Consider the following 44,598-nt stretch of genomic DNA (forward strand, 5'->3'; position numbering starts at 1 on the left):
GCACCCTGGGGACCGCCAACGGGTGGAGCACCTTGGGGCCCGCCACCGGGTGGAGCACCTTGGGGACCGCCGTCGCAGGGGTCTCCCGCGCCGCCTGCAGGCGGCGATCCCCCGCCGAGTCGCAGCGGGTTGAAATGGCTATTGCTCGGCGTCGCACTGCTTTTGGTCATCGCCATCACCGTGGGTGTGACACTGCTCTTTACCCGCGACGGTGATGAAGACAACCCGCCCATTGCCGGCCCGACGACTTCTGCTGCGGCGAGCGATATCGCCAGCGCGAATGACACGGGGCCGGTGTCAATCATTACGGAAGATCCGACGTGCGATGTTTGGCGGCCTATCGGAAGCACGCTTGCCGATCAAGAACGAAACGGCTGGGACACCCGCGACCCGTCAATACCCGTCGCAGCGTGGACGCCTGACCAGCGAGCACAACATGAAGCCGTCGGAGAGGCCATGCGCACGGCTGCTGACCAGACGATCGCTCTTGTCAAGATGACGCCGCACCGCGCAATGCGCGAGCTATACGAACAAACGATCGCGTATTGGCGCGCATACGCCGACTCCATCCCGACGTACTCAGCGCCTGACAATGCCTTGGCGCTTGTGGCGAACGGGACCTCGTCGGCAATTGTGTCGATTTGTGCATCAATTACATACGGATCCGCAGCATCACGCGGTCCCCTTGCCGGACTGGCGGCGTCCCCAAGCATAAGGGCGCCCATTGGCGATCCTTCGACACCCAAACGTTTCCTCGTTCCGCCCGCGAATCCCGTCTGTGCCGACTGGATAAATACGGTAGATCAGTTTAGATCGGATACCGCCGATTGGCGTGGGATCGACCCTAATATCCCTGCTGCAGCATGGAACTCATCGGAAAGGGCGGTTACACAAGCCGCCGCACATACTATGCAACAGTTCGCCGGAACAATCCGCAATCTGGGTGATCACAGCGCCAATGCCACGTGGCAGGATTTCTCGGCCCTTGCCAGCCAATATTGGCTCGCCTACTCAGCTGCTGTGGATAGTTACACACCGGCAGATAACTATCTTGCCGAAGCCGCTGCACTCCTAACTTTTTCAATTGAGGATGCATGCGACGCAACTCGTACAGGCTGATGGACACGCTAACACTGACGACCGTGATTCAGACTCCACTTTGTGCGGGCGAACAGAAATGCCGGCATAGGGTGAGCAGATGCGAACAGTGTCCCCTATTGCCCTCGCCAACAGCAACGCGATACTTCTTGGTCGGTGGTGCAACCGTTGGGAATTGAACGCGCGCCCGGAAAATACGTCACGGCGATGACAGAACCCGGTGGATGGCCTCATATTGATGAAGATGCGCTGGCGGCGCGGTGGATTGACCTCACACGCAGACTGCAGCAGCTGAACGCCGTCATGCTGACTTGGCTGGAGAAACGCGTCGAAATTTTCGGACCAGTGTGGTCTGGGAGCGGAGCGAGTTCCGCGGGAAGCGCCGTTGAAAGCCGGGTCGCGACGATGCTCGACGTTCAAATAGCGCTTGTGAAGGCGATATGGTGGTACATCACGGTCGAGAGCGAAGTCGCCGCGACAAAATCCATCATCAACGCGCGGTTAATTCAGTACGAGAGCCAGCTCGCTGAATTGGAGTCTCGGAACCTGCGCGGTGAAATTCGCGTGGATGCGATCGATCGGCTAGTTAAAGAAGCATTCGATTTGAACAAGGCCACGGTATCCAGCGCAAGAAACGCATTGCCGACATTCGACGCATTCGAATCACCTGTAGACGGACTTCGCCCACTGTTGAACATGCCGCTACCTTCGGCCGCACCACATGGTGCGACCCCTGCAGACTTCCAAGCTGGTGCATCGCCATTGCCGCCCGCGCCGATACAGCTGTTTCGGCCTGAGACAACACCGTCAGCAGGTACCACGGACAGCACAGGTGGACACGCTTCGCCACCAATCCAAGATCCGAAACCTGCCGTCGCGCCATCGCAAGGAACCAAAGCGCCACCCGAGCCCGAAAGGCCTAGCCCAGCGCACGCCAAACCTCTATACAGCCCGAGCGCTGGCACGACCATTGCTCCGCCACCACTCGATCAGGCTGCGCCTCGCAATACTGGCGCATTCTTGCCCGAAGCCCCGTCTGCCGACGTACCAGGCGTACCCGCCACCGGAATGCCAGCAAGTCCTGGTTCACTGTCCCCGTCATCCAGTCGCACGCCCGGCATGCCGTCCAGCGCACTGTCGAGCGCGACCTCACCGTCGACGAGTATGCCGACGACCACCACGCCATCGACCTCCCCGAGTCAACCTCCGATGACGGACATGCAGCGGGCGATGGGCGAGGCATCCAAAGCCATGGCGGCGCAGCCAATACAACCTCCGATCCAACCAACTCACGCACCGCTGGCACAGGCAGCCCAGCCCGCGGGTCCGTCGCCCGCCCCTGTCGAACCGAGCACACCACCCCCCGCCGCGCACACGCCGATGTCTTCTGGCCCAAGCGGCATAGCGAGCGCCGGACCCGCTCCCGTCGCACCGCCGGCCAACGCTAGTGCGCCCGCCCCCGCTCCCCCAATGCCGTTGGGCCCACCGCCGACACCCTCGCCTGCAGCCCCAATGCCGCCACCTGGGGCCAGCGCCAACGTCACCGGTCCGGGCGTCGCACCCGCCTCTGCCGGCAGCGCAGCGCCGGCTCCAGTGCCAGTCTCGGCCGCCCGTGCCGAACGTGACGCCATCGCAGCTGCCGCTACCGCAGGAGCGCTACGCCGTCAGAACAAGGGATCCGACCCGCTCACGCTGGCCCGTCGGATAGCCGCGGCGCTGAACGTCGGAAACGTCGATTTCGGCTTCTTCTGGGTGACCGCGCTAACCACCGACGGAACCATCCTGGTGGCCAACAGCTACGGCATCGCCTACATCCCCGACAGAGTTCGACTGCCCGAGCAGGTCCGCATGGTCAGCGCCGACGAATCCATTCCACTCGGCGAACGGGCCCGATGGGCGACCTACCCGATTCTTGCGTTGCAAGACTGGGCGCAACGTCATGACGCCCGGCTACGCGCAGTCATCGCGACCGAAGAGAACTTCGCGAACTTCGATCCGGGCGCTCCAAAGGTCATCCTGCAACCTGACGATCTCCCATCCGAGGGAAAGATGCAGGGACGCAGCCGGTTAGAGGTCATCGCACCGTCGGCGTCATCACAATTGGCCGCGATCAACGATCGGAACCTGCATGAACTACTGCCTCCCGCCGGAACAGACGCCAGTCCACCGGCCGACGAGACGCACATGCTGTGGTTCGACGTCGCAAAACCCTTGATGAGTACCAGCACCCAACGCGGCGAAGCACACCTACAGGCATTTGTCGCCTATGCCGAGCACGCCCAAGAACTCGCCCTTCACCGTGCACACACCGCCATTGATCCCGCCGATCAGCGAGTAGCGATCGCCGACTGGATCTACTGGCAGCACCTCAGCGTGCTGATGTCTGATGCGCTGGCAGCACCCTCATCAAGCGAAGCTAGGGTTTGACTCCACCAGCGCGGCACGGACCTAGCTAGTCCTCGTGGTGGCTCCACGTGCGTAGTTGCTCGGCAATCTCTTCGAGATTCGGCATTTCACCGGTGGCGACCCGGATCACGAAGTCGAACCGATCGTCCTCAGGGGCGCTGATCCATTCGCCGTTGATCGCCAGGAAGGTCAGGCATGCCGTCCACGCGAGTCGTTTGTTGCCGTCCACCAGCGCATGGTTTCGTTCGAGGGAGTGCAACAGCGCAGCGGACTTCGTGTGCAGATCGGGGTACGCATCCTGGCCGAGCACCGACGCCCGGGGCCGCGCCAGTGCAGATGCAAGCAAGCCGTAATCTGCGACCGCGACGTCCTTCCCGACCGCCACTCGGGCGATCGCCAGTAAGTCGTCGTGGTCGAGGTACTCAGTCATGCGTCCTTGAGACGCTCCAGCACTCCCGCCTCCTCGCGCACGACCCGCTGCAGCGCCGCAGAGACCTTTGCCGAATGCGCCCGTCGAGCGATGTACTCGTCGATGGCCGACAGCGCGACAGCCTGCATCGACCGTCCCTCCGCGACAGCCTGTCGGCGCAGAGCTTCGGTCTGCTCTTCACTTGTGCGCAGCGTCATTGCCATGAACGGGGATGATACCGGATTGATACCACATGCTCACCAGGGCGTCGCGAAGAAGCTCGACGGTCACGACACCGGGCTACCCCTACAGCACGCGTTGCTGATCACCCACGCTCACGGCCACCTGCTCCGACCCGGCGCGACTCTGACAACGGCCTTATCCGGCCACGAAAAACCAAGCTGCACAACGCCGCCCGCGCCGACGGCTGCGCCGCTTAAGCTTCGCTAACGCTCAACCCGCCGGGGCCTCGGCGACTCCGACGTACGCGCGTTGGACCGCGCGACCCCACGTATGCCGTTCTCCCTTGGTTGCAGCCATTGCACCACGTTGCGTACGTAGATCGTGAACGTCTCTAGGCGCGAAGGATCGCGGGAGATCTCGTTGCCGGGTGGTTCGGTTACGAACGTGGGGGCGCCACGGTGGACATTCCAGTTGTAGTCGGCGAAGTGATGGAAGGTGGAGTGCGCGACCGCTCTGCCCAGCGGCTCTCCGTCTGGCGTGGTCTCCCCGTCGACGGCGACGGCGAGGTTGAAGAGTCGTCCCGTGGTTCTGCTGCGCCCCTGAGCCACAACCGTCGAGAATGGCCCATGCGTCACCACTAGTCCTTCATGGGGGTGCGCGGGAAACCACTCGATTCGGCCACTCGCGGTTCGTGTCGTTCGTAGAAGTTCGTGCACGCTTCCATTGACGATGACGGGCTGATAGTCGCCGTTCGATCCGGAGTGAAAGTTCGGCCAGGAAATGGCGGGTGAGTCCACATCGTCTCGCATCGTTGCCGGATCGACTGTGGGGTCGTGGAAACGGTTCACCGCTCCCAGCGATCCAAGACACGACAGGCAACTGCCGAGGTCTTGATGATCCCGGGCGGTGAGCACGCCGCCACCACGCGCACGGAACCGGCCGATGGCCGCAGCTTCGTCATCGGTGAGCCCCGCGCCGGTGTCTACCGCCATGAGCCACAATTGATCGAAATCGAGTTCGTCGATTCGGCTCAGGATTGGGTCGTTGCCAGCTTCGCTACGGTTGCGCGGTGTCACGTCGCACCCGGCGTATCGCAGTTCGTGTGTCAGCAGGGTGAATCGCGTGATGTCCCAGTCATCGTCACTGCTGGCGATCGTGGTCTGAACCAGTATCTTCGGCGCTCTGTCGGTGTTCATGGTCAGTGGCTCTCGGGGTTGTTGGCGTCGGCGTTCGAGACGGCTCGTCGTTCACGGCGGGCTTCGAGTTCGGTCTCCTCAACGAGCGTCAGCATCGGTTGGCCGGGCACGCAGAACATCGTGACGGTGAAGCGAAGCGGGCAATCATCGCGATTGTTGCCGTCCTGGTAGTGAATGATGTCACCACCGGGCTCCCAGAACGCCTCGCCTGCGCGAACTACACGTGCGGGCTCGCCTTCCAGTTCGAACAGCATCTCGCCTTCCACCACGTAGCCGAACGCCGGGCCGCTGTGTCGGTGCGGCGGTGTGCCCGGATCGCCAGGCGGGAAATCGACGACGACAGTCATCGCGTGACCGCCGACGGGGATGACAAGTGGCACCGCCTCCTGCAGGACTGTCAAGGCGGTCTTCCAGGCGGTGCTGGGTGGGCGCGAGTCGCGAGCGGTATTCGACATGATGAGTCCGGTCCTCCGAGGTGTAGATCGCTTCAGACAGAAGACCGGATACCAGCGCATCCCGTGACAACACACGTAGAGACGGTATGTATACAGCTAATTTCGCAGTCCGGCCGAGACCACCATCAACAACACCCGCGATTTCGGGATCGGGAAACGACTGACCAATCTGCCCGCACTACGCGAGATCGGCTTCACCGCCAACCGACGTCTGCTGCACGTCCGGCCGACATCTTGCCACCTAGGACTACGCACGCCGGCAGGTTGTGACACCGCGACCGACCACACGCCTTTCCGTCCAGACCAGATCTCCGCGGCCTGTCACGAATCGGCGGGTTACTCGGTCTGTGGTTTCGACCGTGTGGCTACTGCCAGCCGCAGGGCACGACGAGAAGGGCTGGATCATGAAGGTAGTCGTCATAGGCGGAACGGGACGGGTGGGAGCACAAGTCGTTCGGCTGTTGTCCGAGCACGGCCACGACCCTGTCGCCGCGGCCCCGAGCACCGGCGTGAATACGCTCACCGGCGAAGGCGTGGACGAGGTGCTCCGCGGAGCGCATGTGGTGGTGGACGTGTCGAACTCACCGTCCTTTGAGGCGACCTACGCGACAACGTTCTTCGAGACCTCGACGCAGACGCTGCTGGCGGCCGAGGCGGCGGCCGGCGTTCAACACCACGTCGCACTGTCGGTCGTGGGTACCGAGGAACTCGCCGTGGGTAGCGGATACTTCCGCGCAAAGCTAGTGCAGGAGAGACTCATTGGTAAGGGAACTGTGCCCTACACCATCGTTCATGCGACCCAGTTCTTCGATTTCCTGAGGGACATCTTCGATGCAGCGACAGAGGATGACACCGTGCGTGTTCCTCCGGCGAACATGCAGCCGATCGCAACGGCCGATGTCGCGAAGGCCGTCGCGCACGCGGCGATCGGCGTGCCGGTCAACGGTATCGAGGAAATCGGCGGTCCGGAGAAGTTCCGGATGGACGAGTTGGTACGGGCGACGCTGGCGACGCTGGATGATCCGCGCGAGGTCGTCGAGGATCCGAATGCGCTGTACTGGGGCGCCAAACTCCGCGAGGACACGCTGTGCCCGGGTCAGGGCGCCACGCTGTTCGGCACGACGTTGCAGGAGTGGCGTCGTCAGCAGTCAGAGTCCGCCGGGTAAGCAGCGTTCAACCGTCCCCACCCAGCTGTGCGGTGCACACGTGGTGGGGACGGTTCGGCGTCCCAGCGGGCTGACACCACGTCCGACCGGAGACCGTCAGGAATTCAGGCCAGCCGCTGCGGCAACGGCGGCGAGCTTCTCTGGGGCCATCACCCAAAGCACGTGATCGATTCCATCCGACGATGCTTCGACGGTGAGGAACGCCCGCACCGTCCGGCCGTGCACGACCAGGACCGACGGGCGATCATTTGCGGTCTGCCACACGAGGTGTGTGTCCTGCCAGAACTTGCGCTGGAACGACAAAATGAAGCGAGCAACCGTTGTTCGGCCCTCGACCAGGACTCGGGAGGCGTTCCGTACGCCATTGCCGTCGGTATGGCTGATGACGTCTCGGGCCAGCAGAGCCTCCAGGTCGCCCATCCCACCGGTGCGAGCCGCGGTGACGAATCTTTCGAGCAAGCGTCGGTGGGCGGTCGCATCGACCGGCTCTTGTCGGTCGGCCGCCAGGTGCTTGCGAGCCCGACTCACCAGCTGTCGAGCATTGGCTTCGCTGACCTGGATAACCTGGGCGATAAGCGAATAGGGGTAGTCAAACGCTTCCCGCAAGATGTACGAGGCGCGCTCGGCGCCGGTCAGCTTCTCCAGCAGCATCAGCGTCGCAATGTGCAGCGCCTCTGCACGCTCTGCACCCAGCGCCGGATCGGAGCTGGTATCGACCGGTTCGGGAAGCCACGGTCCGATGTATGTCTCGCGTCGAACGCGCGCCGACTTCAGTTCGTTGATGCACAACCTCGTGGTTATGGTCACCAGATATGCGGTGGGATCGGCCACGGTGTCGCGATCGGCGGACTGCCATCGGATCCACGCCTCCTGGACGATGTCATCGGCGTCGCCAACACTGCCGAGCATGCGGTAGGCGACACCAAAGAGCTTTGGCCGGAGGCGCAGGAAGACCGCGTCGTCCGATTCGGCGGACGTGAAGTCGGGGTCAGCCACTCGCCGAGCTAACCACATCGGATGTGGTCGATTGAATTTGTCGCCGGTCGGTCGGCGGGAATCGACCTCAGACCGGCAAGTTCGGGCATCACGCCGGCGACCGCACAGGATTCTGTTCCATGGCGGGGGGTCGTGTTCACTTCGTCCGCGCTCGACGGGAGCAGGACCGCTATGACAGCACCACTGGCAGCCGCCAGAAGTGCAATCGTCGTCGCCACGGACACGATCGTTTTTCGCATGCTCCACCTTCTTCATCGTCGCACCCGATGATCGAGGTGCTCGCTACGTAGACCGAACAGGGCCACCCGTCGTGACGACACGGCCGCACAAACACGGCCGGCGCCGGTATCGACCCCACACTCTTGTCACGCAAGCTCTGCGTGTAACAAGTACGACAGCGGCGTGGTCATATCCATTGCGTTGTTCATTTCGTCGAAGGGGGCGTGCATGCCCGGGCTCGGATGGAACCGCGGTCTTGCGAGCGTCGCACCGACCTCTCGGCAACCATGACGAGTCCACACTCGCCATGTGCACCGCTCGTTGATCTCCTTGATGAGCGCGCCGCTCTCCTTGCCCTCGCCGACGGCTGGTTGGCTTCGGGGCATCTTGCTCGCCGCGTCGTACAAACGGCCTATCAACGTTGGTTCCAACTTGTCGAGGACGAGCGGCAAGCGCTGGGAATGCCGCGTGCGTGGTTGGACTCCGTCGTCGAGGCACTGTGTGCCGAGATCAACTCTGGTTCGCTGCCTCTCCGAACCAGAGATCAGCTCGTGACACCGGCGGCAACGGCGGACGCAACCGCCTACAGCAGCTGCGGTGAAGGGCCGGGAGTTGGGCTCGCCCATCGACGAAGCATGCGGCACCGTGGCGGACTGATCTACCTCGACGGGTCGGAGCTGGCTGCCGAGGCCTTCGCAACTGCGTGCCGCTTATCGTCCGGTCTCATGCTCGATATGGTTCTTGCAGAAAAAGTCTCGGTCAGGGTGGACGGCGGAGGGCACGTGCGGATCGGCCCGACCGCAATCACCGGACGCGAAGACGTAGGTTCGTTCCTCACTTCGTTACTGGGTAACCAGGGTGGCATCGATATGGCGGTCGGACACGTCAACGGATCGCCAGGCGTCGTGGTGCGCAGAGCGCACCGGGTCGTCGCAGTGCTGGCACTCGATTTCGGCGGCGGCTACGTACACGATGTGTGGATCGTGGTAAATCCTGACAAGCTGGCACACTGGAACACGCGCTGACCGATCACGATGTTCGGCCGCGGGGCGCAATTGCCTTCTGAAATCGGCTCTTTCGCGCGAGGCCAGAGCAGCGAGGCGCAGGCGAAGCCGATTGCGCCGCCGCGCAGTCTGGACATGACCGTACCTGCGGGTACCTCCAGGACGTTGGCCCGCATTTCGCGGGTGTCACACCTTCTGGTGCGACTCGGTCTTGATTGGTGTCGACGCAGCTGCATCGACCACGACAGGTCCGCAAGCCGCGCCGGCTAAGGCGCCCAGAAGGAGACGAAGAAGAATGAGTTTGGACAACATCTCACGGCTCGGTAGGCCGGAATCTAACGAGTTGGTTCCGTCGCGCTACGCGGTGCAGGTCGGCAACATCGACGTTTTGGTGATCAGCGATGGCGTGCTACCGATCACAGCATCGACGTTGGCCACCAACGCTGACTCGGCCGACCTGGCGGGCTGGCTGGACGACATGTTCCTGCCGCCTGACGTAGTCGACTGGCCGCTGAACGTGGTGGTGGTGCGTAGCGGCGACCGGACCATTCTTGTCGATGCCGGGCTGGGGCTGGAGTTCCCGGACTTCCCGCGGGCCGGGCAGACGGTCCAGCGGCTGGAGGCCGCCGGCGTCGACCTCGCGTCTGTGACCGACGTGGTGCTCACCCACATGCACATGGACCATGTAGGCGGACTGCTCACCGACGGGCTGAAGGCCCGCCTACGCCCGGATCTGCAGATCCACGCCGCGGCCGCCGAAGCCCAGTTCTGGGAGTCGCCCGATTTCTCGCGCACCTGCATGCCGCAGCCGATACCGGACGTGCTTCAAAGGGTCGCCTCGCAGTTCCTGGACGAGTACCGCGGCCAGCTGCGGACGTTCGAGTCGGAGTACGAGGTGGCACCGGGAGTACTCGTCTCCCGCACTGGTGGCCATACCCCCGGGCACAGCATCGTCCGTCTGGCGTCGGGCGGCGATCGGTTGACGTTCGCCGGCGATGCCGTGTTTGCGCCCGGGTTCGACAACCCCGAGTGGCACAACGGATTCGAACACGATCCCGAGGAGGCGGCCCGCGTCCGGGTGCGGCTTTTGCGGGAGCTGGCAGCGACCGGCGAGTCGCTGGTCGCCACTCATCTGCCGTTCCCGTCGGTCTCCCGGGTGGCTGTCGTCGGCGACGCTTTTCGATGCGTACCGACCGTCTGGGATTACTGACCGCCGGTTCACTGCCCTATCTTCGCCGGATCAGGGATTCCAAGCTTCCACCTTGAGCTCAAGGGCAGGTTAGCGGGGTAACGAAGCCATCCGATCCAGTGACCATTTGACCGCCGGACTGATACCGACTGACACCGCATGCTCAACAGGGCGTCCGCGAAGAAGCTCGACGGTCACGGGCGGCGACCGAGAAACCGCTAACCCATCCCCGTCGTGATCTTCTTGATCGCGTTGGCAGCGGCTGCATCTCGCATCTCATACCACCGCGCGGCAGCTTCCAGCTTCTCGCCGTATCCACGCGCCGCTTCGGCCGCGGCCGCCGTCTGCGCGGCGACGTCTGCCTCCGCCTTGCGGCATGCATCGGCGGTTTTCAGCTGCGGCACCGCGGCGGCGGCCTCCCCCAGAGGCGCGTCGGCCCCTATCCCCGCGATGTCACTGCCTGCCTGCTCGAAAACCGTTCCGACGCTGCGCAGCACCTGGGGGTCAACCTTCAAGTCGCTCACAGGCTGGTCCTCTCGTCATCGCCAGACGGCTCCCCCGGCACAGCCCGCGGCTCCCCCGGCACAGCCCGCGGCTCCGGCGGCGCCGCCGTGGGCGGGTCCCCGGCGTAGGTATGCGGAATTGCCTCGGCCCCCTGCCGCCCGGGCTGCGCACGGTCCGGTGAGTCCCCTTGATCGTCGCGTTCCGTGGCATCGAGCGCCTGTGTGGCCAAAGAATTCTCAACTCCCGTCACACCGTCCCGGCCCGAGCCGAGTCCGCCACCCAGCTGCCCGACCTGTTGCAGAGCGCTCTGCACACCCTGCATCGCCCCCTGCGGAACGGAGGAGGCCATGCCCATCATCTGCATCGGCGCCTGCACCGCCTGCCCGGCCATCTGCATCGGCATTCCCATCATCTGGCCAAACTGGCCCATCGGGCCGTCACCGCCGGCCGCAGAACCCGAACCGCCGCCCAACGCACCGACACCTCCCAACGGATCGCCCGCCCCCGGTACGCGTACACCATCAACGCCGCCCGCGTTCTGCCCAATTTCGAATCGGAGCCGTTCGTACTCCTCCGAAAGACGTTGATCCGTCGAGGAATACCGCTCCGCGGCGGCCTGGATGTTCGCCGCGGTCTGCTTTGCGTCCAGCTTCAGCGGCGGCAACCCGTCGAGGATCGGCGCCTCGGCCTTCGGGATCTCCCGGCCGATCACGGTCGACAACTCGTCATTGCCGACGGTGGGAGCGAATGGCTCAGGTGCATCGGGGATCTGCTCAGCCGAGCTCTCCATCTCCGCACCGTGCCCCATCAGGAGGGGCGGGTCCACCCCGAGCGGTTGCATCGTCATATCGCCCCCTAGAAGCGCAGGTTCCGCAGGACGTCGTACACGCTGGCGATCCACAGCAGCAACGGAATCACCGCTGCGATGGTCGCACCGTCGAGCAGTTCGAGGATACGTTTGGTCACCGGCGACACCCGGCGCACACCGTCCGTCGCGCCGATGACGATGAGCGCGACCGCCGCCAACCCCGCGTAGAGAGCCAGCACCAGCCAGGCCTGCCCCGGATGCCACAGCACCAGCCTCGCCGCGACGCCGGTGGGAATTGCCACCGCCGCCCCCAACAGAGCCCAGGCGCACCATCGTTCGGCGTACAGACGTGACCGGAAGCCGCAGACCGCCGTCACCAGACCGGCCACGATGAGGCTGTGCACGAAGAAGTGCCCCTGCACCACCACGGACATCGCCCCGACCGCCAGCACCAGTGCACCGGCGGTGAGAAATCCGATCAAGAGCTTCTTCGCCAGGAGGCTGCGTTCATGCAGGCGTGCGGCCGAATCGGGCACGGACGCGATGATCGCCTGCCACGTCGGTGATTCCTCGTCGCCGGTGTCGGGGCCCGTGATCGGGTCCAGCAGTTCGTCGTTGGCCACCGACTCGCCGGGCGCGGGGATGGGCGGCAGTGCAATCCGTGCCACCGCCACCGTCAGCTTGGCGGCGTTTGTCACCACGATCAGGCCGAACGCCACCGCACCGGCGGGTACCCAATAGCCCCAGCCGTAGCCCAAGGCGATCGCGGCCGCGGTCACCGCCGTGGCCGTCACTGCGATGAACGCCGCGATCTCAGCACGCCCGCGTGGCCCGCCGCGCGTGGCCAGACTCAACAGCAGCACCACCGCACCGGCACCGGCGATCTGCGGTGCCCCCAGCGCGTCAATCCCATCGGGCAGCGGAACGGCGAGCGCCGCCGCACCCGCCAGCACGGGCAGCGCTGCGACCAGGAGGCTCTCGGACATGCCCGGGCTCGCGTACCGGTTGAGCGCGAGCATGCTCCCGCCCAGAAGTCCCAGACCGAACACCGCCAGCGCCAAAGTCCACCAGAGGCTTCGGCCGGTGTCCGACCATGACACCAGTGCCAGTGCGGTGATCGCCACAGCGACAACCGGAATGGCCACGCCCACAAACCGGTTCAGCGCCGTCCGATCGAACTCGGGCGACTCGTCGAGGACCGCGATTGCGTCGATCACGTCCTCGACCAACGGCCGGTACCGTTCGGTGCGGCTCACCGACACCAACGTCAGCAGCGTCCCGTCGACGACACCGGCGGCGTCGAGGGACTCGCTGAGTTTGATCGGCGGGGCGCCGGGCCGTGCGAATGCCCAAACACCCTGCGCACCAAAGTCAAAGCCGGCCAGCACATCCTTGGGCGTGTCGTCGAGCAGCTCTGCCAGCATCGACACCGTGTCGTCGATGTAGGTTTCAATCGGCGACGATGCAGGCAGTACAAGGTCGGTCATGCGCCGACCGGTCAGGACGGTCACCCGGGTGGTCGAGGGCCTGCCGGGTGCGACGCTCGACGTGCTTGATGGGGCGACGACGGCGGTCAACGACGTTCGAGCCTGTCGAAGTCGTCAGACAACGCGGCCGCCAGTTCGACGATGCGTCGCCGGAACGTCTTGCCGAGCAGTTCCAACTGGATCTCGGTGCCGGCGGCGATGTGCTTATCCCACGGCAGGACGATGACTCGGCCCGCGGGCACGTGACGTTCGAACTGCTGCACCAGATCTGCCACGTCGACGTTCGGCTTGCCGGGCACGACGTGGTTGATCACCACGCAGGACCGGGCGAGCAGGTCCTGGTACCCGTTCTGGCGCAGCCAGTCCATCGTGACGGCGGCCTGCCGCGCTCCGTCGATTGACGCACTGGCGACGATCACCAGTCCCGCCACCGTCGACAACACACCTCGCGCCGCGGGCTGGAACAGTCCCGCGCCGCAGTCGGCCAGCACCAGGTTGTAGTAGCGCGACACGATATTGGTCGCGTCCGTCCAGTCGTCGTCGTTGAACTCACGGCGTGCCCCGCTGTACTCCTCCGACGAGAGCACCTCGAGGTTGGCTCCGTTCATGCTGGTGTAGGCACGAATGTCGTTGTAGCGGGAAAGATCGTGGTCCGAGAGCAGGTCGGCGATGGTCGCGGCCGATTGCCGTCCGGCGCGATCGGCGAGGTTCCCCGCATCCGGATCGGCGTCCACGGCCAGGATTCGGTCGCCCCGCACCCGGCTCATCGCCGATCCCAACGCCACGGTCACCGCTGTCTTACCGACACCGCCCTTGAGCCCGAACACGCCGATCTGATAGGAATCGCGGGCATTTCGCCGGATGCGCGCATGCAGGTCGATCTCGTAGAGCTCGTCGGGCGACAGGCCCAGGTTGATCCGCGTCAGCAGATACAGGACGTGGCGCCAGCCCCGCTGCGAGGGCATCTTCACCGCCGACTTCACGCCGACGTGCGACAGCGCGTCGATCGCCCGGTGATTGCCCATGGCCGCCGCCGAGGTGGGCGCCGACGGGTGGACCATCTGCCCAGGTCCCCCGTCGCCGGCCATTTCGGCTGCGGGCTCGGCGAAGTGCTGGGTAGGGGCGGGCGCGGGCGCCTGACGCGGCATCGGCGCAGGTGCGGACCGTGGCTGCTCGTAGCGCGCACCATGGGGCACGGCCGCCCGGGGCACGCGCATCATCCCGTTGACCGGTCGCTGCGGCGTCGGGGTGGGCGAGGCAGGGATCCGGCTGGTGCCCTCCGACGTCCGCCGAACCGGTGCTGTCGCATGCTGAATCCTGCTGGTCGGGGCGGCCGGCATGGGTGGCATGGGTGGCGGGGCCACCTCACCCCCCGAGGGCCCACCGGCCGGGACGGATGCGGACAGAACCATGTCGCGTTCAGCGTCCGTAGACTCCTCATCGGCCGACTGCACAGCATCGCCGGAGGAGTGGAAAAGCCGGTCATAGTCGGCCGACATCGGTACCTCTCAAAAGTTGGTTCACGACGTGCGCGAGGTGGACGGATCCGCGGATCACGGTGTGCCCGTCCACCTTCGTGCCCGCTCGTGTCAGGCGAACATCCCGGTAACGCCGGCTTCTGTCTGTGCCATCGTGGCACTGGCTTCGCTGATCGTCTGCGCCAGATTCTGCAGTGCCGCATTCAATTCCGCCGAGGTGTTGTCCCAGCGCATCTGCACCGCCTGGTAGGCCTCCGAGCCCGTGCCACCCCACACCGCGGCGAGCGCGCCCAGTGAGGCCTTGCCCTCGTCGAGCAGTCCGGCGGTGGTCCCGACGGCGCCCTGGATCTCACCGGCACCGCCCTCGATACCCGCGAAATTCCAAACCTGTTCAGTCATGTCCTAACTCCGTTTCCGTTGTCTTGTGGTCAGAGGTGCATCGCCGAGGTCAGCGTGGATTGCTGATCCTCATCGGTCGAGCCGTACTGGGTGCCCGAGGTGTGGATGTTGGCCGAAATGTCGTTGAGCGCCTGGACCTGCGCCAGGGCAGCCTCCTGGTAACGCATCAGCGCCGCCTGAGCGGCCTCGCCCGCGAGGCCCCGCCACTGCGGAACGAGGCTGCCTGCCGTCGACTCGACCTGAGCCTTGACCGCCTGGAGCTCGCCCGAGATTCGCTCGAAGTTGCTGGCCTCCTTGGCGAGGACAGCAATATCGGTATTCATTGCCATTCTGGATCTGTTCCTTCTCTTCCTGTGTCCTCACCACTGCATGGCGAGTCCCCCCGGCCCCCCGGACCGGAAAGTCTGTGATGACCTGGCGACTTACCAGTCGTCGTCGTCTTCGCCCAGGTCGTGATCGAGCGGGGCCGGGGCCAACAACCCCGGCCTGTTGCCACCGCCCTTCCCCCGCTGGCCCATCATTCCCATCGGGCCCATCCCACCGGCACCGCCTCCGACGGGTGCCAACCCCGCCGCCGCAGCGCCCGCCGCCGCCCCCGCGGCGACTGCCACCGGTGCCACCGTCGGTTCGCCGCCGCCAATGAGGTTGGTCATCAACGGCGTTCGTGGTGAGGAACCACCGGCACCGGGCAGCGAAGCGGCGCGCACCAGCCCTGCGCCGGCACTCGCGCCCGAGCCGCCGAGCGCCGGATGGTTGGACAGAGGACTGGCGCCGATCAGGCCCATCTGCGCACCACCCTTGTCCGCGCCGTCCAGACCGCCCATCTGGCCGAACAGCGACGACACCTGCTGCAGTGGCTGGGTGAGCTGCTGCATCGGCTGCATCAACATCTGACCGGCCTGCTGGGGCAGCTGTCCCAGCGTGGATCCGAGCTGCGACGCCATCTGCGTGGCCATCTGCACACCCTGCTGAGCCATCTGGTTCTGCGGTTGGGCTTGTTCAGCGAGGTTCTCGGCCTTCCTCACCTGCCCCTCGGCCCGTTGCGCGACCATGTTCCCCTGGGCGGTGGCCCGCCCGGCGTTCAGCCCGACCGACTCCAGCTTCGCCTGGGAACTGACGTGCGCGATCGCCGCATTGCGCACTGCCGCGCCCGGCGCCCGCGCCCCGGCCTGTCCCAACGCCGCGGCCGCCGCACCCTCCCCCACGCCCGGGATCACAATCGGCTTCATCGGCACGATGGGCTCGAACAAGGTGTTCAGGGTGGTCTCGGCCTGATAAGCGTCCATGGCGCCGGCGGCCTGATTCCACATCCGCACGAAGTAGTCCATCTCGTTGACGCCAATCGGAACCGTGTTGACGCCGAAGAAGTTGGTCGCCTCCAGGACACCGTGCGTGATGTGGTTCTGCTCGATCTCCGGCAGCGGTGGCGTCGTTGCCATCGCCAGGGAGTACGAGTTGGCCTGCGCGACAGCCTGCATCGACCGCTTCATTGCCTGCGCCGATACGGTGCGTAGCCATATCACCATCGGCATGGTTGCTGAGACGGCCCGCTCGCTCGCTGTGCCTGTCCACACCGACGTCAGCGCCGCCAGGCTGGCGGCCAGTTCGTCGGCCTGGGTTTCCAGCAGCAGTGCGAACGTCTCCCACCCCACGGCCGCCTGCATCATCGGCGCAACACCCGCGCCGGCCATCAGCCGTGCGGTGTTGAGTTCCGGCGGCATCCCGTGCCAGGTCGGAAAGGTGATGGGTACCAGTGGTGGCATTGGTGTGGTGGGGTCGGCTCGGTTGGCTACAGGGTGCCGGCGTTCGCGGCGTCCACGGCCTCGTAGATTCCGGCGATCTCGACGTATGTCGCACCAGCTCGGGTGAGTTCCTCCTGAGCGAACGTGTTCACGGCCACTGCCTCGACACCCTCGCTGGCAAAGCCGAGTGCCGCCTGCACCGACACCTCGTCAGCACCGGCGGGCGCCAGCGCGGTCACCGCCGCGGAAGCGGCGTCGCCCCCGACCATCCCGCGGGCGGCGTTGGCGACGACCTGGGCGCCGATTCCTGCGGCTCCGGGGTTGTGCGTCATCGGTTCCATCTGCACTACCTTTCTCGATTTCGATGTGGCTGATCTAGGGCGCACGAAGCCCTTGGCCGCCACGGCCGGCGTTCGTGCGTCACTCCCCCAGGTAGTTTGCTAGCGCTCATCAATCAGCGTTGCTGTACTCCTCAGTAGATACTAGCTGCCCGCGGGTGATGCTCCTAACACTTGTTCGTCCAGCTGATCGTCAGGGGGGTCGACATACGCCGCCTGGATGACCTCTTTGCCGTCCGGGGAGACCAGGAAGGCCTGGCCCGGGGGACGCTTACGGAGCTTGATCTCGCTGGAGGGGAACTCGGTCTTCTCCCCGGACAGGAACAGCGTCGGCGTCCCGGCCCCGTACGCCGCGCCGACGAACTTGTCCATCGTGGCGCGGTGGGCCTGACTCATCTGGCAGGTCACCACGATGTGCAGGCCGATGTCCGCAGCCGCGGGGAGCAACGGAGCCAGCGGCGCCATCGGCGGCACCATTCCCGACGCGGCGACGATCATGTGCCAGTCGTCGACGAGCAGGACGACGTCGGGCCCGCTCCACCACGACCTGGCCCGCAGCTGGGCGGTGGTCAGGTCCGGAGGCGGCAACCGCTTCTGCAGGTTGGTGGCAAGCGCCTTGATGGACGCCTCCAGGGCAGCGTGATTGCGGTTGACGGCTCCGGCGTCGAGCAGATGGCTTTCGGGCACCGCGTCCAAGAGAGCCGAGCGGTAGTCGGCGAGCATGAACCGCACCTGAGACGGGCTGTTACGTGAGCAGATCGCCTGTGCCACAGCGTGTGCGATACGGGTCTTGCCCGACTTCGGGGCGCCGAAGATCAGCAGGTGCGGCGTCCTGTGCATGGGGTTGTAGGCCACCGTCAGATCGGATTCACGCACACCAAGCGGCACCGTCCACCGCATGCGGTAATCGGCGTCTGGCCCCGGCGGGCTGGGATCGAGCTCACGCAGATGGATCCGTTCCGGCAGCACCCGCACCCGCGGCGCCTGGTCGCTGTGGCGGGCCGCAATGTGGTGTACCGCAGCCGACATCGCGGGAACCAGGTTGTCGGCGCTGTGCACGCCATCCAGCCTGGGCACGCCGATCATCAGGTGGTGCTTCTCCAGCGAGATGCCTCGTCCGGGGCGGTTCGCCGGGATCTCGCGGGTGATCCGGTCGATCTGGGTCTCGTTGACGTCGCCGAGGCGGAATTCGACCTTGGTCCCCAGATAGTCGCGTACGCGCGACTTGAGCTCCGTCCACCGCGGCGTCGAGATCACCGTGTGCACACCGAAGGCCAGCCCCTGCCCAGCCAGATCCTGGACGACGGGCTCCAGATCGGGGAACTCGGCGACGAACGCCGGCCAGCCGTCGATCACCAGGAACACGTCGCCGAACGGGTCGGCGGCCGCCGGGTCGTTCGGGTCGTTGCGCATCTGGCGGTAGTCCGCTATCGAACCGACCCGATGCTGCTTGAACGCAGCTTCACGCTGGCGCAGAACGGCTTTCACCTCCGCCACGACGCGGTTGACGCGGTCGGGCTCCGACCGGGTCGCCACTCCACCGACATGCGGCAGATCCTCGAGATACATCAGTCCGCCGCCGCCGAGATCCACGCAGTAGAACTGCACCTGGCGTGGGGTGTGTGTCGCGGCCGCCGACAGGATCAGCGTCTGCAGGAACGTCGACTTCCCGGTCTGCGGGGCACCACCGACCGCGATGTTTCCGCCCGCGGCCGACACGTCGATGCCCCACACCTCCTGGCGGTGCCTGCGGGGCTCGTCCATGATGCCCAGCCCGAAACGCAACGGTGCACGCAACTGGTCCCTCTCGACCAGCTCATTGACCGGTGTCGGAGCGGTCAACGGCGGCAACCACATTCGATAGGCCCGGATGTCACCGGTGGTCAGCTGGTTGAGCACCACCTCTCGCAGCACCCGCTGTTCGGTCGGCGCGCTCATGCCGTCACCGTCGCATCCAGGATCGGCGCCGCCGTGAACCGGTGAATACGCACGCCGCTCTGGACGTGCGTCCGCGGCTTCGCCTCGCCGTCGTCGGCGGCCGGCGTCGAGGGCACATAGTTGACACCGGTGTAGACGCTGTGGAACTTCACCGGGTCTTCCATACCCACCCGAAGGAACCCGACGCCGCTTTCCTTGTTGGTGATGTACTGCGCCTCGGGAGTTCCGATCACCGCCTTGGACTCGGCCGAGCTGGTGGTGCGAAGGGCGATGCGGTACGTCAAGTTCGGCTCCAGTTTGTCGATGCGCACGCCGCCGGTGTTCAGGGACTGGGTGGCCAGCAGCAGATGCACGCGCAGCGACCGGCCGACCCGGCAGATCCGGTCGAACAGCGCAATGAAGTCCGGGTGGTTCTGCAGCAGTTCGGCGAACTCGTCGACGACCACGAAAAGCGTTGGCAGCGGTGGCAAATCGGCCCCGCGCTCACGATGCTTCTCGTACTCGGCGACGCCGGACAACGCGCCCGCCGCACCGACCTGGATACCCGCCTGGCGCAGGATCGACTGACGGCGGTCCAGCTCGCCGGAGAGCACCTCAGCCATCCGGCTGACCAGTTCGGCTTCCTCTTCCATGTTGGTCACCACCGCCGCGGTATGCGGCAGCTTCTCCATACCCAGAAATGTGGACCCGCCCTTGAAGTCCGTCAGCAGGAGGTTGACCTGATCGGGGTGGTGGGTGGCGGCCAGCGACAGGATCAGCGTGCGCAGGAACTCCGACTTGCCCGAACCCGTCGTGCCGATCAGCATCCCGTGCGGACCGGCGCCGAACTCCGCACCCTCCTTGATGTCGAGGTACATGATCTCGCCGGTCTTGAGTTCATGGCCGAACGGGATCCGCAGCCGGTCGCGGTCGGTGTCGGTGAACATCCGCCACCGCGCCGGGGTGACTTCCTCGACGGTTTGCGCGCCCACGAGCTGGTGCCATTCGGTGGCGACCTTCTTCTGCACCCGCACGTTCTTGTCGATGATCGTCCCCGTGATCGACCATCCGGCAAGCTTTCTCGCCACCCTAGCCGCCTGTTGCGCCGTCATCCGGTCGCTGGTGGTGCTCACCAGGCGGAAGCTGGAGTTGGGCAGTCGGTCATCGGCGGTGCCGTTCTCGGCGACGCGGATCCGGTAGGCCGAGCCGCGATGGTTGCCCAGCGTGATGACGGTGACCCCGGCGCGCCCGTCCAACGGGAACCCGGCGCGGCCGCCGGTCAGGTCCACCACCACGACGTAGGGTCCGCTCGGGATCGCGTCGGCGGTGTGCGGCCCGCGTGCGGTGAGGTCGCTCAACCCATCGGGCCGGGTGAACACCAGCCGGGTCGCGCCCGCCGCGTCGGTGTCGGTCTGATGCTGAACGTGGGGAAGCCATTTCAGCCACGCCCAATCCGGATCCTCGGGGTTGTCGGTGAGCACCCGAAGCTGCAGCAGGTCCGGCGGATGGAACACCGCAAGGTGACAGATCATCGCCGTCAGCAGGGCCGCCGCGCCGGCCGGGTCACCGCCGATGGCGATGGTCGGGAAGGTCCGCAGCTGAACCAGTTTCGGGCAGTCGTGGATGAGCCCGTGGGTGCGCAGGAACTTCGTCACCCACATGTGGCTGACCGGCTCAAGATGAGGTTGCGGTGCGGCCTGCGGCCCGGCGAGTTCGCCGCCGACCGAGGGCTTGAGCAGACGGTCGACGGCCGGTTCGGCGCCGAGGCCGATCCGCGTCGCGGCGTAGAAGTCGGCGTTGGCAGGTCGTGACCACTGCCGGTTCGTCCCGATGACGGACAGCAGATCGTCGGGATGCGGTGCGTGGTAATTGAAGAACGCCACCTGCGCCGCCGCTGACGACGTCACCCGGGTGCGCAGACCGGACAGGTACCGCAGGTATTCCTTGCGGTCGGCGTTGATCTCGGGCACCCGTTTGGCGCCGGATCCGCCGCCCGCCATGAATCCGACGGTGGCCATGACCATCATCAGCGGCATCATCAGCATGTACGGCGACAGTTGGCGAACGCCGGTGAAGATCATGATCGCGATCATCCCCAGCATGCAGCCGCCCATCACCCACGGCAGCGCCCGCTGGATGCCCGAGGGTGGAATCTCCACGCCCAAGTCGTCGGGCGGGGTGACGGTGATCTCACCGGGCGTCAGGCGTGGTCCCCGCTTGACGATCGGGGTGAACTTCTTCGTCGTCATGAGCCGCCTCCGGCGGCACTGGCCGGTTGCGCGGTGCCGTCGTCATTCACCTTGCGTGGGTTGGGATCCGGTGGCAGCGTGTCGTGTTCGAGCAGGGCGGCCGGTTTGGACAGCACCGGACCGTCGACGAGCAGGCCCACCACCTGCCACGGTGCGGTGATCGGTCCGGCGAGACCGAGGTTGGCGCCCGTCTGCTCGTCGGGCACCCCGTAACGCACGCCCTGCGGATCGATGTAGTAGAGACTCTCCCCATATCGGGGGTCCGGCGACTGCAGTCGGATGAACTGGCCGCTCTCGATGTACACCGTTGAGTCGCCGCCGATCTGACGGATGCCGGTACCCAGCGCCGACGACGGCAGCGGCAACTTACGGCTGGCGATCACCGTGGACTTCGGGGACTGCTCGCCCGGCTCGCGCTGCCAGGACCAACACAGCGCAGGCGCGTCCTCCCGCAGCAACATGGTCAGCGGCGTATCCGGCAGCGGCGACACGTACACCTGTTCGGCGATCTTGGCCACCACGCTGGATTCCACCGACGGCGGCGAGATGAGCCCGTAGGAGTTGGTGGCGCGCAACGCGGCGGCGGTGGTGGCGTTGACCCGCGCCACGCCGTCGGCGAGGACCACGAAGTACCGCTCACCCGACTCGGTCATGGTTTGGACCACCGCACCGATCACCAGATTCGGCGGCAGGCCGACGGAATTCGGCTCACCCGCGCGGGCGATCTGGGACAGCTGCCACGGCCCGGCGTTGGGCAGCGCGTTGAACAGTCCCTCCGAGACCGGCGTCGCCCGTGCGGTGACGGGGATCCCCACCGCAGAGGTGACGGCCCGGTCGGCAAGATCGATCGAATGGCGGCCGTCCCTCGTGACCAGCCAGGTGTCGCCCTGGTGCGACACCAGCATCCCCTGGTCGGGCTGCATCGGACCGACCGTGGAGTCGACGGCGAGGCGGCGGATGATCACCGACGTCTCGACGGTCGGGACCGCGCTGTCCGGCTTGGCCACGGTGTCGCACAGTGTCCACATGGACTCGGGCGCTCCCACCGGGGTGGCGTACGGTGCGCCGGGGATACCCATGGACTGGCCCTTCGGCATCCGGTTGAGCTCAGCCGATTTCACCGCGACGGGTGTGCCGGCGTTGCCGAGGATCAACCGCGCCGACGTCAGGTTGTAGACCGGACGCAACTGGCCGTTACCCGGCATCACGACATAGAGCTGATTGGTGCTCCGGTCGACGAGAAGGCTGTCACCGCCCCGCTTTCCGAGCGGTTTGAAGTAGGCGAGCAGCGCCGCACCGAGGCAGACGAGCACGGCAATGACGATGCCGGTGGACACCGCCCGGCTGTAGAACTGCAGCGGATCGTCGAACATCCGGGTATCCCGGCGCACGAGCGCGTGCTCGACACGGCGCAACAAGAAACGCCAGCCGCTGACCTGAACCTTGGTGGTGAGCCGGAAACTCGCCATCGGTCACTCGCTGACGTTCAGGCGGGTGTGGACGGAGCCGATGGCCGACGCCATGTCGTCGCCGGTGATCTGGCTGAGTTGCTCAACGTCGAGGCTCTCGAAGTCCAGCGACCGGGCCAGCCGCATGTCACGGCTCTGCTCGCCGGCCTCCACCAGCTGGCGCGCGTACCGCCCGTTGCCCGCGATGTCCAGCGCCGGCTTGCCGTTCAGCGTGCGCGTGCTCAGCAGCGACGCCGCATCGAGCACCCGCTTGGCGGCGTCGTCGTCCAGCGCGGAATCCGTACTGGCAGCAATGACTTTGGCGATGTCGACGATCTCATCCGGTGAGTACGAGTCGAACTCGATGCGGGTGGCGAACCGCGACCGAAGGCCGTCGTTGGTCTCGAGCAACCTGTCGATGTCGGCGGCGTAGCCGGCGATGATCACCACCAACCGGTCGCGGTCGTTCTCCATTCGGGCCAGCAGGGTGTCCAATGCCTCCGTGCCGAAGGGGTCGGCACGTCCGTCGCGCTCCTGCACCAGCGTGTAGGCCTCGTCGATGAACAGCACCCCACCCACCGCGCGATCGATGGTGCGGGCGGTTTTGACCGCCGACTGACCCTCATACTCGGCGACGAAGTCTCGCCGCGACGTCTCGACGAGCTTCGGTTCGGCAATCACTCCCAGACCGGCCAGGATGTTGGCCACCACGCGGGCGATCGTGGTCTTACCCGTGCCGGGCGGACCCGCGAAGATCATGTGCTTGGAGGTCTGCGCCACCTTCATGCCACGTGCGGCGCGGATCCTGGCCATCTGCGTGGCCGCCCGGTATGCCTCGATCTGGTCCTTCACCCTGTTCAGCCCGATCTGACGATCCAGTTCGGCCTGAGCGTCGGCCAGGAGTTTCTCGCGCCCGGAGGTGTCGACGACCGAACTCGACGGATCCCAGGGGTCCTTTCGCGAGGCGATCTTTTCCGGCGTCGTCGTTTCCAGTCGATAGCCCGGATCCTTCAGCGCGGCAGCAACCTTGGCATTTGAGTGAGACGCCTGCAGCCACTCGAGCAGCGCGGCGGCACCGTGTTCGTTGCCCTGACTGCGCCGGGTCATCGCCAGATACCACGCGATGGCCGGTGCGCAGGCCTCCCCCGCCGGGGAGGCGTGGGACTCGGTCAGCCTGCGTTCGGCCTCGGTGAACAGGCCCAAATTGGCCGCCGCGACACCGTGCGCCACTCCGGCGGCGGCGGCGAGGAACCTGTCCGGCCAGCCGCCCGCACCGCGGACTTCGTCGATGACGTCGGTCCAGCGGTCTGCCGCGCCGTAGATTACGGCCCTGGCCCACGCCACCAGATGTTCGGCACCGCCAGACTGGACGCCGTCGACTGCCTCCATCGCGTCGGCATAGTTGCCCATCGAGGCCTCGTTGACGGCGAAACCCATCGTGATCGCCAACGGGGCGTTGACCGGATAGGTGATGTCTCCGAACTGACCGCCGATCGGGATCCGCGCTCCCACACTGTTCATCGAGACCTCCGCCGCGCCGGCCAATTGACCGAAGTTGCCGCGGGAGTACCAGGCACGGAACATCGTCACCCGGTCCGTGTCACCGCATCGGATCCGTCCCACCCAGGCGTCACAGGCGGATTCGTCCATCGCTGTGATCTCGGAGAACAGTTCGAACGAGCGGGCGGGTGAACTGGTCAGCATCCCCACCGCGCTGCCGAACAGTCCGGCCAGATGTTCACTCATCGTCGCTCGCATATCTCGTCGCGAACACCTCGGCCCGACGCGCGTCCGATTCTTCGGGTGTCGGTAGGTCCAGGTCGCGGGTGAGGAAGTCGCGAGTCAATCCGTCGTCGTGGCCCCGCCGACGCATACCCTCGAGCATGGCCAGGTACTGGGCGGATCGAGCGTCGTCAGTCGCCAGACCCGCGATGACGACGATCTCCTCGGCGAGATCGGCTTCGGTCATGTCGGTCGCTTTCGGTGTGAGGTCGATGTGTTGGACGCGGCCGTCCAAAAAGGTGGTCACCGCAACGGTTCCCGGCGGATTGGTCACGGTGAAAACCGGCACGGGAGGCCCGCCGTCCTCGTCGGGCAGCTCGTCTGCGCCGCAATCGTCGAGCGTGTCGAGATCCGACCCGGCCTCTTCGCCTGCGGACGGTCCGTAGTCCAGCGCCGCCAAATCGTCGTCCGCATCCCCCGGATCGTGTGGCGGAGTGTTTTCCACCATCTGATGCCTCTCTCAGCCGTGCGAACTGTCCGTGTCGCGGTACTCGAACCAGGTTGCCGACGGCAGGAATTCGACCAGTCCATCGAGTGCGCGTTGCAGGTTGTCCTGACTGCCGGGCAGGAAGCTGCCGTACAGTTCGCCGTTCACCCGGCGCGGGATCGAGACGATGCGTCCCTGCCGCGAATCCAGCACCCCGGCGGCGACGTCGGCCGTCGTACTGGTGCCGCCGGGATGGCGTTCGGTGGCGGTGATCTCCACCCAGCTCGTCGGGTCGCCGACGATGTCGGCGTAGGTGCGGGCCGAGGCGGGCGAAATGCCGTGCCGCTGCAGCTGATGGGCTGTGCGGCACTCGGCCAGCTTCCCGGCCACACCCGTCAGCGGCTCGACGGGGGCAGGAGTGGCGGACCCGAGGACCGTCGTCACCATGCCGGCAAGACCGACCTGCGCTGCCACCCGCTGCAGCACCAGCATCTCGCCGTCGCGGGCTGCGACGACATGGCGATCGTCCTTGCGGCACACCACGAACCGCACCATCGTGCCGCCGACGTCGCGCCGCCACCACCGGCCTTCTAATACCCGGTCTGGACGGCTGAGGGTGTCGACCATGGCCGCGACCTCGGGGTGCGGCGCACCGTGGATGTCCAGCACGCCCTGCTCCGTCAGATCGCGGGAGACCTGCTCCCACACCAGCTGGCGCAGGCCGGGCTGCGGGATGTTCAGCCGGATGCCAAGCGCAGGCGGGAAGTCGGACATGTTCAGCCGGTCGGCGATGACGAGCATGCCGTCGATGGTGACCTCGACGGCGACCACATCGTCGAAGTGGGAGGGCCGCCTGATGGTGTGGCCGACCATCATGGTCGCGCTCCCGTCCGGCGGTACATCACGACGCGCGACGTCGCACGAGCGTTTGCCCAGACCCCCGTCATCCGTCAACCCCCTGTAGTGAGCCCCTTTGCCGGAAGAGAGCGTACCAGCGATGAGAACCCGTCCCAACCACCAAAGTTGTCGCCGGGATCCAGATGTGCTTACAACCATCAGCTACTGCCTGATTAAGGACTAGTCACGAGGTAGAGCTGATACTGATGCGCTCTAAGCGAACTCAGCTATGTGTGATACAAATCACCAACTGTGGCTGTGCCGCAGACCGCGGGGTGCATCGCTTCATACCCGCGGACGAAGCTCGCGTCGCCAGCAGATGACCGATGCGGCGCCGTAGATGCGGGCGGTCCTTTGCTACCCGGGCGCGACTATGGACTCGCGTCAGCGTTGGTTGATACTGGGAGGCGGCCGATATCCGGCCGGTCCGAGTTTCAGAGGTTTTCAGAGATTTTCAGAGGTTGTCAGAGGTGTGTTCAGAGGTGAGAGTGCAGTGACCGAGCGCGACGACGCCCCGCGTAGGGAGCTCGGCTGGCCCGACTCCTCTCAGGATGTGTCCGACCCGGACACCGGGCCTACCGTGACCGGGCAGCCCGACCCCGCTCCCACTGGCGAGCCCGCCGCTCGCGGGCCCGTGTCCGATGTGGGTGGAGCCGTACCGCCGACCGGTCTGGAAGCGCCGTCGTCGTTTCGGGATCCGCAGCGCCCGCGCGGCAGCTTCCGGGAGCCCACCCCCTACGTCACTCCCCCGCAGCCGCATCACTACGCGCCGCCCCAGCCGCACGCGCCCCCGCAACCGGGACGCCACGATGCCCGGCATGCGGCACAGCCGAGCCGACCCGAGGGGGCGCCCTGGGGCCCACCGCCTGGCTGGCAACAACCGCCGCGTGCACCGCGGCCCACGCCGCCGCCTCAACAGGGCGAGCCTCCCGCCGGGTCGTTGCACCCCGGCACGTACGGGCAACGCGGGAACGCTGGGCCGGCCCCTGGCTCGTACGCCGACCGGATCCGGGCCACCGACCTCGTCCCGGCGCGGAAGACATCCCCCGCAGGCGGATGGCGGCGACTGCTCTACCGGGCCAGTTTCGGGCTGATCAACGCCGGACCCTCCGCCGACGAACTGCGCCAGGCCGAGCTCGAGGCCACGATCCGCGGCGTGCTGCGCGGACACTACAAGATCGGCGTGATGGGCAAAGGCGGCGTCGGCAAGACCACGGTGTCGGCCAGCGTCGGCTCGGTGTTCGCCGAACTCCGCCAGGACGACCGGGTCGTCGCCATCGACGCCGACACCGCGTTCGGAAAATTGGGCAGCCGGGTCGACCCGCGGGCGCAGGGTTCGTACTGGGAGCTGGCCTCCGACCGGCACCTCGACACCTTCGCCGACGTCCGCAGCCGGGTCGGGCACAACTCCGCCGGGCTGTTCGTGCTCGCCGGGGAGGCGACGCCGGCGCGCCGTCGGGTGCTCGACCCGGCGATCTACCGCGAGGCCACCTCGCGGCTGGACCGCCACTTCACCATCTCGATCATCGACTGCAGTTCGACGATGGACAGCCCGGTCACCCAGGAGGTGCTGCGCGATCTCGACGCCCTGCTGGTCGTGTCCTCACCGTGGGTCGACGGTGCGGCGGCCGCTGGTCAAACGATGGACTGGTTGGCCAACCGGGGCATGACCGGGCTGCTGCAGCGCACCGTCGTCGTCCTCAACGACTCGGACGGGCACGCCGACAAGAAGACCAAGGCCCTCCTGGCCCGGCAGTTTGCCGGGCAGGGGCAGGCGGTGGTGGAGGTCCCGTTCGACGGCCATCTGCGGCCCGGCGGGGTGATCGACACGGCCACGGGGATGTCACCGCAGACCAGGCGGCGTTTCCTGGAGGTCGCCGCCGCGCTGGCCGAACACTTTCCCGCGCACGACAATCGCGCGCTGGAACGTCGCTGACACTCGCGGGGACATTCAGTCGAGCTGCTCGATCAGTGCTTCGATGGCGAGTCCCTGATCGGCGGGAACGGCTTGTTCCTCCTCGGCGCTGATGATCGTGCCCTCGGAAACGCCTGCAGCTTGGGCGGTTTCGGCGATCGTCAGGTTGGCTCGGCGTCGCGCCGCGTAAAGCCGTTGGCCCAGTGTGGCATTGGGCGCCGTTGCGGCGAGCAACGCCAGCTGATCCAGTCGGCCCCGCACCGCGCTGAGCGCTTTGATCAGTGCCGGAGTCAACTTCGCGATGCGCGCCGCCCGGGCGGCGACGGCCTCGAGTTGGCGCAGATCCGCGAGGATGGCGGTGACGCGAGGTGTGAATTCCGGTGCGCCGACAGGTGGCAGCGAGTCGGTGGCCGCGGCCAGCGTGTTCACGGCGGCGACGACGGCCTGCGCGATGAGCGGTACCTCGTCGTCCTTGGCAGTCGGTCCGGTGGATTCACCACGCGCGGTGGGATCGCCGTGGCGTAGCCGCGTCAACGTTCCCGGCGGCCACCGCAGCACCTCCTCCAACCGGGCCCGGGTTCGCTCGCGTGGCCAGCTGCGGCCCTTCTCGAACGCGATGAGCGCGCCGGCGTTGATGATCCCGTCGGCGGCCAGGCTGCGCTGGCTGATGTCGAGTTCCCGGCGTCGCGCGGCAGCGGCGGCCCCGGCGCGCACCACCCCGGGATCGAGCGCATCGAGCGTCTCATCGCCGGACTCGACGTCGGTCATCTCGGGCGGTTCCTGAAGTTTGGCGGCGGTCGTTTGATCGCCGCAATCCTAACCGTTGCAACGTGTGGCGCTATGGATTCGCGCTCCGGGTGGCACCTACTTCCGTGTCGATGCATCGGTTTTAGGTAGGCCCTAAACCGAGCCAACGCTACGGTTCCTATCGGCACCCCCTGGCGCCCTGCACCCTGGATATGCGCAGTCTGTGCTGTTCACGGCAGCTGTAACCGCGGAGTCCCTCTGAGACCCGTGGACGCGCGCTACGGAGCTTATCCGCATCGCCGTAGCAGTAACTGTTGCATCGCTACGGTTTGATGTTGTAGGTTTCAACGCAGCGCGCGGCGCACAGCCCGCAAGCGTCGGCGAAGGAGTATTGACCATGAGCGCAGGGACCCACCTGGAGACGCCGGTCGGGGCATGCACACGAGATCCCGAGCGGTGGACCAGCACCGCCGACGAGCAAGCCAAGGCGATTTGCCGGGCCTGCCCGCGCAGGTGGATGTGCGCCAGGGACGCCTGCGAGTTGCCCAGGGCCGAAGGGTTGTGGGCAGGCATCGTCATCCCCGAATCCGGTCGCGGCCGGACTTTCGCGCTCCGTCAGCTGCGCTCTCTTGCCGAGCGCAACGGCTACACCGTAGGCGCGACCCGCCGGGTGTTCCCGGAGTCCGCTTAAAAGCCACGCCCTTTCGCCGCCGTGGAGGGGACGGCGGCGGAAGGGCGTTCACCCTGGCATCCGCGCACGCGAGGAGCAATTCAGATCACGCGCACGCGAGGAGCAATTCAGATCACGCGCACGCGAGGAGCAATTCAGATCACGCGCATCGGACACTGGTTCGGTGAGCAATTCATCAGCGGTGCTGGGCCCGGGGCTGGTCGTCGTGTGCGCGGTCATGACGCTGGCGGCCGCCGCGCTCTACCGGCTCGCCCAGCTGGGCTCGCTATGGACGGTGCCGCGCGCGGCCGTCCGCGCCGCGATACAGCTGGCGGCGGTCGCGGCGGTGCTCACGGCCGCGATGTCCCGCTGGTGGTCGTCGATCCTCGTGCTCGTCGTCATGTTCGTCGTCGCGACGGTGACCGCCGCCCGCCGTAGCCAGGCCAGCAAGGGGTCGTGGTGGGTCGCGGCAGCGCTGGCCCTTGGCCTGGGCGCGGTGATTCCACTACTGCTGCTGACCGGGGTGGTACCCACGACGGGCGTCGCAGTCGTCCCGATCTTCGGCATCATCCTCGGCGGCACGATGACGGCGGTGGCAGTCGCATCCCGGCGGGCGCTGGACTCGCTGAGTCAGCGCGCAGGCGAGGTCGATGCCGCGTTGAGTCTTGGCTTCACTGAGCGGGATTCGCGGATGGAGGTGATCCAGCGATCGACGGCTGACGCGCTGCTGCCCAACCTCGATCAGGCGCGGACGGCGGGACTCGTGGCACTGCCAGGCGCGTTCGTCGGTGTGTTGCTCAGCACCGGGTCGGCCACCCAGGCGGGTGCGGTCCAGGTGCTCGTGCTGATCGCGCTGCTCTTGTCGCAGTCCTGCGGCGTCGCGTTGACCGCGGAGCTGGTGGCGCGGGGTGTGATCGCGCGGTCTTTGCCGTCCCTTCCCGGCTGACCGGCGGAATAACCGGCCCGCGCCGGCCGTTGCTGATCCCGACGGTGCCGGGCATGCCCCGGGCCCCAACTGAGAATCGTCGCTTCGAGCGACTCCGCGCCGTGAGGCGTCATGGCGGCACCGTCCCCCAGGCTCTTCGAGCCCTCGCCGCGTGGACGACGGGGTTTCGGCGTCTCCATCCAGGTCGTCATCGCGTTTCGGGCGGCGCGCTCTACCCGAGGGCCGGGCACGCCGCACGTCGACAGTGGAGTACCCGGCTACTCGGGCGGTCCTGCCGCCGCGCAACCTACGCTGCGATTCCAGATGAGCCCGACTGAGAAGGGGAGAACTCCGATGATCCCTCGGAACCCGACGGCGCTGGTGGGAATTCTCGCCGCGACAGTCACAGCAACTGCCATATCAACCACCGCCCCCGCTCTTGCCGACGACTACTGCGGTGACGGCGTCTTCGCCGAATCCGCGTCCTGCCCGTTCGCCTTGAATGTTCGCCACGAATACTTCTCCGTTCCAGGCGATTCCGTGGAGATCGATGTCTACAGCCCGGTCACGGACAAGACCTACACCATGGGCTGCGTGCGGACTGGCGATGACGTCACGTGCCGGGGCGGCAACGAGGCCGTGGTGACGTTCACATACGGGTAGTGCCGAGCGCGCAGTCGTCGTCCGTGCAGCGCGGCGATGTCGGACCCGACGCCTACCGTGACGTGATGACCAACTGGATCAACACCGTCAGCCGTGATCACGTCCAACGCGGTGTGCTCGGACGATTCACCCAGGCCAACCACGGCAAGCCCCACATGCTGCGCAGGATGGCCCGCGACGACTGGATCGTCTTCTATTCCCCGCGAACGATCTACCCCGATGGTCCACCGCTGCAAGCGTTCACCGCGATCGGCCAGATCGCCGACGACGAGCCCTACCGGGCCGACCTGTCCCCCGACGTCCAACCCTGGCGGCGCAACGTCGACTTCCTCGAATGCATTGAGACGCCGATCCGACCGCTGATCGACGAGCTCGGGTTCATCGAGGACAAATCTCGCTGGGGCTACAAGTTCCGATTCGGAGTCTTTCAGATCGACGATCACGACCTCGCGGTCATCCGCTCCGCCATGACGGCCGATCGGTGACGCGCCGGTCGCAGTAGCGGTTCACACCAGGTATCGAGCCGTGTTGCCGCCCGGCGGCATCGACGGGAGTCCCAGCTTGCGATGGTCCCAGCTGCGTACCCGGTCGGGCACCACCCGCACTGCGATCCGGTTGTTCATCATCTGATCGACGAACGGCCGCATGTCGTCGGTGTAGGGGCCGCAGTACCGCTCCCACACACTGATCCCCACGCGCAGAAGCACATCCGCGTCGTCGACGATCTCAGCCTGCCCGTCGATGGATACGCCGCGCAAGGTGTCATAGGTCTGGCCGTCTTCGATCAGCACCGTCACCGTGCGATCGCGCCGCAGATTGACGGCCTTCTGGGACTTGGCCTTGGTCTCGAACCAGATCTCACCGTCGAGCACGGCGTACCACATGGCGACCAGGTGCGGCCTACCGCTGGGCAGGACGGTGGCCAGCGTGGCTGTCCTGCTGCGCTCGATGAACCCCGCGACCTCGTCGCCGGACATCACAATCGCCGCGCGCTGGTTCTTCGCCACGTGTGAGCACCTCTCCCCTCCCCCGCGATCTACTGGAGCACTGCCTCAAAATCGCTCGCGGTGCGCCGTATCCGGCCGCCAGACCACCATAGAACCGCGACTGCCGTCGCAATCGCCGGCATCCGTTTCGGGGGGCCGGACCGATGTCGGACGGCATCGTTACGGTTGGTTCATGAGCGCCGGTGTCCTTGATGTGATCGTTGACGCTGCCGAACCAGCACTGCTGGCGCGGTTCTGGTCCCAGATGCTGGAGCGCCCGACCGGGCGATCCGGCGAGGACGACGCCGACATCCCCCTTGGCGCGTCGGGCCGCCTGGTGTTCAGCCGACTGTCCGCGGGCGAGAAGCCGGTGAAGAACCGGTTGCATCCCGACCTGGCGACGACGTCGCGGAGCGATCAGGAGGCGCTGGTGCAGCGCGCTCTGGACTTGGGTGCGGCACTCATCGACGTCGGGCAGGTGGACGCTCCATGGGTGGTGCTGGCGGACCCCGAAGGCAACGAGTTCTGCGTCCTCGAACCCCGCGACCAGTACCTGGGCATCGGACGCCTGGCCGCGGTGGTCATCGATGCGCTGAATCCCATTGCACAGGCACAGTTCTGGTCTCGTGCAACGGGACTACCCGTGGCGCGCGAGCATGAAGTGTATGCCTCACTTCGGCAGGACGGCGGCTTTTGGGTCGAGTTCATCCGCGTCGGCGACACCAAGCGCCACCCGAACCGGGTGCACCTCGACCTGGCCGTCGACGAAGCCGTACCCGCCGCGGTGGATCGACTGAACAGTGCAGGCGCCACACCCGTGACGGGCTGGCACGGCGACGGCCCGATGCTCACGGATCCGGAAGGCAACGAGTTCTGTGTGCGACGGGTAACGGCGCCCTGAGGCGCGGGGAATCAAACAACTTCACTTGCAACTGTTGGCGGAGTGTCTCCGCTTTGCACGGAGCGGGCTCAGCTACTGGTCTGGGCGGTGACCACCGTAGTAGCCCGAGCAGTTCTGTCGACAAGATGCCACAGTCGAGGCTGTCCCTGGTGTCCTTGGTAAGCAGCGGCCCAGCGACGGAGTCGATGTGTGAGATGCCATGGAACCGTGGCCTGAGCCCGCACCACGGCTTTCAGCACGGTATCGATGACATCCATGTTGTCGCCTGTACCCAGCTTGACGAAAACGCCGTTGAGTTCGGAGACGGTGAGCAAGGATCGGCTGTGCTCCACCAGATCCCACGCCAAGTCGTGCTCACCACCCGGCATCGGCTTCTGCGCGATGACCCGACCGTCCTGTGCCGAAACGGCACCCTTTGCTCTCGTGTCGAATTCGTTCATGCTCTCCGAGGTCCTTCCATGTCTACAAGCCCGTTGGAGTCCGTGGTGCCGTCAGTACACGAGCCTTCTCGCACTCCGTTGTGCGGCGGCCAGGCACCGTCAGTCGATCGCCAGAAGCTAGACACCTGACGGGCTGGCAACGGCCGCATTCGGGCCTAATTCCCCAGCGGCAGCGACATTCCGGGTGCCGAATTGCTTAGCGACGAGCACGGCAATCGCCGATGTAGCGAAGCCGGCGACGAGCGCCGCGACGAAAAGCACCGGCTTACCGATCAGCGGCAGCACCCATATCCCGCCATGGGGTGCCAGCTGGCCGACGCCGAACGCCATGATCAGGCCGCCGGCCACGCCACCGCCGAGCATGAATGACGGGATCATCCGGATGGGATCGGCTGCAGCGAAGGGGATTGCGCCCTCGGATATAAAGGACGCACCGAGCAGCCAGCAGGACTTGCCGGCCTCGCGCTCCTGTTTGGTCCACACATTTGGGCGCAGCACGGTGGCCAGCGCGATCGCCAGCGGCGGCACCATGCCCGCAGCCATCACCGCTGCCATGATGTGCGCTGGAGCCGAGGCCGTCGACGTGGCGTTGACCAGGCCGGTGGTGGCGAACACGTAGGCGACCTTGTTCACGGGGCCACCGAGGTCGAAGCATTGCATCAGGCCCAGCGCGATCCCGAGGACAACCGCGCTGCCGCCGCTCATGGAATTCAGTGTGTCGGTGAGGGTTTCGTTGATCCAGCGGACCGGGGGGCCGACCGCCAGCACGGTGGCGATGCAGGTGATCGCCACCGACAGCAGCGGGATCACCACCACCGGCATGATCCCACGGACACCGCTGGGCACCTTCCACCGTGAGATCCACAGTGCCAGGAAGCCGCCAAGGAAGCCGGTGACAATGCCGCCAAGGAAGCCGGTGCCCATCAGGCCCGCGGCGAACCCGCCGACGAAACCAGGGGCGATGCCGGGCCGGTCGGCGATCGCGTACGCGATATAGGCCGACAACGCGGGAACCAGGAAAGCGAAGGACCACTTGCCGATCCAGAAGAGCAACACCGCCCACGACTGCAGCGAGAAGAAGCCGAACTGCGCGGTCACCCACGAAGTGAACGCGGCAGGATCGTTGCCGTCCACCACCTTGGTCACGGCCACCACCCCGTCGCTCGGCCAAGCGACCGTCGCGATCAGGAATCCGGCGGCGATCAGCAGGCCGCCGGCGGCGACGAACGGGATCATGTGGGACACGCCGGTCATCAGGTACTGGCGGATTCTGCTTCCGGCGCCGGCCTTACGGATGGTCGGTGACGAAATGGTTTGGGCGGAAACGCTTTTCAATCCACCACTTGACTCGGCGGCAGTCGCTGCGGCCACGGCCTGCTCGATGAGTCCGTTGGCGTCGTGCACGGCGGCTTTGACACCCACGTCGACCGAGGGGAGACCGCTGAAGCGCGCCTTGTCCTTGACCTCGAGATCAGCCGCGAAGATGACGGCATCGGCGGCGGCAATGACCTCTTGATCGATCGGATCGGCTCCGATGGCGCCCTGCGTCTCGACCGTGATGTCATGACCGGCCGCCTCGGCGGCGAGAGCCAGTGCTTCTGCGGCCATGTAGGTGTGCGCGATGCCTGTGGGGCACGATGTGACGGCAACAAATCTCATCTGCGTCAAGAGCCTTTCTCGTGTCGATCGTTCGGGTGGTTCTCAAGCAGGTGGGGGCGCGAGTTCCGGCTCGCACAAGGAAGATGTACTGGCGATCAGGCGACGATCACCTGGACGCCACTGGATTCGAACTCCGCGACAAGGGCCGGATCCGCTTTCGCGTCGGTGATGATCGCGTCCACTCGTTCGAGTCCAGCGATGACACCGAACTCGTTGCGGCCGAGTTTGGTGTGATCAGCCAGAACGACGACTCGTTGTGCGTGCCCGATGATGGTGCTCTTGACCGCAGCCTCTTCGATATCAGGCGTGCTGAGACCATTTTCGACGCTCAGGCCGTTCACACCGATGAAGGCCACGTCGACGTGGACTTCCGAATAGGCGCGTTCGGCCCACGGTCCAACCGCAGCCATCGTCTTGGTGCGCACCACGCCGCCCACCAGGTGCAGGGTGACGTTCGGCAGGCTCGCCAACGCACCCGCGAGAGGATGAGCATGCGTCACGACGATGAGTTCGACATCCTGGGGAAGAAGTTCGACCATCCTTCCGACCGTCGAGCCGGCGTCCAAAGCAATGGCTCCGCCGTCGGGAAGCTCCCTGATCGCAGCCTGGGCGATGCGGGCCTTCTCGTCGGGTAGGGTTCGGAGCCGCTGAGCGAGTGTCGGTTCGTATCCGAGCCGGTGCACGGGGATCGCTCCACCGTGCACTCGCCGCACGAGTCCCCGGCGCTCGAGCACTCCCAGGTCGCGGCGAATCGTCTCCGGTGTCACGCCGAAATGCTCGGCCAGCGCCGTCACGTCGGCGCGCCCCCCGAGCCGGACCATGTCCAGCATCTGCTGGTGACGTTCCGAGGCGAATCGGGGAATGTCCCTGCCGTCTTCGATGTCGGCGATCATGGCGCCGCAGCGTAACTTTCGGCCTCGTCGACCTGGGCCAACGACGGGCGTACCCCGGTATAGAGCACGAACTGCTCCAACGCCTGAAGCAGCATCACCTCGTCGCCGGTGATGACCCGCTTGCCGACTCGCTGCGCCTCGCGCACCAGCGGTGTGTCGCGAGGCATGTACACCACATCGAAGACGTAGTCGGCCGCGGCGACGATGTCGGACGCGAAGGCCAGCTGATCCGCCTCGGGTCCCCCGGACATGCCCACCGGCGTCGCATTCAGCAGCAACCGCGGGCGGAGGCTGCCGAGGTCGGCCACCGCCCGTACGCCGTAGCGCGCCGCCAGCCGAGACCCGCGCTCGAGATTTCGCGGTGTCACGACCACCCCGTCCGCGAACCCCGCATCGCGGAGCGCTGCCAGCGCGGCCTTGGCCATCCCCCCTGCTCCGAGCAGCGCGAAGGGCGTATCCGTAGGGACCTCATGCCGGTCCAGCAGCAGGCGCACGGCGATGAAGTCGGTGTTGTAGCCCGTCAGCACCCCGTTGTCGTTGACGATCGTGTTCACCGATTCGATCGCCTGTGCCGATGCATCCAGATGGTCCAGAAACGGGATCACCGCCTCCTTGTAGGGCATCGACACACCGATACCCCGAATGCCGAGCGAGCGGATTCCGGCGATCGTGTCCCCGACGTTCGACGAGCTGAACGACTTGTAGATGTAGTTCAAACCGAGTTCGGCGTACAGGTAGTTGTGGAATCGGTTGCCGTGATTACCCGGCCGAGCCGCCAACGACATACACATCACCGTGTCGCGATCAATGACATTCATGGAACCCCTGAATCGCCGCGTGGAATGCGGCCACCGAACCGGTAACCACAGAAACGGACGTAGTTTGTGTCCGAATACGGTGAAGTATGTCGTGAGTCACTGGAAAATGCAAGAAATGATCACGATCACGCATGCATACAAAGAGCACTACAAATGGGTTCGGACATCCACTGGGCGGCGCGATCGGTCGCAGGGTCGGGTCGGGATGATCTAACGGCAACCCCGCGACCTGCGGGCGCGGACAGCGCTCACGCGACGCGCCGCCCAGTGGACGTCACTTCGTCGCCAGTTGCTCGAGAAGACACTCGGCAACCGGCCGCGACGAGGCGGGGTTTTGCCCGGTGACAAGATTTCCGTCGACGACCACGTGTGCGGCCCAGGGTTCGCCGACCGACACGTCGGCTCCGATTCCGCTCAGCCGGTCCTGCAGCAGCCAGCTCGCCTTGTCTGCAAGTCCGCCCTGGCGCTCCTCCTCGTTGGAGAACGCGGTGATCTTGCGGCCTGCGAAGGTGTGCGCGCCGTCCGCCCGAACAGCGGCCAGCAGCGCCGCCGGGCCGTGGCACACCACGCCCAGCGGTTTGCCGGAGTCGAGCGCAGCGGTCAGCAGCAACCCCGACGCCGGGTTCACCGCGAGATCCTCCATCGGCCCGTGGCCGCCCGGGTAATAGACGGCGTCGTAGGTCGCCGCGTCGACGTCGTCGAGCTTCAGCGGCGCCGATAGCCCTTCGATCTCGGCAAGCGCAGGCCCGACGTCTGCGCCGTCGTTGTAGTCCGGGGCCAGACTAGCCTCGTCCACGGACGGGACCACGCCACCCGGGGTCGCGAAGACGACATCGTGTCCCGCCTCGGTCAAGACCCGATACGGCGTCAGCAATTCCTCCGCCCAGTAGCCGGTCGGGTGCTGCGTGCCATCCCTGAGCGTCCAGTGCGTCGCTCCGGTGACGACGAACAAGATGGTGGACATCGAACCTCCTCATCGGTTTGCAGCCAGCGCGACTCGCGGGCCGCCGATTGAGACAACGCGCGAGATCGCTCACTGTTCCAATAGAATTCCGATGTGATCGATCGGAAATCCGATAGGTTCAGCGTCGACCACCTCCGCACCTTCCTCGCCGTGCACCGGGCGGGAACGCTCACTGAGGCCGCCCGGGCACTCGGGCTGGCGCAGGGAACCGTCTCGGAGCAGGTGCGCGCGTTGGAGAAGACCCTGGGGCTCGGCCTGTTCGAGCGCCTACCGCGTGGTGTGACGCCCACACCTGCGGGCGACGACTTGGCCAAACGCGTCGCCGCTCCGCTCGACGCGCTGAGAATCGCCGTCGCTGGGGTCACCGGCGAACTCGCGCACAACGAACCCCAGCCGCCCGTGCGGCTCGGCGGACCGTCGGAGTTTCTCGCGGCCGAAGCGTTGCCTGCGCTCGCCAAACTGGCACGGGAGGGCGTTCGGATCGACGCCTCGGTCGGCCTGGCCGAGGACCTGCTCCAGCGGGTGCTCAGTGGCCGGCTGGACCTCGCAATATCGACGAACCGGCCACGGGGCCGCGCACTTCGCGCCGAGCCCCTCGCCTGGGAGCACTTCGTCCTGGTCGGCGCCCCGCAGTTTGCCCGCGAACTCGCGAGACCCGCCGACGCACAGAATCTGGCGGACATACCGCTCGTCGCGTACGCCCACGACCTGCCCATCCTCCGGCGCTACTGGCGCCACGTGTTCGCCACCCGACTCGACGCTGAGCCGGTCTTGGTGATCCCCGATCTTCGCGGCGTCGTGTCAGCCGTCGTCGCAGGAGCGGGCATATCGGCCCTTCCCCACTACCTGTGCCGAAGCTTCCTGGACAGCGGAGCGCTGGTCGAGCTCGTCAAGCCGGACGACCCGCCCACGAACACGAGTTACCTGGTACGCCGCCCCGCCGACGCATCCCGGCCCAACGTCGCCCTCGTCTACCGCACCCTGCTGCAGGCCTCACCCGCGTGGCGATAGCGACGGGGAGTTCGACGCCGCGGCCCTGAGTGCGTTCGCGGCTTCTTCGACCGCCGGAGTGCGGGTCGCCCGCGTCAGCAGGAACACTTCTCGCGCGATGGTGCCCTCCGTGATCGCGCACACGGCCACGCCGGGCGCGCCGTACTGGAGCACCAGGTCGGGCAGCAGCGCGCAGGCGCCCGTCGAGCGGACCAGCTCCAACTGAATCAGGAAGTCGTTTGACCCGTACCGTAGGTCGGGCTCGAACCCTCCGAGTCGTCGGCAGGCCTGGATCTGCATCTCGCGGTGGCCCGTGCCGGGCAGGCTCGCCGCCCACGCCGCATCCGCGAGGCGTGCCATGGACACCGGGCCGTTCGTCACCAGGGGGTGCGTGGCGCTTAGGACAAGCCGGACCTGTTCGTGCACAAGCGCTTCGCGGGTCAGGTCGGCATGCACGGGGCGCGGCTGGCTCTCGTATTCGTCACCGATCACGACGTCGAGTTGCTGTAGGCGCAGCGCGGGCACCCCCTCCTCCACTTCCAGCTCCGTCGCCTCCACCCGGATGTCGGGATTGCTCACCGCGAGTGCGGCCATCGCCGGCGCGACGATGCGCAGGAATGCCGATTGGAAGGCCGCAATGCGGACGACGCCCGCCGGCCGCCCGGTGGCGATGCCCGCCAGCTCCGCCTCGGCCGCCTCGACCCCGTCGAGCAGAAGTGCGGCATGGCGGACGAGCACCCGCCCGGCGTCGGTCAGGCGTACGTTGCGCCCGCTGCGCTCGAGAAGCTTCGCCCCCGCCTCCCGCTCGAGCACGGCGAGCTGCTGGGAAATGGCGCTCGGGGTGTAGTCGAGCGCCCGCGCCGCGCCGTGGATGGTGCCGCGGGCGTCGACCTCACGGAGGAGCTTGAGGCGATGCAGGTCCAACATTGTAAAGAGAATCTACATAGATCAGTCCATATATGGGAAATGGACGTGAACGTTCTTCCGTTGCCACCATGAGTCCATGGGTCCACTACTGTGCCTGCTGTCCGCCGTTGGGTTCGGCGCGATGGCGATCTTCGGCAAGCTCGCCTACGACGCCGGCGTTGGGGTCGGCGACCTGCTGTTGGTGCGGTTCGCCCTGGCAGCGGCCCTGCTGTTGACGGTCGCCGCGGCCACGGGTGCCCTCCGCGGGATCCCGCGCCGCGCGATTCTCGCCGGGCTGGGGATGGGTGCGATCGGCTATGCGACACAGTCGGGGCTGTACTTCGCCGCCCTGACGCGGATGGACGCCTCGCTGCTCGCGCTCATCCTCTACGTCTACCCGGTCCTGGTGTTGATCGCGGCGGTCGCGCTCGGCCGCGAACGCGCGTCGGTGCGCCGGGTCGCTGCGCTGCTCATCGCGCTGGCGGGCACCGCACTGGTGCTCGCGGGGGCGGCGGCCGGCGGGCTCGACGCGCTCGGCACGGTTATGGGCTTCGGCGCCGCCCTCGCGTACACCGTCTACATACTTGTCGGCGACCGCATCGGGGCATCGATGCCGGGGGTGGCATTGGCGGCGTTCGTATGCCTCGGCGCGGCGGGTACGTTCGCGCTCGCATCGATCGTGCGCGGCGGCCCGGAGTTCGGATTCGGGCCGGCTGGGTGGGCGTGGTTGGGTGCGATCGCTCTGGTGAGCACCGTCGCGGCGATCCTCTGCTTCTTCGCCGGACTGGCCCGGGTGGGTCCGTCGGCGGCAGCCATCCTGTCCTCGATGGAGCCGGTGGTCACCGTCACGCTGGCGGCCCTGGTGGTCGGTGATTCCCTGGGCACGGTCCAGCTGGTCGGGGGAGTGCTGGTACTGGGTGCCGTGTTGGTGATGCAGTGGCCGTCGCGGTCCCGGAACACCTTGCCCGCCAATCCCGTCCCGTCTCATGCGCAGCCGGCGACCTTGTCGCCCTGTGGGAGTTAGGGTCCGGGAGATGTTGCGCCGCTAGCGAATACGCACCGACAAACAAGTCACACCGCCTTCGATCTTCTCGAATTCGGTGATCGGCACCGTGACCACGCCGAGTCCTCGATCTTCGAGCAGCTGAGCCGTTTCCGGCGCCGAATCGGACATCAGCACCCGGGTGTCGTCCAGGATCAGTACCGACGCGCCGAGGGCGTCCGGAATCGGCAGGAAGGTGTCGAAGGGGGAGCGGTCGGCGACGTAGGGCTCGTAGCCGATGATCGTTCCGTCCGGCAACGCGGTGAGGGTGGTCTTGAGGTGCAGGGCCCCGGCGACCGGCACCGCGACGACGGTGAACCCGAGCGGTTCGGCGAGGCTCGCGAACTGCCGGATTCCCTCGTCGTCGGTCCGGCTACTGCGGCCGACGTAGATCGTGGTCCCGACTTTGAGCACATCACCTCCGTCGAGGTGACCGGGTGCCGTGATCTCGGCAAGCGCCATCCCGCGGTCGGTCAGGAACCGCTTCATCGACGCGACTTCCCCCGCCCGGCTCGCCGCGCCGGGGAGGGTGAGGATGGCGGTGTCGCCGACGATGACGACGGTGTCCTCGACGAATACCCCATCCGGGTGGTCGTCTGCGGCGGGCAGTTCCACACAGTCAAAGCCCGCGTCGGACAGGCACGCGACGTAGTGGCGCCATTGTTGGGACGCGGCGTCGCTGTCGACCGTTTGGCGTTCGTGGTAGGTAACCTCGCCGTCGGTGAGTTGCGGTGAGGGAGGGCGGACGATGGCTGTCGGCATATGGCGATCGTCGCATGTCACTTTGGGTCGTCTGCCGACGGGTTTCTGCCACGCGGCGGTCAATTGCTGCCACCGGAATTAATGCGCTGACCTGCTGGTTTACACAGTCAGACCGGCACGGAAAACCCCGAAGCCGATAAGACACCACAGGAGTGATCGAGATGAAGAAGTTCGGATTCGCCACCTTCGCCGCAGGCGCCCTCGCCACCGCTTTCTTCGGGCTGGCCGCCCCGGCCAACGCCACACTTCCGGTCCTGGAGCCGGGTAACACCATCTCCGCCGGTGTGGACCGGCTGGGCTGGCTCAACGACCTGCAGCCGCAGGTGAACGTCCCGCAGGTCGACACCAGCGTCCGCCACAGCGGCCGCTGACCCGCAGCGCCGAAACCGAAGCCAGGGTCGTCAAGCACACTGCTTTCGACGACCCTGGCTTCTTCTAGTTGGGCGTGGGGTGGCGCAGCCGGCACACGACCGCGACAGCGTCGTTGCGCGCCCGCACCCCGCCGTCCCCGATGGATCGCGCGAGGCGTGCCCGCAGCTCGGCCCGGGTCTGCGGTTCCAGTGTGAGGACGTTGGAATAGGTGCAGACCATGTTGAGCCAGTCGTCGGTGGGGTAGTGGCACTCCTTCGACGACGCGGCGTTCCTCACTGTCGAAGCCGCATTCGTCGATCATCGCCGTCAGGCGCGTGTCACCGGCCGGGTCGACCGCCGGCCGTTGCGGCGCATCGAGGCAACCCGCATACGCCCGTTCCAGAACCTCGCGCGACGGCGACACCGGCGTAATGCGGTTCCACAGCAGGGCGAGTCGGCCGCCCTCATCGAGGATGGCGGCGACCCTGCTCAGCGCGGAGCGCGGCGCCACCCAGTGAAACGACTGCGCGAACACCACCAGGTCGAATGACCGGCCCGCGGGTCGCCAGTCCTCAAATGTGTTCTGCTCGACCCGAATTCCCTTTCGCGCGGCGATGCGCGCCATGCGCGGGTCGGGTTCCACTGCGAGGACGTCGGCGCCCGCCGCGAGCAGCTGCGCCGAGGCGATCCCGGTTCCGGCGCCGACGTCGAGCACCCGCATACCCGGTCGCGGCACCAGGTCGGCGATCAGCGCGCGCGGATACTCGGGACGATATCGGTCGTAGTCGTCGGCGACTGCACCGAAGGACCGCGCCCGGCGCCGGTCGGTGTGCAGCAATGGCTCCGGCATATCCCAAGAATGCCCGTGATCGGGTATTCGTTGGGCGCTTGACGTGACCCGGGTAGTTAGTGTCGTTTCATCGTGGCTGAGCCGTTGGCCGGGTGGCTGCTGGACTCCGACCCCGCCCTTCGCTGGCAGGTCGAGCGCGATCTCCTGAGCGAACCGGCGGCGATCTGGCAGGCGACCCGGGCGCGCGTAGCCACCGAAGGGTTCGGCGCGCAATTGCTGGCACTGCAGGACGGCGACGGCCAGTGGGCTGGGGGAGCGTTCTTCCCCGGCGACTTCGATTTCGACGGCCCCGAAGCGCACGAGGGTGCCGGGCCGTGGACGGCGACCACGTGACGCTCAACTCATTGCGGCAGTGGGGAGTGGATCCCGCTGTCCTGCAAGCGCGCCGGACCGTCGAGCTGCTCGACGCGAACTCCCGGTGGGAGTATGACGACCTGCCCTACTGGGGCGGCGAAGTCGACTGCTGCATCAACGCGTGGACGCTGGCCAACGGGGTGTGGCTCGGCGCCGAGATCGACGGGATCGCCGATTGGTTCGTCGAGCATCAACTACCCGACGGCGGCTGGAACTGTGAGTGGGTCGAGGGGTCCACCCGATCGTCGTTTCACTCCACACTGAACGCCCTCAAGGGTCTGCTCGCCTACGACGCGACGACCGGCGGCACCGACGCCACCCGTGCGTCGCGGCGCAGGGGAGAGGAGTACCTCCTGGCGCGGAGTCTTTACCGCCGGTTGTCGACAGGTGAACCGGTGGGGCCGTGGGTGGACCGCTTCGCCTACCCGTCCCGCTGGATGTACAGCATCCTCAACGCGGCCGACTACTTCCGACAGGCCGCGATCGTCGACGGCCAGCGCTGATCTCGGATGGCGGACGCGATCGAGCGCATCCGGGAGGCACGGCAGCCGGCCGGCACCTGGTTACAAGCATTCCGGCATCCCGGGCGGGTCTGGTTCGAGGTGGATGTGCCCGCGGGTGAACCGTCGAAATGGCTGACGCTCTTCGGAACCCGGGTCCTCGACTGGTGGGATGCCGCCTGCGTCGAACCCGAAGCCACGGTCGCCAAACCCACGACGTAACGACCCTGGATTCCGGCTCGGCGCACGACGGCGCCGCGGGGAAGAAAACAGTGCGGACAACCCGGCGTCACAGTTCGATCCCAGTCGCCGCGAAACACCGTTAATCCCTCGGCGCGTCGGCGGCGCGGCTGCACCATGTCGTTCTAGGTGCCACCGGCGCCGGTGCGGTCGTCGCGGTCCACACCATCGGTTGGGCAGAGCTGGAATGCGGAGGTACATATGCGTCAACACGTGAACGCACTTGCGCTGGCCGTCATTTGCCTTCTCAGCGCCGGATGCGCGACGTCCACCGTCAACGCCGAGACGCCGGCCACCACGCGCAGCATCATTCCGCGTCCCGTCGTCGAGCGGGAACTCGACAGATTGCTCCTCAGCCCCGGCCTGGTGGGCTTCGCGATGGGGACCACCGGGATGGCGGTAACCGGAACGCAGACCGCGATGTCGGACAACAGCACGACGATGGCTCCTCCCCAGTGCCTCGCCATCGACGGCGCGGCGGAGTCACTGGTGTACGCCAACAGCGGTTTCTGGGCCGAACGCGATCAGAGCCTGAACAACGGCGACAGGTTCACCCACTACGCCAAGAAGGCGGTGGTGATGTTCCCGACCGTCGAACTGGCCGGCGCGTTCTTCGAGGCTTCCGCAAACCAATGGCCGGGCTGCAGTCAGTACACGCACACACAGAGCGGGACCGAGTGGTCGGCCGGACCGATTTCCAACGAGAACAACACGTTGAGCACCGTCGCGACCCTGCACGAGGCGGCCGCCCCGGGCTGGGGATGCGGACGGGCACTGACGCTGACCAACAACGTGGTCATCGACATCAACACCTGCAGCGCCAAGCCGGGTGATTCGGCGGTGAAGATCGCCGACCAGATCGCCGCCAATATCGACGCGCGGTGGTGAGGGGCCGAATCAGCGGAGTGGGCCGTTGCCCTCAGATCACGGATCCGACGAACGTGACTTCGGCGGCCACAAGACTTTGATGGTACCTGCGACCGGGTGCGCTGGGTGACGCAGCAAAACTGCGGTCGGTTCCACGGCTTTCCTGAGGTTTTTCCACAGTCTTTCATTAAGTAATTCAATTGCGGCGCTGTTAGTCGTTGGGGCGTGCGGTGCGGCGGCTGGCTTTGTTGACGCCATCCGTGCTCGTGCAGCAGACGGAGTGCGATGAGCGCAGAATCGCCGCAGGCCGTTGAGCTCCGATTTGGTGCCGGTAATTCCACAGGGTTTTCGCTGGCTG

At 66.4% G+C, this 44,598-nt stretch carries 46 protein-coding genes and 1 pseudogene; 18 read left to right on the forward strand and 29 right to left on the reverse strand.

What is annotated here, in order from left to right; genetic code table 11:
• Nucleotides 1-129: 129 nt before the first annotated feature.
• Nucleotides 130-1,119, forward strand: a complete 990-nt coding sequence (locus ADBZ6K_RS24075) for an ESX-1 system-associated protein (RefSeq protein ID WP_526351437.1) — start codon at nt 130-132, stop codon at nt 1,117-1,119.
• Between the two features lie 1,491 nt (nt 1,120-2,610).
• Nucleotides 2,611-3,525, forward strand: a complete 915-nt coding sequence (locus ADBZ6K_RS24080; protein ID WP_526351525.1) for an EspK C-terminal domain-containing protein — start codon at nt 2,611-2,613, stop codon at nt 3,523-3,525.
• A 25-nt stretch (nt 3,526-3,550) separates the two neighbouring features.
• Here ADBZ6K_RS24080 and ADBZ6K_RS24085 read toward each other — a convergent pair whose 3' ends face one another.
• The 4 genes from ADBZ6K_RS24085 to ADBZ6K_RS24100 all read right to left on the reverse strand — a co-directional run bounded on the left by ADBZ6K_RS24085 (nt 3,551) and on the right by ADBZ6K_RS24100 (nt 5,747).
• Entirely contained in the window at nt 3,551-3,934 is a 384-nt protein-coding gene (locus tag ADBZ6K_RS24085) for a type II toxin-antitoxin system death-on-curing family toxin (protein WP_526351439.1), read from the reverse strand.
• Complete coding sequence (locus ADBZ6K_RS24090; protein ID WP_526351441.1) at nt 3,931-4,137, reverse strand: CopG family transcriptional regulator; 207 nt, start codon at nt 4,135-4,137, stop codon at nt 3,931-3,933. The genes ADBZ6K_RS24085 and ADBZ6K_RS24090 overlap by 4 nt, the downstream gene beginning before the upstream one ends.
• Nucleotides 4,138-4,359: 222 nt before the next feature.
• The gene (locus ADBZ6K_RS24095; protein ID WP_526351443.1) at nt 4,360-5,292 is read right to left on the reverse strand and encodes a hypothetical protein; all 933 of its coding nucleotides are present in this window, start codon (nt 5,290-5,292) and stop codon (nt 4,360-4,362) included.
• 2 nt (nt 5,293-5,294) lie between these two features.
• Entirely contained in the window at nt 5,295-5,747 is a 453-nt protein-coding gene (locus ADBZ6K_RS24100; protein WP_526351445.1) for a cupin domain-containing protein, read from the reverse strand.
• 560 nt (nt 5,748-6,307) lie between these two features.
• Here ADBZ6K_RS24100 and ADBZ6K_RS24105 point away from each other — a divergent pair.
• Nucleotides 6,308-6,913, forward strand: coding sequence for an SDR family oxidoreductase (locus tag ADBZ6K_RS24105; protein ID WP_526351447.1), 606 nt, complete (start codon nt 6,308-6,310; stop codon nt 6,911-6,913).
• Nucleotides 6,914-7,009: 96 nt separating this feature from the next.
• On the opposite strand, the gene ADBZ6K_RS24110 is transcribed toward ADBZ6K_RS24105, so the two are convergent.
• The gene (locus ADBZ6K_RS24110; protein ID WP_526351449.1) at nt 7,010-7,909 is read right to left on the reverse strand and encodes an RNA polymerase sigma-70 factor; all 900 of its coding nucleotides are present in this window, start codon (nt 7,907-7,909) and stop codon (nt 7,010-7,012) included.
• A gap of 506 nt (nt 7,910-8,415) precedes the next feature.
• On the opposite strand from ADBZ6K_RS24110, the gene ADBZ6K_RS24115 reads away from it, so the two are divergent.
• Both ADBZ6K_RS24115 and ADBZ6K_RS24120 read left to right on the forward strand, forming a co-directional pair.
• Nucleotides 8,416-9,153 carry a hypothetical protein gene (locus ADBZ6K_RS24115; RefSeq protein WP_526351451.1) on the forward strand — a complete coding sequence of 246 codons (738 nt, stop codon included), beginning with the start codon at nt 8,416-8,418 and terminating at the stop codon, nt 9,151-9,153.
• Between the two features lie 274 nt (nt 9,154-9,427).
• Complete coding sequence (locus ADBZ6K_RS24120; protein WP_526351453.1) at nt 9,428-10,342, forward strand: MBL fold metallo-hydrolase; 915 nt, start codon at nt 9,428-9,430, stop codon at nt 10,340-10,342.
• A 197-nt stretch (nt 10,343-10,539) separates the two neighbouring features.
• On the opposite strand, the gene ADBZ6K_RS24125 is transcribed toward ADBZ6K_RS24120, so the two are convergent.
• The 14 genes from ADBZ6K_RS24125 to ADBZ6K_RS24190 all read right to left on the reverse strand — a co-directional run bounded on the left by ADBZ6K_RS24125 (nt 10,540) and on the right by ADBZ6K_RS24190 (nt 25,776).
• A complete protein-coding gene (locus ADBZ6K_RS24125; RefSeq protein WP_526351455.1) occupies nt 10,540-10,845 on the reverse strand; it encodes a type VII secretion target in 306 nt (101 codons plus the stop codon).
• Nucleotides 10,842-11,672 (reverse strand): hypothetical protein, encoded by an 831-nt coding sequence (locus ADBZ6K_RS24130; RefSeq protein ID WP_526351457.1) that lies wholly within the window; start codon nt 11,670-11,672, stop codon nt 10,842-10,844. The genes ADBZ6K_RS24125 and ADBZ6K_RS24130 overlap by 4 nt, the downstream gene beginning before the upstream one ends.
• Nucleotides 11,673-11,680: 8 nt before the next feature.
• Complete coding sequence (gene eccD / locus ADBZ6K_RS24135; RefSeq protein WP_526351459.1) at nt 11,681-13,210, reverse strand: type VII secretion integral membrane protein EccD; 1,530 nt, start codon at nt 13,208-13,210, stop codon at nt 11,681-11,683.
• The gene (locus tag ADBZ6K_RS24140; protein ID WP_526351461.1) at nt 13,207-14,619 is read right to left on the reverse strand and encodes a MinD/ParA family ATP-binding protein; all 1,413 of its coding nucleotides are present in this window, start codon (nt 14,617-14,619) and stop codon (nt 13,207-13,209) included. The genes eccD and ADBZ6K_RS24140 overlap by 4 nt, the downstream gene beginning before the upstream one ends.
• A gap of 90 nt (nt 14,620-14,709) precedes the next feature.
• Nucleotides 14,710-14,997: a WXG100 family type VII secretion target gene (locus ADBZ6K_RS24145; RefSeq protein ID WP_526351463.1), complete on the reverse strand. Its 288-nt coding sequence runs from the start codon at nt 14,995-14,997 to the stop codon at nt 14,710-14,712.
• A 29-nt stretch (nt 14,998-15,026) separates the two neighbouring features.
• Entirely contained in the window at nt 15,027-15,326 is a 300-nt protein-coding gene (locus tag ADBZ6K_RS24150) for a WXG100 family type VII secretion target (RefSeq protein WP_526351466.1), read from the reverse strand.
• 93 nt (nt 15,327-15,419) lie between these two features.
• Nucleotides 15,420-16,760: a PPE family protein gene (locus ADBZ6K_RS24155; RefSeq protein WP_526351468.1), complete on the reverse strand. Its 1,341-nt coding sequence runs from the start codon at nt 16,758-16,760 to the stop codon at nt 15,420-15,422.
• Between the two features lie 26 nt (nt 16,761-16,786).
• Nucleotides 16,787-17,080 (reverse strand): PE domain-containing protein, encoded by a 294-nt coding sequence (locus ADBZ6K_RS24160; protein WP_526351470.1) that lies wholly within the window; start codon nt 17,078-17,080, stop codon nt 16,787-16,789.
• A 141-nt stretch (nt 17,081-17,221) separates the two neighbouring features.
• Nucleotides 17,222-19,015, reverse strand: coding sequence for a type VII secretion protein EccCb (gene eccCb / locus ADBZ6K_RS24165; RefSeq protein WP_526351472.1), 1,794 nt, complete (start codon nt 19,013-19,015; stop codon nt 17,222-17,224).
• Nucleotides 19,012-21,243: a type VII secretion protein EccCa gene (gene eccCa, locus ADBZ6K_RS24170; RefSeq protein ID WP_526351474.1), complete on the reverse strand. Its 2,232-nt coding sequence runs from the start codon at nt 21,241-21,243 to the stop codon at nt 19,012-19,014. Before eccCa ends, eccCb begins: the two co-directional genes overlap by 4 nt.
• The gene (eccB, locus tag ADBZ6K_RS24175) at nt 21,240-22,712 is read right to left on the reverse strand and encodes a type VII secretion protein EccB (protein WP_526351476.1); all 1,473 of its coding nucleotides are present in this window, start codon (nt 22,710-22,712) and stop codon (nt 21,240-21,242) included. The genes eccCa and eccB overlap by 4 nt, the downstream gene beginning before the upstream one ends.
• A gap of 3 nt (nt 22,713-22,715) precedes the next feature.
• Entirely contained in the window at nt 22,716-24,437 is a 1,722-nt protein-coding gene (eccA, locus tag ADBZ6K_RS24180) for a type VII secretion AAA-ATPase EccA (protein WP_526351478.1), read from the reverse strand.
• Complete coding sequence (locus tag ADBZ6K_RS24185; protein ID WP_526351480.1) at nt 24,430-24,921, reverse strand: YbaB/EbfC family DNA-binding protein; 492 nt, start codon at nt 24,919-24,921, stop codon at nt 24,430-24,432. The genes eccA and ADBZ6K_RS24185 overlap by 8 nt, the downstream gene beginning before the upstream one ends.
• Nucleotides 24,922-24,933: 12 nt before the next feature.
• The gene (locus ADBZ6K_RS24190) at nt 24,934-25,776 is read right to left on the reverse strand and encodes an ESX secretion-associated protein EspG (protein WP_526351482.1); all 843 of its coding nucleotides are present in this window, start codon (nt 25,774-25,776) and stop codon (nt 24,934-24,936) included.
• Between the two features lie 514 nt (nt 25,777-26,290).
• Here ADBZ6K_RS24190 and ADBZ6K_RS24195 point away from each other — a divergent pair.
• A complete protein-coding gene (locus tag ADBZ6K_RS24195) occupies nt 26,291-27,733 on the forward strand; it encodes a MinD/ParA family ATP-binding protein (protein ID WP_526351484.1) in 1,443 nt (480 codons plus the stop codon).
• 15 nt (nt 27,734-27,748) lie between these two features.
• Here the strand turns inward: ADBZ6K_RS24195 and ADBZ6K_RS24200 are convergent, their stop codons facing one another.
• Complete coding sequence (locus ADBZ6K_RS24200) at nt 27,749-28,480, reverse strand: transcriptional regulator (protein ID WP_526351486.1); 732 nt, start codon at nt 28,478-28,480, stop codon at nt 27,749-27,751.
• Between the two features lie 376 nt (nt 28,481-28,856).
• Between ADBZ6K_RS24200 and ADBZ6K_RS24205 the strand changes: the two genes are divergently transcribed.
• From ADBZ6K_RS24205 to ADBZ6K_RS24220, 4 genes are all read left to right on the forward strand, one after another.
• The gene (locus ADBZ6K_RS24205) at nt 28,857-29,150 is read left to right on the forward strand and encodes a WhiB family transcriptional regulator (RefSeq protein ID WP_526351488.1); all 294 of its coding nucleotides are present in this window, start codon (nt 28,857-28,859) and stop codon (nt 29,148-29,150) included.
• Nucleotides 29,151-29,313: 163 nt separating this feature from the next.
• Nucleotides 29,314-30,075: an ABC transporter permease gene (locus tag ADBZ6K_RS24210; RefSeq protein WP_526351490.1), complete on the forward strand. Its 762-nt coding sequence runs from the start codon at nt 29,314-29,316 to the stop codon at nt 30,073-30,075.
• A 333-nt stretch (nt 30,076-30,408) separates the two neighbouring features.
• On the forward strand, nt 30,409-30,717 hold the full coding sequence (locus tag ADBZ6K_RS24215) for a hypothetical protein (RefSeq protein ID WP_526351492.1): 309 nt from the start codon (nt 30,409-30,411) through the stop codon (nt 30,715-30,717).
• Between the two features lie 65 nt (nt 30,718-30,782).
• Nucleotides 30,783-31,202, forward strand: a complete 420-nt coding sequence (locus tag ADBZ6K_RS24220; RefSeq protein ID WP_526351527.1) for an EVE domain-containing protein — start codon at nt 30,783-30,785, stop codon at nt 31,200-31,202.
• Nucleotides 31,203-31,223: 21 nt separating this feature from the next.
• On the opposite strand, the gene ADBZ6K_RS24225 is transcribed toward ADBZ6K_RS24220, so the two are convergent.
• On the reverse strand, nt 31,224-31,724 hold the full coding sequence (locus ADBZ6K_RS24225) for a pyridoxamine 5'-phosphate oxidase family protein (RefSeq protein WP_526351494.1): 501 nt from the start codon (nt 31,722-31,724) through the stop codon (nt 31,224-31,226).
• 172 nt (nt 31,725-31,896) lie between these two features.
• On the opposite strand from ADBZ6K_RS24225, the gene ADBZ6K_RS24230 reads away from it, so the two are divergent.
• Complete coding sequence (locus tag ADBZ6K_RS24230; RefSeq protein ID WP_526351496.1) at nt 31,897-32,604, forward strand: VOC family protein; 708 nt, start codon at nt 31,897-31,899, stop codon at nt 32,602-32,604.
• A 68-nt stretch (nt 32,605-32,672) separates the two neighbouring features.
• Here the strand turns inward: ADBZ6K_RS24230 and ADBZ6K_RS24235 are convergent, their stop codons facing one another.
• From ADBZ6K_RS24235 to ADBZ6K_RS24255, 5 genes are all read right to left on the reverse strand, one after another.
• Nucleotides 32,673-33,044 (reverse strand): hypothetical protein, encoded by a 372-nt coding sequence (locus ADBZ6K_RS24235; protein ID WP_526351498.1) that lies wholly within the window; start codon nt 33,042-33,044, stop codon nt 32,673-32,675.
• A gap of 117 nt (nt 33,045-33,161) precedes the next feature.
• The gene (locus ADBZ6K_RS24240) at nt 33,162-34,703 is read right to left on the reverse strand and encodes a PTS fructose transporter subunit IIC (RefSeq protein WP_526351500.1); all 1,542 of its coding nucleotides are present in this window, start codon (nt 34,701-34,703) and stop codon (nt 33,162-33,164) included.
• A gap of 95 nt (nt 34,704-34,798) precedes the next feature.
• Nucleotides 34,799-35,596: a DeoR/GlpR family DNA-binding transcription regulator gene (locus ADBZ6K_RS24245; protein ID WP_526351502.1), complete on the reverse strand. Its 798-nt coding sequence runs from the start codon at nt 35,594-35,596 to the stop codon at nt 34,799-34,801.
• Nucleotides 35,593-36,414: a shikimate 5-dehydrogenase gene (locus ADBZ6K_RS24250; RefSeq protein ID WP_526351504.1), complete on the reverse strand. Its 822-nt coding sequence runs from the start codon at nt 36,412-36,414 to the stop codon at nt 35,593-35,595. The genes ADBZ6K_RS24245 and ADBZ6K_RS24250 overlap by 4 nt, the downstream gene beginning before the upstream one ends.
• 274 nt (nt 36,415-36,688) lie before the next feature.
• The gene (locus tag ADBZ6K_RS24255; protein WP_526351506.1) at nt 36,689-37,378 is read right to left on the reverse strand and encodes a type 1 glutamine amidotransferase domain-containing protein; all 690 of its coding nucleotides are present in this window, start codon (nt 37,376-37,378) and stop codon (nt 36,689-36,691) included.
• A gap of 93 nt (nt 37,379-37,471) precedes the next feature.
• Between ADBZ6K_RS24255 and ADBZ6K_RS24260 the strand changes: the two genes are divergently transcribed.
• Entirely contained in the window at nt 37,472-38,389 is a 918-nt protein-coding gene (locus ADBZ6K_RS24260; RefSeq protein ID WP_526351508.1) for a LysR family transcriptional regulator, read from the forward strand.
• On the opposite strand, the gene ADBZ6K_RS24265 is transcribed toward ADBZ6K_RS24260, so the two are convergent.
• Nucleotides 38,372-39,295, reverse strand: coding sequence for a LysR family transcriptional regulator (locus ADBZ6K_RS24265; RefSeq protein WP_526351511.1), 924 nt, complete (start codon nt 39,293-39,295; stop codon nt 38,372-38,374). The genes ADBZ6K_RS24260 and ADBZ6K_RS24265 overlap by 18 nt on opposite strands.
• Nucleotides 39,296-39,371: 76 nt before the next feature.
• On the opposite strand from ADBZ6K_RS24265, the gene ADBZ6K_RS24270 reads away from it, so the two are divergent.
• Complete coding sequence (locus ADBZ6K_RS24270; protein WP_526351513.1) at nt 39,372-40,298, forward strand: EamA family transporter; 927 nt, start codon at nt 39,372-39,374, stop codon at nt 40,296-40,298.
• 21 nt (nt 40,299-40,319) lie between these two features.
• On the opposite strand, the gene ddaH is transcribed toward ADBZ6K_RS24270, so the two are convergent.
• On the reverse strand, nt 40,320-41,078 hold the full coding sequence (gene ddaH, locus ADBZ6K_RS24275; protein ID WP_526351515.1) for a dimethylargininase: 759 nt from the start codon (nt 41,076-41,078) through the stop codon (nt 40,320-40,322).
• Between the two features lie 161 nt (nt 41,079-41,239).
• Here ddaH and ADBZ6K_RS24280 point away from each other — a divergent pair, with 161 nt between their 5' ends.
• Nucleotides 41,240-41,449, forward strand: coding sequence for a hypothetical protein (locus tag ADBZ6K_RS24280; RefSeq protein WP_526349528.1), 210 nt, complete (start codon nt 41,240-41,242; stop codon nt 41,447-41,449).
• Between the two features lie 64 nt (nt 41,450-41,513).
• Here ADBZ6K_RS24280 and ADBZ6K_RS24285 read toward each other — a convergent pair.
• A pseudogene (locus ADBZ6K_RS24285) lies at nt 41,514-42,279 on the reverse strand (class I SAM-dependent methyltransferase).
• Nucleotides 42,280-42,351: 72 nt separating this feature from the next.
• Here ADBZ6K_RS24285 and ADBZ6K_RS24290 point away from each other — a divergent pair.
• The 4 genes from ADBZ6K_RS24290 (at nt 42,352) to ADBZ6K_RS24305 (ending at nt 44,261) form a co-directional block, all read left to right on the forward strand.
• Entirely contained in the window at nt 42,352-42,612 is a 261-nt protein-coding gene (locus ADBZ6K_RS24290; RefSeq protein ID WP_526351517.1) for a hypothetical protein, read from the forward strand.
• Nucleotides 42,594-43,136, forward strand: a complete 543-nt coding sequence (locus tag ADBZ6K_RS24295; RefSeq protein ID WP_526351519.1) for a hypothetical protein — start codon at nt 42,594-42,596, stop codon at nt 43,134-43,136. The genes ADBZ6K_RS24290 and ADBZ6K_RS24295 overlap by 19 nt, the downstream gene beginning before the upstream one ends.
• 6 nt (nt 43,137-43,142) lie before the next feature.
• Entirely contained in the window at nt 43,143-43,355 is a 213-nt protein-coding gene (locus ADBZ6K_RS24300; RefSeq protein WP_526351521.1) for a hypothetical protein, read from the forward strand.
• A gap of 219 nt (nt 43,356-43,574) precedes the next feature.
• Nucleotides 43,575-44,261: a sensor domain-containing protein gene (locus ADBZ6K_RS24305; RefSeq protein ID WP_526351523.1), complete on the forward strand. Its 687-nt coding sequence runs from the start codon at nt 43,575-43,577 to the stop codon at nt 44,259-44,261.
• The last annotated feature ends 337 nt before the right edge of the window (nt 44,262-44,598 follow it).

The organism is Mycobacterium sp., assembly GCF_044223235.1.
Classification (GTDB): domain Bacteria; phylum Actinomycetota; class Actinomycetes; order Mycobacteriales; family Mycobacteriaceae; genus Mycobacterium.

Excerpts from the sequence above, each read along its gene's own strand:
- ADBZ6K_RS24245 (WP_526351502.1), bottom strand. The coding sequence starts at position 35,596 with ATGATCGCCGACATCGAAGACGGCAGGGACATTCCCCGATTCGCCTCG.
- ADBZ6K_RS24155 (WP_526351468.1), bottom strand. The coding sequence starts at position 16,760 with ATGCCACCACTGGTACCCATCACCTTTCCGACCTGGCACGGGATGCCG.
- ADBZ6K_RS24160 (WP_526351470.1), bottom strand. The coding sequence starts at position 17,080 with ATGGAACCGATGACGCACAACCCCGGAGCCGCAGGAATCGGCGCCCAG.
- ADBZ6K_RS24255 (WP_526351506.1), bottom strand. The coding sequence starts at position 37,378 with ATGTCCACCATCTTGTTCGTCGTCACCGGAGCGACGCACTGGACGCTC.
- eccB (WP_526351476.1), bottom strand. The coding sequence starts at position 22,712 with ATGGCGAGTTTCCGGCTCACCACCAAGGTTCAGGTCAGCGGCTGGCGT.
- ADBZ6K_RS24200 (WP_526351486.1), bottom strand. The coding sequence starts at position 28,480 with ATGACCGACGTCGAGTCCGGCGATGAGACGCTCGATGCGCTCGATCCC.
- ADBZ6K_RS24230 (WP_526351496.1), top strand. The coding sequence starts at position 31,897 with ATGAGCGCCGGTGTCCTTGATGTGATCGTTGACGCTGCCGAACCAGCA.
- ADBZ6K_RS24190 (WP_526351482.1), bottom strand. The coding sequence starts at position 25,776 with ATGATGGTCGGCCACACCATCAGGCGGCCCTCCCACTTCGACGATGTG.
- ADBZ6K_RS24270 (WP_526351513.1), top strand. The coding sequence starts at position 39,372 with ATGGGTCCACTACTGTGCCTGCTGTCCGCCGTTGGGTTCGGCGCGATG.
- ADBZ6K_RS24095 (WP_526351443.1), bottom strand. The coding sequence starts at position 5,292 with ATGAACACCGACAGAGCGCCGAAGATACTGGTTCAGACCACGATCGCC.
- ADBZ6K_RS24145 (WP_526351463.1), bottom strand. The coding sequence starts at position 14,997 with ATGACTGAACAGGTTTGGAATTTCGCGGGTATCGAGGGCGGTGCCGGT.
- ddaH (WP_526351515.1), bottom strand. The coding sequence starts at position 41,078 with ATGCCGACAGCCATCGTCCGCCCTCCCTCACCGCAACTCACCGACGGC.
- ADBZ6K_RS24240 (WP_526351500.1), bottom strand. The coding sequence starts at position 34,703 with ATGAGATTTGTTGCCGTCACATCGTGCCCCACAGGCATCGCGCACACC.
- ADBZ6K_RS24205 (WP_526351488.1), top strand. The coding sequence starts at position 28,857 with ATGAGCGCAGGGACCCACCTGGAGACGCCGGTCGGGGCATGCACACGA.
- ADBZ6K_RS24150 (WP_526351466.1), bottom strand. The coding sequence starts at position 15,326 with ATGGCAATGAATACCGATATTGCTGTCCTCGCCAAGGAGGCCAGCAAC.
- ADBZ6K_RS24220 (WP_526351527.1), top strand. The coding sequence starts at position 30,783 with ATGACCAACTGGATCAACACCGTCAGCCGTGATCACGTCCAACGCGGT.
- ADBZ6K_RS24090 (WP_526351441.1), bottom strand. The coding sequence starts at position 4,137 with ATGGCAATGACGCTGCGCACAAGTGAAGAGCAGACCGAAGCTCTGCGC.
- eccA (WP_526351478.1), bottom strand. The coding sequence starts at position 24,437 with ATGAGTGAACATCTGGCCGGACTGTTCGGCAGCGCGGTGGGGATGCTG.
- ADBZ6K_RS24115 (WP_526351451.1), top strand. The coding sequence starts at position 8,416 with ATGACGAGTCCACACTCGCCATGTGCACCGCTCGTTGATCTCCTTGAT.
- ADBZ6K_RS24185 (WP_526351480.1), bottom strand. The coding sequence starts at position 24,921 with ATGGTGGAAAACACTCCGCCACACGATCCGGGGGATGCGGACGACGAT.
- ADBZ6K_RS24265 (WP_526351511.1), bottom strand. The coding sequence starts at position 39,295 with ATGTTGGACCTGCATCGCCTCAAGCTCCTCCGTGAGGTCGACGCCCGC.
- ADBZ6K_RS24130 (WP_526351457.1), bottom strand. The coding sequence starts at position 11,672 with ATGACGATGCAACCGCTCGGGGTGGACCCGCCCCTCCTGATGGGGCAC.
- ADBZ6K_RS24235 (WP_526351498.1), bottom strand. The coding sequence starts at position 33,044 with ATGAACGAATTCGACACGAGAGCAAAGGGTGCCGTTTCGGCACAGGAC.
- ADBZ6K_RS24100 (WP_526351445.1), bottom strand. The coding sequence starts at position 5,747 with ATGTCGAATACCGCTCGCGACTCGCGCCCACCCAGCACCGCCTGGAAG.
- ADBZ6K_RS24305 (WP_526351523.1), top strand. The coding sequence starts at position 43,575 with ATGCGTCAACACGTGAACGCACTTGCGCTGGCCGTCATTTGCCTTCTC.
- ADBZ6K_RS24085 (WP_526351439.1), bottom strand. The coding sequence starts at position 3,934 with ATGACTGAGTACCTCGACCACGACGACTTACTGGCGATCGCCCGAGTG.
- eccCb (WP_526351472.1), bottom strand. The coding sequence starts at position 19,015 with ATGAGCGCGCCGACCGAACAGCGGGTGCTGCGAGAGGTGGTGCTCAAC.
- ADBZ6K_RS24080 (WP_526351525.1), top strand. The coding sequence starts at position 2,611 with ATGCCGCCACCTGGGGCCAGCGCCAACGTCACCGGTCCGGGCGTCGCA.
- ADBZ6K_RS24215 (WP_526351492.1), top strand. The coding sequence starts at position 30,409 with ATGATCCCTCGGAACCCGACGGCGCTGGTGGGAATTCTCGCCGCGACA.
- eccCa (WP_526351474.1), bottom strand. The coding sequence starts at position 21,243 with ATGACGACGAAGAAGTTCACCCCGATCGTCAAGCGGGGACCACGCCTG.
- ADBZ6K_RS24300 (WP_526351521.1), top strand. The coding sequence starts at position 43,143 with ATGGCGGACGCGATCGAGCGCATCCGGGAGGCACGGCAGCCGGCCGGC.
- ADBZ6K_RS24140 (WP_526351461.1), bottom strand. The coding sequence starts at position 14,619 with ATGTCGGCCGACTATGACCGGCTTTTCCACTCCTCCGGCGATGCTGTG.
- ADBZ6K_RS24280 (WP_526349528.1), top strand. The coding sequence starts at position 41,240 with ATGAAGAAGTTCGGATTCGCCACCTTCGCCGCAGGCGCCCTCGCCACC.
- ADBZ6K_RS24120 (WP_526351453.1), top strand. The coding sequence starts at position 9,428 with ATGAGTTTGGACAACATCTCACGGCTCGGTAGGCCGGAATCTAACGAG.
- ADBZ6K_RS24250 (WP_526351504.1), bottom strand. The coding sequence starts at position 36,414 with ATGAATGTCATTGATCGCGACACGGTGATGTGTATGTCGTTGGCGGCT.